Source organism: Agrobacterium vacciniicorymbosi, from assembly GCF_040427045.1.
Lineage (GTDB): Bacteria > Pseudomonadota > Alphaproteobacteria > Rhizobiales > Rhizobiaceae > Agrobacterium.
In genome coordinates this window covers 114,909-170,455 of the sequence record NZ_JBETMF010000008.1, presented here as the reverse complement: position 1 = coordinate 170,455, position 55,547 = coordinate 114,909, and the positions used below count along the sequence as shown (strand labels likewise).

58 protein-coding genes (2 of these 58 cut by a window edge) are annotated in these 55,547 nt (G+C 58.1%); 32 read left to right on the top strand and 26 right to left on the bottom strand.

All coding sequences use genetic code 11. The annotated features are described in order from the left end of the window. Nucleotides 1–510 carry the 5' portion of an ABC transporter substrate-binding protein gene (locus ABUK73_RS14425; RefSeq protein ID WP_113089814.1) on the bottom strand. It extends 501 nt beyond the left edge of the window, so the window shows 510 of its 1,011 coding nt (coding positions 1–510); the start codon lies at nt 508–510; its stop codon lies off the left edge, out of view. Between the two features lie 886 nt (nt 511–1,396). Next, nucleotides 1,397–3,496 carry a S9 family peptidase gene (locus tag ABUK73_RS14420; RefSeq protein WP_353577880.1) on the bottom strand — a complete coding sequence of 700 codons (2,100 nt, stop codon included), beginning with the start codon at nt 3,494–3,496 and terminating at the stop codon, nt 1,397–1,399. A gap of 258 nt (nt 3,497–3,754) precedes the next feature. Here ABUK73_RS14420 and ABUK73_RS14415 point away from each other — a divergent pair, with 258 nt between their 5' ends. The 3 genes from ABUK73_RS14415 to ABUK73_RS14405 all read left to right on the top strand — a co-directional run bounded on the left by ABUK73_RS14415 (nt 3,755) and on the right by ABUK73_RS14405 (nt 6,248). Continuing rightward, nucleotides 3,755–4,156 carry a DUF930 domain-containing protein gene (locus ABUK73_RS14415; protein WP_113089817.1) on the top strand — a complete coding sequence of 134 codons (402 nt, stop codon included), beginning with the start codon at nt 3,755–3,757 and terminating at the stop codon, nt 4,154–4,156. A gap of 344 nt (nt 4,157–4,500) precedes the next feature. Continuing rightward, nucleotides 4,501–5,424 carry a dihydrodipicolinate synthase family protein gene (locus ABUK73_RS14410; RefSeq protein ID WP_353577879.1) on the top strand — a complete coding sequence of 308 codons (924 nt, stop codon included), beginning with the start codon at nt 4,501–4,503 and terminating at the stop codon, nt 5,422–5,424. 95 nt (nt 5,425–5,519) lie between these two features. Beyond that, complete coding sequence (locus tag ABUK73_RS14405; protein WP_353577878.1) at nt 5,520–6,248, top strand: polysaccharide deacetylase family protein; 729 nt, start codon at nt 5,520–5,522, stop codon at nt 6,246–6,248. A 3-nt stretch (nt 6,249–6,251) separates the two neighbouring features. Here ABUK73_RS14405 and ABUK73_RS14400 read toward each other — a convergent pair whose 3' ends face one another. The 4 genes from ABUK73_RS14400 to ABUK73_RS14385 form a co-directional block, all read right to left on the bottom strand. Continuing rightward, complete coding sequence (locus ABUK73_RS14400; RefSeq protein WP_353577877.1) at nt 6,252–6,581, bottom strand: type II toxin-antitoxin system HicB family antitoxin; 330 nt, start codon at nt 6,579–6,581, stop codon at nt 6,252–6,254. Continuing rightward, nucleotides 6,578–6,838 (bottom strand): type II toxin-antitoxin system HicA family toxin, encoded by a 261-nt coding sequence (locus ABUK73_RS14395; RefSeq protein ID WP_353577876.1) that lies wholly within the window; start codon nt 6,836–6,838, stop codon nt 6,578–6,580. The genes ABUK73_RS14400 and ABUK73_RS14395 overlap by 4 nt, the downstream gene beginning before the upstream one ends. Before the next feature lie 109 nt (nt 6,839–6,947). Then, nucleotides 6,948–8,114 (bottom strand): AI-2E family transporter, encoded by a 1,167-nt coding sequence (locus ABUK73_RS14390; RefSeq protein ID WP_162727909.1) that lies wholly within the window; start codon nt 8,112–8,114, stop codon nt 6,948–6,950. Nucleotides 8,115–8,383: 269 nt separating this feature from the next. Then, nucleotides 8,384–9,244 carry a VOC family protein gene (locus tag ABUK73_RS14385; RefSeq protein ID WP_353577875.1) on the bottom strand — a complete coding sequence of 287 codons (861 nt, stop codon included), beginning with the start codon at nt 9,242–9,244 and terminating at the stop codon, nt 8,384–8,386. Nucleotides 9,245–9,471: 227 nt separating this feature from the next. On the opposite strand from ABUK73_RS14385, the gene ABUK73_RS14380 reads away from it, so the two are divergent. Continuing rightward, nucleotides 9,472–9,882, top strand: coding sequence for a universal stress protein (locus ABUK73_RS14380; protein WP_353577874.1), 411 nt, complete (start codon nt 9,472–9,474; stop codon nt 9,880–9,882). A gap of 43 nt (nt 9,883–9,925) precedes the next feature. Here ABUK73_RS14380 and ABUK73_RS14375 read toward each other — a convergent pair whose 3' ends face one another. Next, nucleotides 9,926–11,371, bottom strand: coding sequence for a methyl-accepting chemotaxis protein (locus ABUK73_RS14375; RefSeq protein WP_353577873.1), 1,446 nt, complete (start codon nt 11,369–11,371; stop codon nt 9,926–9,928). Nucleotides 11,372–11,596: 225 nt separating this feature from the next. Between ABUK73_RS14375 and trhA the strand changes: the two genes are divergently transcribed. Together trhA and ABUK73_RS14365 are read left to right on the top strand one after the other, a co-directional pair. Continuing rightward, the gene (gene trhA, locus ABUK73_RS14370) at nt 11,597–12,265 is read left to right on the top strand and encodes a PAQR family membrane homeostasis protein TrhA (RefSeq protein ID WP_353577872.1); all 669 of its coding nucleotides are present in this window, start codon (nt 11,597–11,599) and stop codon (nt 12,263–12,265) included. 84 nt (nt 12,266–12,349) lie between these two features. After that, nucleotides 12,350–12,853: a GNAT family N-acetyltransferase gene (locus ABUK73_RS14365; RefSeq protein WP_353577871.1), complete on the top strand. Its 504-nt coding sequence runs from the start codon at nt 12,350–12,352 to the stop codon at nt 12,851–12,853. Here ABUK73_RS14365 and ftrA read toward each other — a convergent pair. After that, complete coding sequence (ftrA, locus tag ABUK73_RS14360) at nt 12,834–13,835, bottom strand: transcriptional regulator FtrA (protein ID WP_353577964.1); 1,002 nt, start codon at nt 13,833–13,835, stop codon at nt 12,834–12,836. The genes ABUK73_RS14365 and ftrA overlap by 20 nt on opposite strands. Before the next feature lie 88 nt (nt 13,836–13,923). On the opposite strand from ftrA, the gene ABUK73_RS14355 reads away from it, so the two are divergent. After that, entirely contained in the window at nt 13,924–14,334 is a 411-nt protein-coding gene (locus ABUK73_RS14355; RefSeq protein ID WP_353577870.1) for a rhodanese-like domain-containing protein, read from the top strand. Nucleotides 14,335–14,406: 72 nt separating this feature from the next. On the opposite strand, the gene msrB is transcribed toward ABUK73_RS14355, so the two are convergent. After that, nucleotides 14,407–14,817 carry a peptide-methionine (R)-S-oxide reductase MsrB gene (msrB, locus tag ABUK73_RS14350; protein ID WP_113089825.1) on the bottom strand — a complete coding sequence of 137 codons (411 nt, stop codon included), beginning with the start codon at nt 14,815–14,817 and terminating at the stop codon, nt 14,407–14,409. A gap of 188 nt (nt 14,818–15,005) precedes the next feature. Between msrB and ABUK73_RS14345 the strand changes: the two genes are divergently transcribed. The 8 genes from ABUK73_RS14345 (at nt 15,006) to ABUK73_RS14310 (ending at nt 21,780) form a co-directional block, all read left to right on the top strand. Next, nucleotides 15,006–17,357: a putative monovalent cation/H+ antiporter subunit A gene (locus ABUK73_RS14345; RefSeq protein ID WP_353577869.1), complete on the top strand. Its 2,352-nt coding sequence runs from the start codon at nt 15,006–15,008 to the stop codon at nt 17,355–17,357. Then, nucleotides 17,354–17,773, top strand: coding sequence for a Na(+)/H(+) antiporter subunit B (locus ABUK73_RS14340; protein WP_353577868.1), 420 nt, complete (start codon nt 17,354–17,356; stop codon nt 17,771–17,773). The genes ABUK73_RS14345 and ABUK73_RS14340 overlap by 4 nt, the downstream gene beginning before the upstream one ends. Beyond that, nucleotides 17,773–18,150, top strand: coding sequence for a Na+/H+ antiporter subunit C (locus tag ABUK73_RS14335; RefSeq protein ID WP_353577867.1), 378 nt, complete (start codon nt 17,773–17,775; stop codon nt 18,148–18,150). The genes ABUK73_RS14340 and ABUK73_RS14335 overlap by 1 nt, the downstream gene beginning before the upstream one ends. Nucleotides 18,151–18,168: 18 nt before the next feature. Continuing rightward, nucleotides 18,169–19,731 (top strand): Na+/H+ antiporter subunit D, encoded by a 1,563-nt coding sequence (locus tag ABUK73_RS14330; protein ID WP_353577866.1) that lies wholly within the window; start codon nt 18,169–18,171, stop codon nt 19,729–19,731. Then, entirely contained in the window at nt 19,728–20,207 is a 480-nt protein-coding gene (locus ABUK73_RS14325) for a Na+/H+ antiporter subunit E (RefSeq protein ID WP_353577865.1), read from the top strand. The genes ABUK73_RS14330 and ABUK73_RS14325 overlap by 4 nt, the downstream gene beginning before the upstream one ends. Further along, nucleotides 20,204–20,593: a cation:proton antiporter gene (locus ABUK73_RS14320; protein WP_353577864.1), complete on the top strand. Its 390-nt coding sequence runs from the start codon at nt 20,204–20,206 to the stop codon at nt 20,591–20,593. Before ABUK73_RS14325 ends, ABUK73_RS14320 begins: the two co-directional genes overlap by 4 nt. After that, nucleotides 20,590–20,931, top strand: coding sequence for a monovalent cation/H(+) antiporter subunit G (mnhG, locus tag ABUK73_RS14315; RefSeq protein WP_113089832.1), 342 nt, complete (start codon nt 20,590–20,592; stop codon nt 20,929–20,931). Before ABUK73_RS14320 ends, mnhG begins: the two co-directional genes overlap by 4 nt. A 420-nt stretch (nt 20,932–21,351) precedes the next feature. After that, the gene (locus ABUK73_RS14310; RefSeq protein WP_113089833.1) at nt 21,352–21,780 is read left to right on the top strand and encodes a MucR family transcriptional regulator; all 429 of its coding nucleotides are present in this window, start codon (nt 21,352–21,354) and stop codon (nt 21,778–21,780) included. A gap of 132 nt (nt 21,781–21,912) precedes the next feature. Here ABUK73_RS14310 and ABUK73_RS14305 read toward each other — a convergent pair whose 3' ends face one another. Next, nucleotides 21,913–22,734, bottom strand: coding sequence for a MurR/RpiR family transcriptional regulator (locus tag ABUK73_RS14305; RefSeq protein WP_353577863.1), 822 nt, complete (start codon nt 22,732–22,734; stop codon nt 21,913–21,915). Nucleotides 22,735–23,051: 317 nt separating this feature from the next. Between ABUK73_RS14305 and ABUK73_RS14300 the strand changes: the two genes are divergently transcribed. Beyond that, nucleotides 23,052–23,777: a sulfate transporter family protein gene (locus ABUK73_RS14300; RefSeq protein WP_353577862.1), complete on the top strand. Its 726-nt coding sequence runs from the start codon at nt 23,052–23,054 to the stop codon at nt 23,775–23,777. Here the strand turns inward: ABUK73_RS14300 and nth are convergent. Then, the gene (nth, locus tag ABUK73_RS14295) at nt 23,751–24,521 is read right to left on the bottom strand and encodes an endonuclease III (protein WP_353577861.1); all 771 of its coding nucleotides are present in this window, start codon (nt 24,519–24,521) and stop codon (nt 23,751–23,753) included. The two genes, ABUK73_RS14300 and nth, sit on opposite strands and share 27 nt — an antisense overlap. 36 nt (nt 24,522–24,557) lie before the next feature. Between nth and ABUK73_RS14290 the strand changes: the two genes are divergently transcribed. Both ABUK73_RS14290 and ABUK73_RS14285 read left to right on the top strand, forming a co-directional pair. Then, nucleotides 24,558–25,040 (top strand): DUF2244 domain-containing protein, encoded by a 483-nt coding sequence (locus tag ABUK73_RS14290; RefSeq protein WP_454892373.1) that lies wholly within the window; start codon nt 24,558–24,560, stop codon nt 25,038–25,040. A gap of 71 nt (nt 25,041–25,111) precedes the next feature. Further along, entirely contained in the window at nt 25,112–25,984 is an 873-nt protein-coding gene (locus ABUK73_RS14285) for a bifunctional helix-turn-helix domain-containing protein/methylated-DNA--[protein]-cysteine S-methyltransferase (RefSeq protein ID WP_353577860.1), read from the top strand. A gap of 488 nt (nt 25,985–26,472) precedes the next feature. Here ABUK73_RS14285 and ABUK73_RS14280 read toward each other — a convergent pair whose 3' ends face one another. Next, nucleotides 26,473–27,450, bottom strand: a complete 978-nt coding sequence (locus ABUK73_RS14280) for a sugar-binding transcriptional regulator (protein WP_353577859.1) — start codon at nt 27,448–27,450, stop codon at nt 26,473–26,475. Between the two features lie 200 nt (nt 27,451–27,650). On the opposite strand from ABUK73_RS14280, the gene tal reads away from it, so the two are divergent. Further along, nucleotides 27,651–28,607 (top strand): transaldolase, encoded by a 957-nt coding sequence (gene tal, locus ABUK73_RS14275; protein WP_353577858.1) that lies wholly within the window; start codon nt 27,651–27,653, stop codon nt 28,605–28,607. Nucleotides 28,608–28,699: 92 nt separating this feature from the next. Here the strand turns inward: tal and ABUK73_RS14270 are convergent, their stop codons facing one another. Beyond that, nucleotides 28,700–29,464 (bottom strand): IclR family transcriptional regulator, encoded by a 765-nt coding sequence (locus ABUK73_RS14270; RefSeq protein ID WP_353577962.1) that lies wholly within the window; start codon nt 29,462–29,464, stop codon nt 28,700–28,702. A 146-nt stretch (nt 29,465–29,610) separates the two neighbouring features. Between ABUK73_RS14270 and ABUK73_RS14265 the strand changes: the two genes are divergently transcribed. Beyond that, nucleotides 29,611–30,342 carry an SDR family oxidoreductase gene (locus ABUK73_RS14265; RefSeq protein WP_353577857.1) on the top strand — a complete coding sequence of 244 codons (732 nt, stop codon included), beginning with the start codon at nt 29,611–29,613 and terminating at the stop codon, nt 30,340–30,342. Nucleotides 30,343–30,541: 199 nt separating this feature from the next. On the opposite strand, the gene ABUK73_RS14260 is transcribed toward ABUK73_RS14265, so the two are convergent. The 5 genes from ABUK73_RS14260 to ABUK73_RS14240 form a co-directional block, all read right to left on the bottom strand. Beyond that, nucleotides 30,542–30,715 (bottom strand): DUF1328 domain-containing protein, encoded by a 174-nt coding sequence (locus ABUK73_RS14260; protein ID WP_353577856.1) that lies wholly within the window; start codon nt 30,713–30,715, stop codon nt 30,542–30,544. A gap of 128 nt (nt 30,716–30,843) precedes the next feature. Beyond that, entirely contained in the window at nt 30,844–31,695 is an 852-nt protein-coding gene (locus tag ABUK73_RS14255; RefSeq protein WP_353577855.1) for a metal ABC transporter permease, read from the bottom strand. Next, nucleotides 31,692–32,552, bottom strand: coding sequence for a metal ABC transporter permease (locus ABUK73_RS14250; RefSeq protein WP_353577854.1), 861 nt, complete (start codon nt 32,550–32,552; stop codon nt 31,692–31,694). The genes ABUK73_RS14255 and ABUK73_RS14250 overlap by 4 nt, the downstream gene beginning before the upstream one ends. Continuing rightward, nucleotides 32,545–33,432, bottom strand: coding sequence for a manganese/iron ABC transporter ATP-binding protein (locus ABUK73_RS14245; RefSeq protein ID WP_454892377.1), 888 nt, complete (start codon nt 33,430–33,432; stop codon nt 32,545–32,547). Before ABUK73_RS14245 ends, ABUK73_RS14250 begins: the two co-directional genes overlap by 8 nt. Then, nucleotides 33,432–34,322, bottom strand: a complete 891-nt coding sequence (locus ABUK73_RS14240) for a metal ABC transporter substrate-binding protein (RefSeq protein ID WP_353577853.1) — start codon at nt 34,320–34,322, stop codon at nt 33,432–33,434. The genes ABUK73_RS14245 and ABUK73_RS14240 overlap by 1 nt, the downstream gene beginning before the upstream one ends. 344 nt (nt 34,323–34,666) lie before the next feature. Here ABUK73_RS14240 and ABUK73_RS14235 point away from each other — a divergent pair, with 344 nt between their 5' ends. From ABUK73_RS14235 to ABUK73_RS14210, 6 genes are all read left to right on the top strand, one after another. Beyond that, entirely contained in the window at nt 34,667–35,626 is a 960-nt protein-coding gene (locus ABUK73_RS14235; RefSeq protein WP_353577960.1) for a hypothetical protein, read from the top strand. A 527-nt stretch (nt 35,627–36,153) separates the two neighbouring features. Continuing rightward, on the top strand, nt 36,154–36,786 hold the full coding sequence (locus ABUK73_RS14230; protein ID WP_353577852.1) for an NAD(P)H-dependent oxidoreductase: 633 nt from the start codon (nt 36,154–36,156) through the stop codon (nt 36,784–36,786). Nucleotides 36,787–37,095: 309 nt separating this feature from the next. Beyond that, nucleotides 37,096–38,136, top strand: a complete 1,041-nt coding sequence (locus tag ABUK73_RS14225; protein ID WP_454892376.1) for a methionine ABC transporter ATP-binding protein — start codon at nt 37,096–37,098, stop codon at nt 38,134–38,136. Continuing rightward, nucleotides 38,126–38,794 carry a methionine ABC transporter permease gene (locus ABUK73_RS14220; protein WP_113089850.1) on the top strand — a complete coding sequence of 223 codons (669 nt, stop codon included), beginning with the start codon at nt 38,126–38,128 and terminating at the stop codon, nt 38,792–38,794. Before ABUK73_RS14225 ends, ABUK73_RS14220 begins: the two co-directional genes overlap by 11 nt. Before the next feature lie 36 nt (nt 38,795–38,830). Beyond that, a complete protein-coding gene (locus tag ABUK73_RS14215) occupies nt 38,831–39,607 on the top strand; it encodes a MetQ/NlpA family ABC transporter substrate-binding protein (protein ID WP_353577850.1) in 777 nt (258 codons plus the stop codon). Nucleotides 39,608–39,814: 207 nt separating this feature from the next. Continuing rightward, nucleotides 39,815–42,004: a bifunctional diguanylate cyclase/phosphodiesterase gene (locus ABUK73_RS14210; protein WP_353577849.1), complete on the top strand. Its 2,190-nt coding sequence runs from the start codon at nt 39,815–39,817 to the stop codon at nt 42,002–42,004. A gap of 215 nt (nt 42,005–42,219) precedes the next feature. Here the strand turns inward: ABUK73_RS14210 and trhO are convergent, their stop codons facing one another. From trhO to ABUK73_RS14195, 3 genes are all read right to left on the bottom strand, one after another. Beyond that, on the bottom strand, nt 42,220–43,164 hold the full coding sequence (gene trhO, locus ABUK73_RS14205) for an oxygen-dependent tRNA uridine(34) hydroxylase TrhO (RefSeq protein ID WP_353577959.1): 945 nt from the start codon (nt 43,162–43,164) through the stop codon (nt 42,220–42,222). Between the two features lie 101 nt (nt 43,165–43,265). Next, a complete protein-coding gene (locus tag ABUK73_RS14200) occupies nt 43,266–44,174 on the bottom strand; it encodes a CHAD domain-containing protein (RefSeq protein WP_353577848.1) in 909 nt (302 codons plus the stop codon). Further along, nucleotides 44,158–44,646, bottom strand: a complete 489-nt coding sequence (locus ABUK73_RS14195; RefSeq protein WP_353577847.1) for a CYTH domain-containing protein — start codon at nt 44,644–44,646, stop codon at nt 44,158–44,160. The genes ABUK73_RS14200 and ABUK73_RS14195 overlap by 17 nt, the downstream gene beginning before the upstream one ends. A gap of 150 nt (nt 44,647–44,796) precedes the next feature. Here ABUK73_RS14195 and ABUK73_RS14190 point away from each other — a divergent pair, with 150 nt between their 5' ends. Beyond that, nucleotides 44,797–45,435: a 2-dehydro-3-deoxy-phosphogluconate aldolase gene (locus ABUK73_RS14190; RefSeq protein ID WP_353577846.1), complete on the top strand. Its 639-nt coding sequence runs from the start codon at nt 44,797–44,799 to the stop codon at nt 45,433–45,435. Nucleotides 45,436–45,533: 98 nt separating this feature from the next. Then, nucleotides 45,534–46,235: a tellurite resistance TerB family protein gene (locus ABUK73_RS14185; protein ID WP_353577845.1), complete on the top strand. Its 702-nt coding sequence runs from the start codon at nt 45,534–45,536 to the stop codon at nt 46,233–46,235. Nucleotides 46,236–46,375: 140 nt separating this feature from the next. Here ABUK73_RS14185 and xylA read toward each other — a convergent pair whose 3' ends face one another. The 3 genes from xylA to ABUK73_RS14170 form a co-directional block, all read right to left on the bottom strand. Then, on the bottom strand, nt 46,376–47,686 hold the full coding sequence (gene xylA / locus ABUK73_RS14180; protein WP_353577844.1) for a xylose isomerase: 1,311 nt from the start codon (nt 47,684–47,686) through the stop codon (nt 46,376–46,378). Between the two features lie 186 nt (nt 47,687–47,872). Continuing rightward, nucleotides 47,873–49,321 (bottom strand): xylulokinase, encoded by a 1,449-nt coding sequence (gene xylB / locus ABUK73_RS14175; RefSeq protein WP_353577843.1) that lies wholly within the window; start codon nt 49,319–49,321, stop codon nt 47,873–47,875. A gap of 24 nt (nt 49,322–49,345) precedes the next feature. Continuing rightward, complete coding sequence (locus ABUK73_RS14170) at nt 49,346–50,371, bottom strand: LacI family DNA-binding transcriptional regulator (RefSeq protein ID WP_062452189.1); 1,026 nt, start codon at nt 50,369–50,371, stop codon at nt 49,346–49,348. A 90-nt stretch (nt 50,372–50,461) separates the two neighbouring features. Between ABUK73_RS14170 and ABUK73_RS14165 the strand changes: the two genes are divergently transcribed. Beyond that, nucleotides 50,462–50,908, top strand: coding sequence for a nucleotidyltransferase domain-containing protein (locus ABUK73_RS14165; protein ID WP_353577842.1), 447 nt, complete (start codon nt 50,462–50,464; stop codon nt 50,906–50,908). Further along, nucleotides 50,898–51,347, top strand: a complete 450-nt coding sequence (locus tag ABUK73_RS14160) for a HEPN domain-containing protein (protein ID WP_353577841.1) — start codon at nt 50,898–50,900, stop codon at nt 51,345–51,347. The genes ABUK73_RS14165 and ABUK73_RS14160 overlap by 11 nt, the downstream gene beginning before the upstream one ends. Before the next feature lie 74 nt (nt 51,348–51,421). Here the strand turns inward: ABUK73_RS14160 and ABUK73_RS14155 are convergent, their stop codons facing one another. Continuing rightward, nucleotides 51,422–53,005, bottom strand: coding sequence for a DHA2 family efflux MFS transporter permease subunit (locus ABUK73_RS14155; protein WP_353577840.1), 1,584 nt, complete (start codon nt 53,003–53,005; stop codon nt 51,422–51,424). 72 nt (nt 53,006–53,077) lie between these two features. Then, on the bottom strand, nt 53,078–54,277 hold the full coding sequence (locus ABUK73_RS14150) for an HlyD family secretion protein (protein ID WP_353577839.1): 1,200 nt from the start codon (nt 54,275–54,277) through the stop codon (nt 53,078–53,080). 170 nt (nt 54,278–54,447) lie between these two features. Between ABUK73_RS14150 and ABUK73_RS14145 the strand changes: the two genes are divergently transcribed. Together ABUK73_RS14145 and ABUK73_RS14140 are read left to right on the top strand one after the other, a co-directional pair. After that, nucleotides 54,448–55,101 (top strand): TetR/AcrR family transcriptional regulator, encoded by a 654-nt coding sequence (locus ABUK73_RS14145; protein WP_353577958.1) that lies wholly within the window; start codon nt 54,448–54,450, stop codon nt 55,099–55,101. A gap of 154 nt (nt 55,102–55,255) precedes the next feature. Next, a protein-coding gene (locus ABUK73_RS14140; protein WP_113089931.1) for a TerC family protein crosses the window boundary here: on the top strand, nt 55,256–55,547 show its start. 458 nt of this gene lie beyond the right edge of the window; the window shows 292 of its 750 coding nt (coding positions 1–292); it begins with the start codon at nt 55,256–55,258; its stop codon lies beyond the right edge, outside the window.

Below are 55,547 nucleotides of genomic sequence, written 5' to 3'. Positions count from 1 at the left end.
CGTTGGCTGGCAACCCCAGCCGGGAGGGCAACCGAAGACCGCGCCCTTGCTGGCATCTTCCGGTGCCGGGAAGAGTTCAGGATGCTTGAGCGCATCTTCCACGGTCTTGATGTCGGGATGGGCGTCGGCCAGATATTTCGGAATCCACCATCCCTCCACGCCGCCATCGTTCAGGATTTTGACTTCCTGAATGAGATTGCCGGATTTGACGGCTTCTTCATAAGGTGAGCCCAGCGTGTTCACCCACATTTCAGGCGCCATATCCGGCTGGCCTTTTTCATTCATGGAGGTAAAGGTGGGTGTGGTGTCGCCGGTCACGATATCGATCGTGCAGTCATAACCGTTTTCCATGATGAACTTGTCGACATAAGCCGCAACACCCGCAGATGCCCAGTTCATTTCTGCGATGGAGATGTTGCCGCAGGTCTCAGCGGCGTTGGCGGTGCTTGCGCCAGCGGCGGCAAGGGTGAAGCCCGTGACAAGAATGGTCGAGGCGAGGAGTTTCTTCATTGTAAGACCCCCAAGTCTAATGCAGTGTTTATGTGAGGCATACCGGGGCACTGCAAAGCCCGGCCTGCCAGAAGCGTCGGCGCGACATCGAAACGATACCGCTGCCAGAACGCAGAGCTAAAGCCATGGAGCGTGGATTTCACGAGCATGCGCTTGCGAAAGCTCCAGGGCAAAATGACATGCGCGGAAAGATGAGTGAAAACCCATCAAAGAACAGCCGCTAAGACGCGACGAAGAAAGCCGCAATCACCGCGGCGGAAAAGCGCATAAATATGTCAACGGGTTTTATAATACGGCGAGAAGATGATATTGCAACGCAAAATGCCGCATTGCAGCCATGCGCGGTGCTGCGGAACCATTTTGGATGATTTTCAATACTTCGCAAATTGTCATTTTTTACTGGCGGTATGCGCCACTTGACTGCATAAAAAATTAAAATGCAATTAATGTGAAATATATATTCAAATAACTCTGAATTCGGATTTTTGTGGAAAAAAATCTCAAATAACTCATTTCGAGAAGTATTTTTCTCCCAAATGCGGAGCGTTCGTCATCCTCGGGCTTGTCCCGAGGATCTAATCACGTTTCTGCGGATGCAACGTGGCAGATGCTCGGGACAAGCCCGAGCATGACGATCCGCGTAGGTTTGAGCGTCAATGGAACTTCGCATTTGACCATTACGATCACCGTCTCCCAGCTGCACAACCGGCAATGCAGCTTTGCCCAAAAGCAAATATCCACACTCCCTCATTCCTGTGCTTGTCACAGGAATCCAGTCAGCCGAAGTCCTTGGCTGAAAGAACTCTTCTCGACGCGCAGACGCGCGTCGGCTGGACCCCGCAGCAAATGCGGGGTGACGGAGGGGATGTGTTTGCGTCAAACAGCCTCAAACCGCAGCCTCACCCGCCACTTTCAGCGCAAACGCATACTCAAACGCTATCTCCTCCAGCCGCTGGAAGCGCCCCGACTTGCCGCCATGGCCTGCCGCCATATTGGTCTTGAGCAGGATCGGTGCTTCACCCGTCGTGTGCCCCCGCAGCTTCGCCACCCATTTGGTCGGCTCCCAATAGGTCACGCGCGGGTCGGTCAGGCCGGAAATGGCCAGAAGCGGCGGGTAGGGCTTTGCGCCAACATTGTCGTAGGGCGAATAGGCGGCGATCCACTGATATTCCTCTTGCGACTCCAGCGGGTTGCCCCACTCAGGCCATTCCGGCGGCGTCAGAGGAAGCGTGTCGTCCAGCATGGTCGTCAGCACATCCACGAAGGGAACGGCGGCGATAATGCCGGCGAATTTCTCCGGTGCCATATTGGCGACCGCGCCCATCAGCATGCCACCGGCAGATCCGCCCTCGGCAATGATGCCCTGATACGAGGTAAAGCCTTGCTTCACCAGATGGTCGGCAGCAGCGATGAAGTCCTTGAAGGTGTTCTGCTTGTGCTCCATCTTGCCGGTTTCATACCACTCAAAACCCTTGTCCTTGCCGCCGCGAATATGGGCCACGGCATAGACAAAGCCGCGATCGGCCAGCGACAGGTTGTTGGTGCTGAAGGAGGCCGGAATGGAAATTCCGTAAGCACCGTAACCATAGAGCAGGCACGGGGCAGAACCATCCAGCGGCGTATCCTTGCGGTAGAGCAGGGACACCGGCACCAGCGCGCCATCATGCGATGTCGCCATCACCCGGCGGGTGACGTAGTCGTCCGGGTTATGGCCGGAGGGCACTTCCTGTGTTTTCAGAAGCGTGCGCTCACGGGTCACCATATCGTAATCGAACAGCTGGCTCGGCGTCGTCATGGAGGAATAGCTGAAGCGGATGACATTGGTGTCGTATTCGGCAGCGCCATGCAGGCCCAGCGAATAGGCTTCCTCGTCAAAGGCAATGGCGTGTTCCTCGCCGCTCACCCGGTCGCGGATGACGATGCGCGGCAGGCCATCGCGGCGCTCCAGCCAGATCAGGTGGCGGGCATAGGCGTCGATATCCAGAATCAGACGGCCCGGCTCATGCGGTACGACTTCCGTCCAGTTTTCCTTGCCCGGTGCCGTCACCGGCGTTTCCATGATGCGGAAATCCTTGGCGTCGCCGTCATTCGTCAGAATGTAGAAAACGTCGCCACCTTCACACAGCGAATATTCGATGCCTTCCTCACGCTTGGCCACGATCTGTGGCTCGGCGGTCAAATCCTTGGTGGAGAGAATGCGATATTCGCTGGTCTCGTGGTCGTGAATATCGATGAAGATGAAATCATCCAGAACCGAAGCACCGACGCCCATGAAGAAACCGGGGTCTTTTTCTTCGTACACCAGACGGTCGGACGATTGCGGCTGGCCGATGATGTGGTGGAAGACCTTGGACGGGCGGTGGTTTTCATCCTGCAGGGAATAGAAGAAGCTCTTGCCATCCGGCGCCCATGCTCCGCCGCCGGCAGTGTTCTCGATCACGTCTTCCAGGTCTTGCCCGCTCTCCAGCTCGCGAATGCGCAAGGTGTAATATTCCGACCCCTTGTCGTCATAACCCCAGATGCCGCGACTGTGATCGCTTGTCTGATCGAGACCCGCGAGGCGGAAATAGTCCTTGCCCTCGGCTTCCTTGTCGCCGTTCAACAAAACGTGTTTCTCGCCGCCACCGCGCGGGGTGCGGAAATAATGCGGCTGCTCGCCACCCGTCACGAACAGTGTGCCGTAAGCATAAGGACTGTCATTGACCGGCACCGAGGAATCATCCTGCTTGATGCGGCCCTTCATCTCCTCGAACAGCTTGTCCTGAAGCGGCTTGGTGTCGGCCATCGCCGCTTCCATATAGGTGTTTTCGGCCTCTAGATGACTACGAATGGCCGGGTCCAGCAGCGTCGGATCCTTGAACATGGCCTGCCAGTTATCGGCGCGAAACCACGCATAATCATCCGTGCGGGTGATGCCGTGGTGGGTGTCGCTCACGGGCTTCTTTTCGGCAACGGGGGCGGCTGGCAGGTTCTTGAAAATGGACAAGGATATACTCGCTTTCATGAAGACATCGGTCTACGTGTGCCAAGATGTAGAGTGCTGCTCTGGGTCGATCAAGGAGGAAAACTCCTTGTGGCTTAGAAGCCATGGGCACAATTTGGTCTGCTTTCGATCACAATTTAACACTAGATCGCAAATCCGACACATCCGTGCCGATGCTGGCAAGTCGGTGGTTTTGCCTCAAGACCCCAGATTTGCCTCGAAATTCAAGACAAGAAGAAACGAAAAGCCCGACAGGACACCATGCACAAGCTTCTCTCCGTTGCCCTTCTCGCAGCCTCTTCCAGCGTGGCGATGGCCATGCCTGCCCATGCCATAGATGCCAATGTCCTTCGTCAGCTCAATGCGCTCGCCCCGGAGGAGCGTCTGGAGCAACGCTGCGATATCGAAGCCATGGAGCGCATCGCCAAGGACCAGAAGGGCATGAAGCCGGACAAGGTCATTGCCTATGCCTTCGGCGATCCGGATGTCACCCCTGATTCCATCAAGGCTGCCGGTGCCGTGTTCAGAAGCGGCGGCGAATGGTACCGCCTGCGCTACAAATGTCAGATCGCCACCACCACGCTCGGCATCCGTAATTTCGATTACAAGGTCGGAGACAAGGTGCCGGAAGAGCAGTGGGCGAAGCATTATTTGTATGATTGAGGCGGTGCGACTGGCTTACCTCTCCCCCTGTGGGAGAGGAAGAAAGATCATGATCTTAGCTTTGCTAAATCATAGATTTTTCAGGTGAGGGGTCCGCCGTTGGCGCCGAGGTAAGACCCCTCACTTGCGATTTCTAACACTTAGCCTTTGGCTAAGATGTTGAAATCGCTTTCTCTCCCACAGGGGAGAGATAACCCAGCCGCGACGTCCGTGGTTTCACCACCAGCGCGGAGAGGGTGAAGTTGCCAATCCGCAACGATATCTAACTGATTTCCTATTGATATTGCCGCATGCTGATTTGCTGATTAATCCTTGTGTCAGAGGGTTTTTCAGGGGCAGGTTGCATGAATGTGAGTTTTCACGGGCTTTCGGCCTTTCCGCTGACGCCAGCGGATGAAGAGGGGCTCGTCGATGTCGAGGCCCTGTCGCTGCTGGTGCAGAGGCTGGATGCGGCAGAGGTCGATAGCATCGGCCTTTTGGGCAGTACCGGAAGCTACGCCTATCTGTCTCGCGATGATCGTCTGCGCGCCGTCAATGCCGCAGTGGAATGCCTGAAAGGCAAGTGCAGGCAGCTGATCGTCGGCGTCGGCACGTTTCGCACCAGTGAAGCTGTTGCGCTGGCCAAGGATGCGGAAGCCGCCGGTGCAGATGCGCTGTTGCTCGCCCCCGTTTCCTACACGCCGCTGACACAGGAAGAGGTCTATCACCATTTCGCAGCGGTGGCCGGGGCGACCAGCCTGCCGCTTTGCATCTACAACAATCCCTCCACCACGCATTTCTCTTTCGGTGACGAGCTGCTGGTGCGGCTGGCCTATATTCCGCATATCCGCGCCGTCAAAATGCCTCTGGCCGCCGAGATGGGTTTCAAAGCCGAACTGGAGCGCCTGCGCCCACGGCTAGGCGAGGATTTCGCCATCGGCTATAGCGGCGATTGGGGTTGCTCAGAGGCCGTCCTTCAAGGTGCAGATTGCTGGTACAGCGTCATTGGCGGATTGTTGCCGGTGCCAAGCCTTCGTCTGCTCCGCGCCGCGCAGGCGGGAGATGCAGCCGAAGTGAAGCGTATCGAAGATTATTTCCAGCCGCTCTGGTCCCTGTTCAAGGAGTTCGGCAGCTATCGCGTGGTTTATGCCGCAGCCAATCTCCTGTCGCTCACCCACCGCCAGCCGCCCTTGCCGGTCATGCCGCTCAGCGTCAGCGATTGCGCGCGGGTGGAAGAGGCGCTGGCCAAGCTTGCGGAACTCGATGGCCTGCCCGCCGCAACGCCATAATTCCGGCGTTTTGCGAGCAGAATTGCCGAGATATAGCGCAAAAACTGCGACGCGGTTTTGCGGCTGAACTTTATCGATCATCGAAGGCTCGTGACATGCTGAAGACAATCATTCTCGTCTCTTTGCTGGCCGCCATGGCGTCTCCCGCCTTCGCGTCGACCGGCGGGCTTGTCGAGCCGACGCTGAAGATGCAGCCGGGCAAGGCGCATGCGCCGCGCGTCGCCATCACGCTCGATGCTTGCATGGGCAAAACGGATTTCCGCATTCTCGACACGTTGGTGAGCGAGAAAATCCCGGCGACCATCTTCGTCACTGCCCGCTGGCTCAAGCACAATCCGCAGGCGTTGGCCGTGCTGATGTCACACCCCGACCTGTTCGAATTGGAAAATCACGGCGAAAACCACGTTCCAGCCGTCGATAAGCCGGTCTCGATCTACGGCATCGCCGCCGCAGGCTCACCGGCAGCTGTGGAGCAGGAAGTGGAAGGCGGCAGGCTCGCCATCGTCGCCGCCACCGGTCGCCAGCCGCAATGGTTTCGTGGCGCGACCGCCAAATACACCAATTCCTCCATGTCGATCATCAATCAACTCGGAGAACGCGTCGCCGGTTATTCCATCAATGGAGACGGCGGCTCGCTGCTGGGCGCTGGCATGACAGCCAAGCACATCGCATCCGCCAAGGACGGCGATGTCGTCATCGCCCATATCAACCAGCCCACCCACGAAGCCGGCGAAGGCGTCGTCCGCGGTCTCCTCGCGCTAAAAGCCCGCGGCGTCATTTTTACCCGCCTGGATGACCCGGCGTTTAACGCGCCGTCTAATTGACCGTCAAGAGACGGCGCGCTCCAATGCTGCCGTCACCCATTTGTTGAGGCTGACGCCATCTCTTCGGGCCGCGTTTGAAACGGCCTTGTGAAGTTTCGGTTCGGTACGCACTACGAACTGGCCCGAAAATGGTTTTTCCGGTTCTTCGCCACGCTCGGCGCAAAAGGCCAGATAATCCTCGATAGACTCTGCCAGTGCCTGTTTGAGTTCCGTCGCAGAAGAGCCTTGAAAGGTGATGACGTCCCTCAGATCGATGACTTCGCCATGAAAAAGATCAGCCTCTTCATCGAATTCGATGACAGCCTCATATCCTTTATAGTGCATCACACTCATGGTCTTATCCCTGCTTCGCTCAGAAACCGCCGCACGGATTTCACCGCACCCTTGTCAGTTTCCTTCTGTGGGTGAGGGCGATGAAACACCGCCCGAACTCCGTTAAGAGCAACACGTACGCGTGACCCTTGGCCTTCCGTTACCTCAGCGCCGCTAGCGAGGAACAGCGCTTCAATATCCCGCCAAACGATGCCCGCCCGAACAGGATCAGAAAAGATCGCTTTTAGTACGGCCTGATGCTTCTTGCTCAGCTCCATATAGTATCACTATTCGATATCATTTCAAGATGTGCGGCCTGTAGAGGCTTCAAATGAGATGACATGAAAAGCAACTATTGAGGGAATTGGCAAGTAGAGCACGTGACTGTCACGACGGCAGGTTCGGCACTACGCGACGGGAGGGGAAAAGCTCTCGAGCAACGGTCATGCCGATCAGGGAAAGCGGCAGGGCCAGCATGGCGCCTGCGGCACCCCACATCCATGTCCAGAAAATGATGGCGACGAAGACGAGGAAAGGATTGATTTCCATGTTCTTGCCCACCACCGCCGGGAATGCCAGATTTTCCATTAGCAGGTGAATGGTGAAAAACACCATGGCGGGCAGCAGGCCTAGCAGCAGGCTGTCATGGGTCAGGATGCCGCCAATCGTCAGCGCCAGCGTCATGGCGGTAATGCCGAGGAAAGGCACGAAGCTAGAGAGGAAGGCAAACAGTCCCCACAGGAACGGCATGGCAAGACCGCCCGCATAGGCGATGATGATCATGGTCACACCAAGCCCCGCATACATCAGCGATGCGGTGGCGAAGTAAGAGCTCAGAACATGTTCGATAGAGGCGATGGTGCGAATGGTGCGCAGGCGCTGGTGGCGCTGCGGAAACGCCATGATGACGGCTTTGCGCAGACGAATGCGGCTGTAGAGGAAGAGAAGCAGGGCTGCAAAGAAGACCAGTCCCTGCACGATGGCAGGCGTCAGGTTCGAGCCAACCACGGAAATGATATCGCCGCTTCGCGAGAGGATGGATTCAAGCGAGATAGAATTCAGGCTGAAGGTGGCGGCGGAAAAATTCAGCCATCGCAGGCTTTGCAGATAGGGCACGAAACGATTGATGGCTTTCTCGACAATGTCAGGACCTTCCGATGCCAGCGTGGACAGCGGATCGATCAGCGAATTGATGACGAGGAAGAAGACGAGGGCAACGGCGGATGAGAGAATAAGCGCCACCGCAAAACCGGGAATGCCGTAAGAGTTCAGCTTGCCCGCCGCCACGCCGAGGATCATGCCGACCACGATGGCCATGACGATCGGAATGAGAATGATCGACAGTGAGTGAATGACGCCCATCAGCACGATCGCAAAAAGCCCGACGATGGACCATGCCACAGCAACATCCAGCGCCTCGCGGCCCAGTGGTTGCTGACTCCGCTCATCATCATGCGCCGTCGCCAGCGCGCCTCGCATGAAGGGGTCTTTGTGATCCGTGCTGGCAGCAGCGGCTGCACCGTGTTTTCGGTTGGCTATCGTCTGGTCATTCATAAACAGTCCCCCATCAGGGCGTATAACGCTCGATGAGGTATGCAGTTCCTAGTTCGGGAAGATTTACCTGTGCGGCGAAGACCCCCTCTACCTGCCGGCATCTCCCCCACAAGGGGGGAGACAGATGTGGCAAGGTCTTACCCATCTCCGACGCTGCTAATAGTGCGATGTTGGGACCACAGGGTTTCTCCCCACCTGTGGGGGAGATGCCGGCAGGCAGAGGGGGCTGCCACACGGTAAAACGCTTGCTTGTTATCTGCCTCCAGCAATCAAGCCGAAAGCTTCAACCCAATACCCCAAGGATCCTTCACCGCAACGCCATCACTCTGGCGTTCCGTGGCGATTTCCAACCGGTCGAGGGCGGCGAGGGCACTGTCCAATGCTGCCTTCTCGTTGAACTTCAGCGAATAGCCGGAAAGGCCGGTCATGTTGGCAGAGCGGGCCTGCGCGCCGCGGCTGTTCCAGATGTTGGCGGCGACGTGGTGGTGGTAAGCGCCGGAGCCGAAGAAGCTGGCGCCGGGGTAGCGTGCCATGATTTTCAAGCCCAGCACGTCCTGATAAAACTCATCCGCCTGCGGAAGATTGCCGACCTGCAGGTGAATGTGGCCGATGGCCGTGCCGTCTGCGGCCTTGGCAAAGGTTGCCTTTGGCGCGCTGTCGTAGAGTTCCTGAAGGTTCAGCCGCAGCGTGGACATGGCAACCGTGCCATCCGTCTGGTAGGTCCATTCGTCCGGCGTGCGGTCGCGGTAGACCTCGATGCCGTTGCCTTCCGGGTCGGCGAGATAGATGGCCTCGCTGACCAGATGGTCAGATGCGCCCTGAAGCTGCACATTGTTGTGCGCCACATGCGTCAGCCACAAGGCCAGATCGCTGCGGCTCGGCATCAGGAAGGCCGTGTGGAAAAGGCCCGCCGCGCTGCTCGGCGCGCGCACGGCATCATTCGACGTTGTCAGGGTCAGAAGCGGCTGGCCGCCAACGCCCAGCACCTCGCCGCTGGCCGATTTTTCGATGACGGAAAGGCCAATGATCTTCTGATAGAAATCCGACACCAGCGGCAGATCCCGCACCACGAGGTGGGCCTGGCCGACATAGGCGGGCCGCGTCAGCGCAAATTGCTTGTTTTCACTCATTGCTTGGCACTCCAAATCCAGCCGACTAATTGCGGCGATGTTGGGCGGACTATGCGCGCGATTGATCGTTCAGAAAAGATAGCCGTTTGGTGATACTGCGTGTGCTATTTGTTGACAATCATCGCATCTGGCCTTGATGCCGATCAATTCCCTCTTCGCCTTTGCCGTGTAAATATAAGGAACTTCAAAAGCACGATGCGTGTTTTTAGAGTCGAAGGGAGAACATCATGTACAGCAAAATCCTCGTTCCGGTCGATCTGAGCGCCCCCGAAAAGGCCGAGAAAATCTTGAAGAAAGCCGAAGCGTTGCTCGATCCGGCGGGCCATATCGTGCTTTTGAATGTGGTGGAAGATTTGCCGAATTATCTCGCCATCGATCTGCCGATGGATCTGATCGAAAACGCCATCAAGGATGCCAAGGAGAGGCTCGCGGCGCTGAAAGGCAAATCATCACGCATCGGCGCGGTGGAAATTCGCAGCGGTGCCGCCGCCCGGGAAATTCTGGCCGCAGCGGAAGATCTGACGGTCGATCTCATCATCGTTGCGTCGCACACGCCTGACCTGACCAATTATTTCATCGGCGCAACGGCAGACCGTGTCGTCCGTCACGCCAAATGCTCGGTGCTGGTGGATCGATAACCGATAGAGATGCGGAATGGCGCGCCGTTCGCGCGCCAAACCCTTACGCTGCGTAGCGTGTATAGGGCGCTGATGTCCGCCCCTGGCCTGATAGCGAGAAGCGGTTAATCAGCGTGGCCAGTTCCTGCGAACGGGCATTCATATCATTCACCGCTGCGGTGGATTGCTCGACCATGGCTGCGTTCTGCTGGGTGACTCGGTCCATCTCGTTCACCGCCGTGTTAATCTCCTGCAAGCCCGCCGCCTGCTCGCGGGCAGAGGCGGCTATGTCGGCCACCAGTCGGTCCATTTCCGTTACCCTGCCGAAGATCGCCTTGAGCGTCTGTCCCGTGGATTCCACCAGCGTCACGCCGCGTTCCACCTGCTGGGTGCTGGTGGCAATCTGGTTGCGAATTTCCTTGGCGGCATCGGCGGAGCGCTGCGCAAGCGCGCGCACTTCCGAAGCGACAACGGCAAAGCCCTTGCCGGCATCACCCGCGCGGGCCGCTTCGACACCTGCATTCAGCGCCAGAAGATTGGTCTGGAAGGCAATTTCATCGATAACAGAGACGATCTGGCCAATCTGGGTAGAGCTGGCCGCAATCTCGCTCATCGCGGTCTCGGCTTCCTTCATGATGTCGCTCGATTTTTCGGCCTCCTGCTTGGCGCTGGTGGCGGCAACGGTTGCCTGAGACGCACCTTCGGACGTGCGCCGCACCGTTGCGGTAATCTGGTCCAGCGCCGCTGCCGTTTCCTCCAGAGAACTGGCCTGCTGTTCCGTGCGCCGCGAAAGATCGTTCGTGGACGCGTAAATTTCCTGCATGCCACGGCATATGTCGTCAGACGTGTGGGAAATTCCCGCCATCGCCTGGCGCAAAGCCTCGGCGGCGTTGTTGAAGTCGCGGCGAGCCGCCTCGTGCTTTTCGGGCAGGGGCTGCGTCAGCTGTACGGAAAGATCGCCCGAGGCGAGGCTGCTCAGCGCCTTTCCAAGCGCCATCATCGCGCGGCTGTCGGCCTGCGCATCTTCGGCCCGCTGGCGGTCGAACTCCGCTCTCTGCCGGGCCGTTTCATCATTCATGTCGCTGATAAGATGATGGATGGCAACGGCGACATCCGTGTAAAGCCCTTTCATCAGCGTGCGGATGAAGGCCTCGCGCTTGCTGGCACTCCAGCGCGTTTCCTGCAAGACCACCAGCGTCCATTCGGCGGCATAGATCGAGCAGGCATCGATGATGAAACGGGTAAAACCGATCTTGTCGTTGATGCCGCGAATGACCTTGCCCTGAGCATCGAAATAATCGGTCTTGAAAGCGCCTTCGCATAGCCGCCGGAACTTGACGGCTTCAAGCTGCAGAAGTTCTTCCGGCACTTTCACCATGGTCGGATCGAAGGACTGAAAGCATTTTACAGCGACTTCGCGGACATGTTTTTCCAGATGTGCGTAAAGCTCCTCGCCACGCTTGCGTTCCTCACCCGCCCAAGGCTTGATCTCATCTTCGATGCGCCGCATTTTCAAAAGACCTTTTCAAAAATTGTTTGATTACGTCTCATATTGCGCAATCGTTTCGACTTCCTAAAGTTAAGGTTGTATTATCTCGCAGGGTGTTATTTTGATGAAGATCGAGTTCGACTTTTGCGACAGGCGTGAATGCAAAGTGATCGCGTTTTGCGAGGCATGTCTTGTTCCCGTCTCATATTGTCTGCATGATCCGGATATTGATGTGCGAGAACGAATATGAGTGAACTTTGGCGCTTTGGACGCCGCTATGATCTTCCTGAAATCGTGGCCGATGGTATTGTGCATGGCGTGGGCATCGTCTTTGCGCTGATTGGTGCCACCGCGCTGATTTTCTACGTCACGCTCTGGGGCAGTCTCAGCGCCATTGCAGCCGTCTGGGTCTATGCATTCGGCCTCGTCCTGTGCCTATCCATATCGTTCACCTACAACATCTGGCCGCATTCCAATGTGAAATGGTATCTGCGGCGGCTGGATCATTCCGGCATATTCATTCTCATTGCCGCCACCTACACGCCCATCCTGCAACGCGGCATCGAAGATCCGTTCATCGCCGTCACCCTGTTTGGCATATGGGTCGCCGCCATCTCGGGCATTCTTCTGAAATGCTTCTTCCCCGGCCGGTTCGATCGCCTGACCATTCTGCTTTATCTCGCCATGGGCTGGAGCGGTGTGATGGTGGCAGATCGCCTGTCCTACCACCTGCCGCCCGTCAGCCTGTGGCTCATCGTCATCGGCGGCATCGTTTATTCCATGGGTGTCATCTTCCATGTGTGGGAACGCCTGCGGTTCCAGAATGCCATCTGGCACGGCTTTGTCGTGGTGGCCGCCGCCGTGCATTACACCGCCGTCATGACCAGCTTCAGCATGACCCCGATCACGGCTTGAAATCTGGCACTGCTTAAAACCGCTACACAGTTTCGCGACTTGGTTTATGTTGGTCGTGAAATTGATTTGCAGCGGATATCAGGCATGACCATCGAACTACGCGACGCCACCGTCGACGATCTTCCCGGCATCATGGAGATTTATAACGACGCGGTGTTGAACACGACCGCCATCTGGAACGAGATTCTCGTCGATCTGGATAATCGCAAGGAGTGGTTCAAGGCCCGTAAGGATCGCGGCTTTCCGGTCATTGTCGCTATCAAGGATGGAGCCGTTGCCGGATACGCCTCCTACGGAGACTGGCGCGCTTTCGATGGTTACCGCCACACCCGCGAACATTCCATTTATGTCCACAAGAATGCCCGGGGTTTAGGCCTCGGCAGGCAGTTGATGCAGGCGCTGATCGATCACGCCAAAACCAACGACGTCCACGTCCTCATCGGCGCCATCGAATCCGAAAACACCGCCTCCATCCGCCTCCACGAAGCCATGGGTTTCCGTGTTGCAGGCCAGTTTTCCGAGGTTGGAAAGAAGTTCGGTCGTTGGCTGGACCTGACCTGCATGGAGCTCAAGCTTCCAGCGGCGTGAGGTTTCTCGCTCCAAACCGTTCGCGGTAGGCTGCAGGTGTGGTGGAAAACTGCTGGCGGAAGTGGTGACGCAGATTGGCGGCACTGCCTAGCCCGCTGGTTTCCGCAATGGCCTCTATGCCAAGCCGGGATGTTTCCAGCAGGTCTTTGGCCTTGGAAAGCCGTTGCAGGAGGAGCCATTTGGCGGGCGTCGTCCCAGTCGCGGCTTCGAACCGGCGCAGGAATGTGCGGCTGCTCATGCCAGCGATGCCCGCCAGCCGCGCAACGGTATAATCCTCCGTCAGTCGCGCCTGCACGGCATCCAGCAGCGGGCCAAGCCGCGCCTTCTCATGCGGTTCGGGAACGGCCTTGTCGATGAATTGTGCCTGTCCGCCATCGCGGTGCGGCACCACGACAAGCCGTCGCGCCACCATATTGGCAGCCTTGGTGCCGAAATCGCGGCGGATCAGATGCAGGCAGAGGTCTATGCCCGCCGCACTTCCAGCCGCCGTCAGCACGGTGCCGCCATCCACGTAGAGCACGTCAGGCAACACCTCGATCTCGCTGAATTGCGTTTTGAGGCTGTCGGTATAGCGCCAATGAGTGGTGGCCTGCCTGCCATTCAAGAGACCTGCCGCCGCCAGCACGAAGACGCCGGAACAGAGCGACAGAACCCGCGCGCCATTCTCATGTGCTTTGCGCAAGGCCATGCACAGAGCCTCCGGTACCGGTTCATGAATGCCACGCCAGCCCGGCACGATGATGGTGCCCGCCTGCTCAAGCAAATCCAGCCCCCCATCCGTTACGAAACGCAGGCCACCCACGGCCCGCATCTCACCCTCATCCACGGCGGCCACGGCAAAGCGATACCAGTCCTCTCCCATTTCCGGGCGCGTCAGACCGAAGATTTCGACGGCAACGCCGAACTCGAACGTGCAAAGCCCGTCATAGGCGAGAGCAACGACAAGGCGGTTGGGCGCGGGGGCTTTCTGCGGTTTTGGCATGATGTTTACGATATATGGCAATCATGCCATCTGCCAGTCTTTTTATGTGCGGCGTAAAGTTCGGCTATAACCCTGAAAGGAAAAGCCCATGAGCTACGTATCGGACATTCCCGCCGCACCGTCACAGGTCGTCATCGACCATTTCACACGTCGGCTCTCGGTCGAGACGGATTGCGCGGATGTGTCAGCGTCCATCAAAAAGGGAGAGCAGGATTTCGTTCTCCTGCATGTCGTCGGGTCTGCGGAAACCTTCGCCCGCAAGCATATCCCCGGCGCCATTCATCTGCGTCACGCGGATATCACCGCAGACCGCATGGCGCAGTGGCCGGACGATACGCTGTTCGTGGTCTATTGCGCCGGACCTCACTGCAATGGTGCCGATCAGGCCGCGTTGAAGCTCGCACGTTTGGGGCGACCAGTGAAAATCATGATCGGCGGGATCACGGGATGGGAGGATGAGGGATTTGCGTTTGCCTCCGGTGAGGCTGAGGCGGCGTGATCGCATCGCCAACATCAAAAGCCACGCCATCCGTGAGGGTGACGTGGCTCTGTTCATCTGTCTACGAGACGCTCAATCCTGAGCTTCGAACACCATCGAGTGGCCATTGATGCAGTAACGCAGGCCTGTCGGTGGAGGGCCGTCGGGGAAGACGTGGCCAAGGTGGCCGCCGCAATTGGCGCAGCGGATTTCCGTGCGCACCATGCCGAAGGCGTTGTCGCGATGTTCGGTCACCGCATCGGCTTTCACCGGTTCGAAATAGCTCGGCCAGCCGCACCCGGCATCGAATTTCGTGTCCGAGATGAACAAAGGCTCATCGCAGGCGGCGCAGCGGTAGAGGCCTTTTTCGGTGCTGTTCCAATAGGGACCAGTAAAAGGGCGCTCCGTGCCGTGTTCGCGCAGAATGTGAAACTGCTCGGGCGTCAGCTCCTCGCGCCATTGTGCATCGGACTTGGTGATTTTGGGTGATTTGAGATCGCTCATCAGGAGATCCTTTCGTTTGTCCCCAAGATAGTGTCTCGGCTTCCCTGTTAAAAGAGCATGCGGCTTTAACAGGGGATAAAGACCTTGTTATCGTCTGCGCAATCGAAAAGAGTTGAGGCATATGTCGCCTTGCCCTAATTGAGAAACAACAAAACAAGGCCGCAAAAGCGGCGGGGCTGGGAGACGAGATGATTGCCAATGTCACGCTGTTGACATTTATCGTGCTGTTTTTGCCGTTCATCACGGCACTATGCGCGCCCCTGGCCGTCGCGAAACTGGGCTCCAATGCTGCCTGGCTGCTGGCGCTCGCACCCGCTTTGGCCTTCGCCCATTTCCTCGGTTTCATTCCGGCAATCGTGGCAGGTGAGGTCGTCACCGGCGGTTATATCTGGGTGCCCAGCTTCAATCTCAGCTTTTCCTGGTTCATCGACGGTCTGTCTCTCACCTTTGCGCTGCTCATCACCGGCATCGGCACGCTGATCGTGCTATATGCGGGCGGTTACATGAAGGGCCATCCGCAGCAAGGGCGGTTCATGGCCTTTCTGCTGCTGTTTATGGGCGCGATGCTGGGCGTGGTTGTGTCGGACAGTCTTCTGATGCTGTTCGTCTATTGGGAATTGACATCGATCACCTCTTTCCTGCTGATCGGCTTCGATCACCGGCGCGAAGCCTCGCGCCGTGCCGCCTTGCAGGCCTTGGTGGTGACGGGTGGCGGCGGGCTGGCGCTTTTGGCAGGCCTCATCTTCATCTGGAACATCAGCGGCACGACACAGCTTTCTCTTTTGGTGCATGGTAATGACGTGCTGCGCCAGAGCCCCTTCTACTTCGCCACGCTGCTTTTGGTGCTGGGCGGAGCCTTCACCAAATCGGCGCAGTTTCCGTTCCACTTCTGGCTACCCAACGCCATGGAAGCGCCGACCCCGGTCTCGGCCTATCTGCATTCCGCCACCATGGTCAAAGCTGGCGTCTACCTGCTGATGCGGCTCAACCCGGTCATGGGCGAAACGGCGGCATGGGAAATCCTGCTGCCTTTCTTCGGCGGGCTGACAATGCTGACCGGCGCATTCCTTGCCATCCGCCAGACCGATCTCAAGCTGATGCTGGCCTATACGACCGTCTCGTCGCTCGGCCTGCTGGTCATGCTCACGGGCTTCGGCACTGAACATGCCATCGAGGCGGCGGTGCTGTATCTTGTGGCGCATTCGCTGTTCAAGGGCGCGCTGTTCATGGTCGCAGGCATCATCGATCACGAGGCGGGAACGCGGGATGTGACGAAGCTGGGCGGTCTGCGAAAGGCCATGCCCATTACCTTTATCGCGGCCATGGCTGCGGCCATTTCCATGGCGGGTCTGCCGCCATTCCTCGGTTTTCTGGCCAAGGAAGAAATCTATTATGCGCTGGCGCATGCCAATCCGCGCGCCATTCTCTTCACCGGCATCGCCATCATCGGCAATGCACTGATGCTGGCTATTGCCTTTGCCGTGGCGCTGAAACCCTTTGTCGGCAAACTGAAGAACACTCCGAAACACGCCCATGAAGGCCCGGTTCTGCTGTGGCTCGGCCCCGCCGTGCTGTCACTGTGCGGTCTTCTTGCCGCGCTGTTCTCAGGCACGTTTCACGCAGGCATCTCCACACCCATGGCTTCCGCCATCGCGGGCGAAAGCCGTGGCGTGGAGATGTCGCTGATCCCGCATATCGGCATTCCCCTGGCGCTCTCGCTCTTCACCGTGGCGCTCGGCGTGATGGTTTATACGAGGCTCGCTACCGCGCGCCACCTCATGGACCGCTCGCTGGCTGCCGCCGGGCCGGGACCGGACAAGGCCTTCGATGCTGCCATTTCCGGCCTCGTCAAACTGTCCTTCCATGTCACGCGCATCATCCAGCCGGGCAGGCTGGAATTTTACGTCACCGCCACCTTCGCCATCATCGCGCTGGTTCTGCTGGTGCCGCTGTTTGCCTATGGTGAATTGCCGTCCTTGCCCGCCTGGCGAGCTGATATCCAGCTGCACGAACTCACCTTCATCGTCATTGCCATCATCGGCCTCATTGCGGTGCTGACGGCGGCCAGCCGGCTTACGGCCATCGTCGCGCTCGGCATTCAGGGCTTTGCCGTCGCCGTGCTGTTCCTGCTGTTTGGCGCGCCGGATTTGTCGTTCACCCAGTTCATGGTGGAAACGCTCTCCGTCGTTATTTTCACGCTGGTCATGACCCGCCTACGCCTCTCGCCTTCCGATCACCGCAGCCTGCGCCAGAAACTGCTGGATGGCACCATTGCCCTTGCCTGTGGCACGGGCTTCGCCCTACTGCTGCTGAAGTCCACCCAGCAAACCTTCAATACCAGCCTCAGCGATTTCTTCGGCGCCTATTCCAAGCTTATTGCCCACGGAAACAATGTGGTAAATGTCATCATCGTGGATTTCCGCGGCACCGATACGCTGGGCGAAATAGCGGTGGTGATGATCACCGGTCTTGCGATTCTGGCTCTCATCCGCATTCGCTCGAAGCCCGCGACGCGGACTGACAAGGAGGGCAGGGCATGAACACGCTCATCTTCCGCACCGTCGCGCCTGTCATCACCAGCCTCATGCTGCTGTTTTCCATCTTCGTGCTGCTGCGTGGCCATAACGAACCCGGCGGTGGTTTCATTGGTGGGTTGATCGCGGTCTCGGCGCTCGCCGTTTATGGCATTGCCTTCGGGGTGGAAACCGTGCGCCGCGCCATCGTCTTTCATCCGCTGTCGATTGCCGGTTTCGGCCTGCTGCTCGCGACGCTGTCGGGCGTGATATCCGTCTTTTTCGGCGTGCCGTTCATGACCGGGCTTTGGGTCTATCCCAGCCTTGCTGGCGTGGAAGTGCCACTGGCCACCGTCATTTCCTTCGATATCGGCGTCTATCTTGTCGTGGTCGGCGGCTTCACATCCATTGCCCTGGCATTGGAAGAAAGGGAGCGCGACTGATGGAAGCGGTTTTCTCTGTCCTCGTCGGCATATTCTTCACCGTGGCGATCTATCTCATGCTGTCGCGCCACAGCGTGCGCCTGCTGCTGGGCATTGCCATCCTCGGCAATGCCGTCAATCTGCTGCTCTTTACTGCAGGCAGGCTGACGCGCGAAGTGCCGCCCATCATCGGCGCAGGGGAAGATGTGCTGGCGGCCAATACGGCCAATCCGCTGCCGCAGGCGCTCATCCTCACGGCCATCGTTATTTCCTTCTGCTTTTTCTGCTTCCTCGCCGTTCTGGTCTGGCGGGCGTTTCAGGAATTGAAAACCGACGACACGAACGAGATGCGCGCCGCAGAACCGCCGCGCGAACCGCTTCCGCCTGTCGGTTATTGAGAAACGGATCAGACACATATGGCCGCCTCCGCGTCTCCCTCCATCGATCTGACCGTCGCACTCGTCATGCAGCCCACGGCGCTCGCCGATTGGCTGATCGTGGCCCCCGTCGCGCTCTGCATCAGCGTCGGCGCGATCCTGATGATGGTGCGTCACTCCACCCGCCTTCACGCTGGCATCGCCATCTTCGGCCTGTTTCTGCTGGTCGTCATCGATGCTGCGCTGCTGTGGAAGGTGGCAACGCACGGCCCCTTCACCATGGTCATGGGCCGCTGGCTTCCGCCCTTCGGCATTGCCTTCACGGCGGATTTAACCGGAGCCGCCCTCGCATTGGCCGGTGCCATCGCCGCCCTTGCCTGCGCCCTGCATGCCAGCGCGGATGTGGACGACAGTGGTAGGCGCTACGGCTTTTATCCGTTTCTGATGCTGCTCATGGCCGGTGTCAGCGGCGCGTTTCTGACTGGTGATATCTTCAACCTTTATGTCTGGTTTGAAGTCCTGCTGATCTCCTCCTTCGGCCTCATCGTGCTGGGCTCAACGAAGGAACAGATTGATGGTGCGCTGAAATATGCGGTGCTCAACCTCATCGGCACCACGCTGTTTCTGATCGCGGTCGGCTATCTCTATTCCGTCACGGGCACGCTCAACATGGCCGATATCGCCGGACGTGTGACGGCGGCTGACAGCGAAGCGCCGTTGATGACGCTCGCCGCACTCTTCACGCTCGCCTTCGCCATGAAGGCAGCGGCCTTCCCCGTCAATTTCTGGCTGCCCGCATCTTACCACACGCCTAAAATCGTCGTGTCTGCACTGTTTGGCGGCCTGCTGACCAAGGTCGGCATCTACGCACTGCTGCGCGTCATGATCATGCTGTTCCCGGTGCAGCGGGACGAATTGAGCTTTGTCATCGCCATTGTCGCGGCGCTGACCATGATCCTCGGTGCCATGGGCGCACTGTCGCAAAACGATCTCAGGCGCATGCTGGGTTATGTCGTCATTTCCGGCATCGGCACCATGCTCGCAGGCGTCGCCATCGGCTCGCCCTCTGCCGTGGGCGGTGTCGTCTTCTATGCACTGAATTCCGTGGTGCTGATGACGGCACTTTATCTCATCATCGGCCACGCCGCCCGCATCGGCGGTGCCTGGACTTTGTCGGATTTGAGTGGCCTCTACACCAGGGCGCCCTGGGTTTCCGCCATGGCGCTGGCGCTGTTTTTCGCGGGCTCCGGCCTGCCGCCATTCTCCGGCTTCTGGCCCAAGGCGATGCTGACCAAATCCGCCATCGATATCGGCGCATGGTGGCTGGCCGCATCCATCCTCGTCTCCGGCTTTCTCTGCACCATCGCCTTTGCCCGTGTCTTCCTGCTCTGCTTCTGGCGTCCGTCGCCCGCGGGCATGAGGGCAGTCGCAGCGGTCGCCAACCCGCCGAGCCTTGCACCCGTCGTGGCGTTGACGATCCTCGTCATCGGCGTTGGCCTGTTTCCCGAACAGGTCATGAAGCTCAGTCAGCAGGCGGCTGATGGTCTGGCCGACCCGACCGCCTATATCCGCTCCGTCTTTCCGGGAGGAGCCACCAGATGAGCCACTATATCCTCGGCGCACTGTTCACTCTCATCTGGCTCGCCATCTCAGGCAGCTATACAATTCCTAACCTGCTCTTTGGCATGGTGGTCGCAGCCCTGTCGCTTGGCGTGATTCGTCATCAGGGGGCGCAAACCACCACGTCCTTCCGGCGCATTCCGGCCATTCTCTCTCTCGCACTTCTCTTCCTCAAGGAACTGGCGCTTTCCGCCTGGACCGTCGCCATGCTCGTCATCACGCCGAAGTTGGAGTTGAAGCCGGGAATATTCGCCTATCCGCTGACGGTAAAAACCGATTTCGAGATCACCCTTCTCGCCAATCTCATCACGCTCACCCCCGGCACGCTGTCAGTGGATGTCTCGCCAGACCGGACAACGCTCTTCGTTCACGCGCTGGATTGCGCTGATGTGGAGGCGACCAAGCGGTCGATTGCCGATGGTTTCGAGCGCAAGATCATGGAGGCATTTGGCAGATGACGCCTGAAACGCTGATTTCCGCCGCCACGATTGTCGCCACCGCCATTCTCTCCGTCGCGTTCCTGCTCACGGTCTATCGCGTGGTGGTTGGGCCGACGCTGCCGGACAGGGTGGTGGCGCTGGACATGCTGGTTGGCATCGCCATCGGCTTTCTCGCCGTCATCGCCATCCGCACTGGCTTTGATCTTTATGTGGATATTGCCATCGCCCTTTGCCTCGTCGGCTTTCTCGCGACGGTTGCGTTCGCCCGCTTCATTCTGTCCAGAACGGCTGAGCCGGGACAACGAAAAAAACAGGTGCTGGACGGCACGGATGTCCTGCCCAAAGTTGCTAAGCCGCAGGGCGTGAAGCCGAAGAAAAAGACAGGGAGGAAATCTCGCAAATGAGCTGGGTTGTCGCCATTCCGGTTGCATTGCTGGTCGTCGCAGGTGCGTTGTTTTCCCTCACCGCCGCCATCGGTATCAACCGTTTCCCCGATCTCTATACTCGCATGCATGCCGCTTCCAAAGCGGGAACAGTGGGGTCGGGACTTCTTCTTCTTGGTGTGGGCCTCAATTCACTTGAGATTTCTATTTTTGCGCGTTCTTTGGCTGGATTTTGTTTTGTTGTTTTGACTGCCCCAGTATCTGCACATTTGCTTGCCAAAGCTGCACATCAGGTCGGTTATCGCTTGTCACCGATAAGCGTAATAGATGAGCTGGAAGCAGACCCTAAGTTGAACTGACGTTACTGTACCTTTGTTAACTTATGTAAATTTCCGACATACATTCTTATTTTGTTACCTGTGATTTTTTATAGGTAGAATAAGCTGTCTCTGCTCTGAATTATTCCAAAATAATAATTGGACTTTTTTTGGTTTGGTGCTATCCACGACAGGTAAAGTAGATGATGTTGATTTGCGTCCTGCGTTATTGAAAGTCCGGTTAGGCATTTTACTGATGGCTAATCTAGTTCTGATGTAGAATATCCGGACATCTGTTTCGTTTTACGCAGTTGCTGCAAGAAGTTTCTTCCCCATCTGTATAGGTCAGCAAGGGGAGTTGATCTTGCCGCAAACGCAGATCAGTGGGCTTGGGGTTAACTTCGTTTCACTGGCAAACGGGCTGGACCGATGCTGGTGGAGACATGAACAGGAGACATGTAAATGACGGAAACTACATACGGCGGCGCTCAGGATCTGCTTGTCGAGCTGACTGCGGATATCGTTGCTGCCTATGTTAGCCACCACGTCGTTCCGGTTACGGAGCTTCCCGGCCTTATTTCCGATGTGCATACGGCACTCAGTGGTACTTCTGCCCCAGTGGTAGCCGCAGTGAATGTCGAAAAGCAGAAACCTGCGGTTTCTGTTCGCAAGTCGGTTCAGGATGATCAGATCATCTGCCTGGAATGTGGCGGTTCGTTCAAGTCGCTCAAGCGTCATTTGACAACACATCACAGCATCACTCCGGAAGAATACCGCGAAAAGTGGGATCTGCCGGTGGATTACCCAATGGTTGCCCCTGCCTATGCAGAAGCGCGCTCGCGCCTCGCCAAGGAAATGGGCCTCGGCCAGCGCCGCAAGTCCGGCCGCTGATTGTACCGAACAGAAATGCAAAAAAGCCGGTCCCTGGGGCCGGCTTTTTTATGTCTGTCATCTGGTGGAAACAATCGCTTGCTAGGACTGTAACAGTCCGCAAGATGTGGGGTCAGTGACCCCGTCCAGCCATCAAGCGTTCAGCGCGCGCTGCATGTCGCCAATGCGGCGGTAGCGGTCTCGGCGGCTGTTTTCGCCCTTTTGGGACAGCGAATGCAGCATGAATTCGGTGATTGCCACCAGCTGCAACATGCTGTGCCCACCATTCTGGCCAAGCGGAATCGTCAGGCAAATGTCAGCGCTATCAGGACCCCACTCGTAAAAGCGGGTGGTGATAAGAACGGTCTTGTAACCGGCCTTCATCGCCATTTTTGCCAGACGCTGCAAAGCGGCAAGATTGCCACCGCAATCCATCAGAATGAGCAATGTGCCTTCCACCGGCTCATCCATCAGCGCGATATAGCTTGAGCCATCGCGTTGCAGGTAATGCACGCGTTCGCGACATTCCAGAAGCTTGGTGTAGAAGTAACGGCAGATGCCGAAACCTTCTGCCGACGATGCGACGAAGACTTCCTTGCTTTCGGCAATATTGCCGAGCGCGGTCTTCCAGACGGATTGACCGGCCAGGTCATAGACTGCCTGAACCGCCTGAATCTGCTGCAGCATCAGCGAAGACAAGGGTGTCTGCGGTGCTTCCGGCGCTGCGGCGGGTGCCGCTTCCGGCACCTGTGCTTCGTCGCGCAGATGTTCGCGAATATCGCTAAGTTGGCGATAACCCAGCGAACGGAGAAAACGGCCGACCGTCATCGGGCTAAGGCTCAGTTTCTCGGCCAGCGTGGCTGCGGTCTCAAACGGCAATTCTGCCAGATGTTCGATCAGATATTTCGCGATTCGCCGTTCCGACGGTGTGCCGGTCTTGAGCGAGCGGGTGAGATCAATCAGCAATTTTTCCAACGACGCCTCTTATTTTTGTCTTTAGCGGACGATGGTACTCGAGCGAGGTTTCTCGCTGCCATTCGTGACGACTAGGTTGTACAAAAGGCCAAGTGACATTTCGTTGATCCCCACGACGACGAAAATATACGACTTTTTGCCTGTTTGTTTTTATAGTTTAGTGGTTGCTTTTCTTCAAGCACAAAATAGCCGGTTGTGTTTTTTTCTTGTATTTAACACGGGTCATTTCTTGTTACGGGTCGCAGAACGCCCTATTTGCCAGCTCTGACGGATGCTTTCTCGATCCACGCTAAATTGGCCTAAATGGAGGCGACTCAATGATTTTTGACGCTGCGCGGCATGCTTTCAGCAATCTTTTTGCGCCCGAAACACGCTCGGTGTTCTGGAAGTCTCTTGGGCTGACGATTTTGGTGCTGATTGGGCTCTGGTTTGCCATTCGCAGCGTTTTTATCTGGCTGGCATTGCCGTGGCTTGATTCGCTCGTTCCCGGCATGCCGGAATGGGCGGGCTGGATGAGCTTCGTTTTTGCCATCCTCGCTGGCATCGGGCTGGCGCTGGCGCTCGCCTTGTTGATCTCGCCGGTCACGGCCATCATCGCTGGTCTGTTTCTGGACGATGTCGCAGAGGTCGTTGAAAAAAAGGACTACCCCAACGACCCTAGGGGCACCGCCATGCCGCTGACGGAAGCCATCCCGTCATCGCTGAAATTCTTCGGGGTCATCATCGTCGGCAACGTCATTGCGCTATTGCTGCTACTCGTACCCGGCGTCAATCTCATCGCGTTTTTTCTGGTCAACGGCTATTTGCTGGGGCGGGAATTCTTTGAATTTGCCGCCATGCGGTTCCGGCCTGTGGCGGAAGCGCGGGCGTTTCGCGCAAAGCATGGCACGAAGGTTTTCATGGCCGGTCTGGTGATTGCGGCATTCCTCGCCATCCCCTTTCTCAACCTGCTGACGCCGCTCTTTGCCGCATCGCTGATGGTGCATCTGCACAAATCCATCAGCCGTCGCGATCCGTCATTCACCCACCAGCTGGGCCGGTAGTTCCACCAGCGGGGCGGGAATATCCCAGGTCTTTTCCGGGGATTTGCAGATATCGGCAATCACGCAGCGCTCGCATTCCGGCTTGCGCGCCTTGCAGCAGTATCGCCCGTGCAGGATCAGCCAGTGATGCGCGTGGAACAGATATTCGTCGGGAATGATCTTCACCAGCCGCTCTTCCACTTCGTCCGGGGTTTTCCCCGGTGCCAGACAGAGCCGGTTGGCAATGCGAAACACATGTGTATCGACCGCCAGCGTCGGAATACCGAAGGCCATGGACATCACCACATTGGCGGTCTTGCGCCCCACGCCCGGCAGCTTGATCAGCTCTTCGCGCGTGCGCGGCACCTCGCCACCGAAATCGTCGATCAGCATCTGCGATAGCGCAATGACGTTTTTTGCCTTGTTGCGGTAAAGGCCGATGGTCTTGATGTAGCCGATCAGCCGCTCCTCGCCCAAATCCAGCATCTTTCGCGGCGTATCGGCCACCGCAAACAGGCCGCGCGTCGCCCGGTTGACGCCGACATCGGTGGCCTGAGCCGATAGAGCGACCGCAACCACCAGCGTAAACGGGTTGGAATGCTCTAGTTCACCCTTCGGCTCTGGCCGCTGAATGGAGAAGCGGCGGAAAATTTCCTTCAGCTCATCCTGCGAATAGAGCGTTTTGACGCGTACCTGCTTGCGACGCGCTGTCGGATTTGACTTTTTCAACGTTTGGGCGCTGGATCGTTTCTTGATGATTGTCATGGTCAAACTGTGTTTCGCGCTATTGAGGACAGCAAGGTGGACAGCGTTAACGAGCAGCCAGTTTTTGCAGCGGAACTTGTTCCCCATCGCTCCCTCGGACGCAAGGGATTTCGTGTTCTCCTAGCGCTTACGGGTGCCGTCTGCCTTCTCTACGGCGTCTTTTTCATGGTCACTGGCGCATGGCCCATCGGCCTGTTTCTGGGGCTCGATTTCCTCCTCCTCTATGTCGCCTTCCGGGTGAACTACCGGGCTGCGAAGGCGCGGGAGGAAGTCACGGTGTCGCGCACCAATCTCTCCATTCGCAAATTTTCTCCAGCTGGCCGTATGGTCGAGCATCGCTTCAACCCGTTCTGGGCGCGCTTCCGGGTCAATCGGCACGAGGAAATCGGTATTCTCTCCATGTATGTCTCAGGCGAGGGGCGCACGACGGATATCGGCTCCTTCCTCAACCCGGATGATCGCGAAAGCTTCGCCAAGGCGTTTCGCGGGGCACTGGCTACGGTGCGGCAAAGAATCTAGCTGCAACAGGCAAGAAACGGGTGGAGATGGACGGCGCGGCGTGGTTTCTTGCGTCTTCAAGGAGATACGCCATGAACGCCAATATCATGCTGAAGGAAGACATCACCCCCATCGGTTCGGATTACGAGACCGTGCGACGGGTCATAGAAATCCTGACGGTGGAATACCGCGATCAGCCGTCACTCGAAACCATTGCCGCCAAGCTTTCGCAATCGCCCACGCAACTGCAAAAGACCTTCACTCGCTGGGCCGGCCTGTCGCCCAAGGCCTTTCTTCAGGCCGTTACGCTGGATCACGCCAAGCGCCTGCTGCGTGATGAGAGCCTGCCGCTTCTGGAAGCCTCCATCGAGGTCGGCATGTCCGGCCCCGGTCGCCTGCACGACCTCTTCGTCACCCACGAAGCCATGTCGCCGGGTGAGTGGAAGGCCAAGGGTTCCGGCCTCTTCATCCGCTACGGATTTCACCCGTCGCCCTTCGGTCTGGCCCTCATCATGATCACGGATCGCGGGCTGGCAGGTTGTGCCTTTGCCGATCCGGGCGAAGAAAAAGCCTGTTTCGAAGACATGGCACGCCGCTGGCCGAATGCGGATTATTCGCAGGACAGCGCCGCCACCGCGCCCTATGCGTCGCGCATTTTCGATGCGGACAAATGGAAAAGCGAACAGCCCCTGCGCGTCGTTCTGCTCGGTACGGATTTTCAGGTGCGCGTCTGGCAGAGCCTCCTGAAAATCCCGCTCGGCAAAGCCGTCACCTATTCCCACGTCGCCCACGACATCGGCCAGCCCACCGCCTCGCGCGCTGTCGGCGCCGCCATCGGCGCCAACCCCATCTCCTTCGTCGTCCCCTGCCACCGGGCAGTGGGCAAAAGCGGTGCGTTGACGGGGTATCACTGGGGGCTGACGCGCAAGCGCGCGATGCTGGGGTGGGAGACGGGGAAGGTTTGATACCCTCCGCCATGCCGGGCTTGACCCACTGCTGTCCGGTTTGAATATGCAGATGCGGCATACAGCATTGATTGCGCCTCGTTTTTGGCACTCTGCATCGGTTAGGACGCAGAAGTGTAGCGCTGGATATGGAGTGGCACAGTACCAAACTCACCACCGTCATACCGGCCTTGAGCCGGTATCCAGTCAGACCAAATCCTTGGTCTGAAAACTTTCCTAGCCGCGCAGACGCGCGTCAGCTGGACCCCGGCTCAAGGCCGGGGTGACGGCGGTGGGCTTCTTTCCGCCGAACGACCCTCCTACTTAACCCGACAGTAGTGGGCTTGACCCGGCATCCAGTGACCTGACTGCTGTAAAGTCAAAGACTCTTTCGCACCGCAGACGCGGTGCTGCTAGACCCCGCATCGAGCGCGGGGTGACGGAGGTTGGGAAGTGCCTCATCCCAATTAAGCGTCCAGTTAGCATCGCCCGCTCGTTCAGTGGCTGCCTTATGCCGCATGAAACTCCAACAAAGCCCGCGCCGCCGCTTCATCCGTAATCAGCGTATTACACCCAATGCGTTTGATGGTCGCCCGGATGGCCGTAGCGCGGTGGGCGCCGCCGGAGGCGAGAACGATGTGTTTGGCCTTCTTCAGCGTGTCCAAGCCAATCGCCATGGCGCGCTGGTTGATGGGATGGTCGACGGAGCGTCCATCGGCGTCGATGAAGTTGAACATGGTGTCGCAGACGCAGCCTGCCGCCACCAGTTCGTCATGGGTCTGTTTGGAAATGAAACCTTCCGAGAGCGAGGTGGAATGCGGCCCGATATCGCCGCAGCTGACGATGGCGAGGTCGAGATTTTCGGCCAGTTCGAACAGAGTGTTCAGCCCGCATTTTTCGATCAGCGCGCGCCGTGTCTCCTCGGAATCCACCAGCAGCGGCGCAAGGAACATGTAGCATTCCGCCCCCAGCGCGCTGGCCAGTCGCCATGTGTAATCCAGCGGGTTGGTCTGATGCACGGCGACGATGCCGCCCAGAAGCGAGACGACCTTGCAGTTTTCTCGGCGTGGCGGGCGGAAGCTGGAGAGGGATGCGGTCATGGTACGGCCCCAGCCGACGCCGATGGTGGCATTGTCAGGCACGGCTTCCGAAAGAAACTGCCCGAGTGCGAGACCCACGGCTTTGGCGATGTCCTGCGCCTTCGATGATGCGGAGGGGATGATGATTGCCTCATCCAGCCCGTAGGCACCCTCCAGCTTGATGGCCAGTTCAACGAGGTCTTCGATGCCCTCATTGATCCAGATCTGCACCTCGGAGCGCTTCATGGCTTCGTCCAACAGGCGGATGACGGTGGAGCGGCTGATGCCGAGTTTCTCCGCCACATCCTTCTGCGTCATGCCCTGATTGTAGTACAGCCACGCCGCCCGCAGCCGCAGGGATGCCGCTTCCGAATAGGCTGTGTGAGTGTCTCTTCGCAGTTTTGCCACTGTTTTTGCCATAATTTCACTGAAAGGCGAGTATGGCCGCTGTGAAACTTATGTCAATTGCATTGCGCAAATGTCTTGACTTTGCGCTTTGCACCGCGCGATACTCCCACCATCGAAAACATCCGGTTTCATTGTCGCGCCCGCGTGTGGAACGGAACCCGGCTGAAGCAGTTTTCAAGAGATCACGAGGATCAAACGGCATGACGTCCAAACTTGACCAACTCCGCAAAATCACAACGGTTGTTGCCGATACCGGCGACATCGAGGCGGTCGCGCGCCTGAAGCCGGTGGATTGCACCACCAACCCGTCGATCATCTTGAAGGCGCTCGGCACGCCGATGTTTGCCGATACGGTCAAGGAAGCCGTTTCCTGGGGTAAAAAGCAGGGTGGTGATTCCGATGCCGTGGTTGGCGCGATTGCCGACCGTCTGGCGATTTCTGTCGGTGCAAAGCTCGTCGAACTCGTTCCGGGTCGCGTCTCGACCGAAGTTGATGCCGACCTTTCCTTCGATACCAAGGCGTCCATTGCCAAGGCGCATCAGATCATCGCGGCCTATAAGGAACGCGGTATCGAGCGTGACCGCATTCTCATCAAGCTTGCCTCCACATGGGAAGGCATCAAGGCTGCCGAAGTGCTGCAGGGCGAAGGCATCGATTGCAATCTGACGCTGCTGTTCTCGCAGGCTCAGGCCATTGCCTGTGCGGAAGCCAAAGCCTTCCTCATTTCGCCTTTCGTCGGTCGTATTCTCGACTGGTACAAGAAGTCCACGGGCGAAGATTACACAGCGGAAACCGATCCGGGCGTCGTTTCGGTTCGCAAAATTTACAATTATTACAAGGCCAACGGCATCTCAACCGTGGTCATGGGCGCGTCCTTCCGCAATGTTGGCGAGATCGAAGCGCTGGCCGGTTGCGACCGCCTGACCATCAGCCCGGCGCTGCTGGAAGAGCTGGACAAGGACACAGGCACGCTGGAGCGCAAGCTCTCTGCCGACGATGCCAAGGCTGAGCCTTTGCAGTCTCTCGATGAGAAGGCCTTCCGCTGGCACCTCAACGAAGATGCCATGGCAACGGAAAAGCTGTCGGAAGGTATTCGCCAGTTCGCCAAGGATCTCGAATCCCTGCGCGGTATCATTCGCAAGCAACTGGCCGCTTAAAGAATTCTGGAACCTTCGCGATAGTTGCTCGTTATTAAAGTATAATACCTCCAGTCAAGAAAACGCGATCGGTCCCCTGCCGGTCGCGTTTTTTATTGTCCGGCGGCAATCTCGGAGATTTGTCGCGCGGCCTCACGAATGAGGTCGACGCAGTCCTCAGCGCTCGGCGCATCGCTGTTGAGCGGGGTGATGTAGGGGCAGGTTATGGCAGCCAGCGCAGTGCCATCAAGCGTCAGAACCGGCGCAGAGATGTTTCTGATACCGGCAGTCTGCAAACTGTTCATGCTCTCGAAGCCATTGGTCTTGATCTGCTCCAGACGCTCCAGCAACCCGTCGGGCAGGGACGTCTCGTCGCCACGGAGCTGCTCGGCAATCATGATCTCCCGTTGCGCCTCGGTCTGGAACGACAGCAGAATATGGCCGGAGCCGGTGTTGAACAGGCTCATCTGCGCCCCGACACGGATCGACAAGGCCCAATAGGTCGAGGAATCCTGCTGGGCAATCACTGCCACCACGCCGCGATCATAGACGGCCAGATGGCAGGCTTGCCGCGCCTTGTTGGAGAAATCCCGCATGACGGGCGCGGCAAAGGACACCAGCCTGCGCAGCGGTGCGTGAAAATGCGCGAGGCCGAAGAGTTTCAGCGTCAGAAAAAACCGGTCGCCATCCTGCCGCTGCACGTAGCCACGCCGCACCAGCCGGTCCAGCATGCGGTAGAACTCGTTCGGGCTTTTGCCGATGGCCTTGGCAATTTCCACCTGCGTCAAGCCGCCATCGGTGCTGGCCAGAAGCTCGAGAATGTCGAGACCCTTGTCGAGCGCGGGCGCGCGGTATTTCTCACTGTCGTCTTCGATCATCCGGCCTCTGCGTCGGTAGCGGGCGGGCAGGTGGTCTGCCATCCCGTTCAAGTTCACTTGACGTCATATAAATACACTGTTTACATATGAATTGTCGATCCATATTCGATTTTAGGGCGCGTTTCACGCGCGGGAGGAGCTTAGATATGGCGCAGGATTTCAGTGGCCAGACAGTTGTCATCACCGCCGCAGGGCAGGGCATTGGCCGTGCAACGGCGGAGCGCTTCATCGGCCTCGGCGCACGCGTCATCGCAACCGACATCAACGAGGCGGCCCTCGCCACGCTGAACAATGCCGAAACCCGCGTGTTGAACGTGCTAGACGGCGATGCGGTAAAAGCCTTGGCGGCAGATATCGGCCGCGCCGATGTGCTGTTCAATTGCGCGGGCTTCGTCCATGCTGGCACCATTCTGGACTGCGAAGAAAAAGACTGGGATTTCTCCTTCGATCTCAACGCCAAGGCCATGTACCGCACCTGCCGCGCGTTTCTTCCCGCCATGCTGGAACACGGCAAGGGCGCAATCGTCAATATGTCCTCGGTCGCTTCCAGCGTGAAGGGCGTGCCGAACCGCTTCGCCTACACCGCCTCGAAAGCCGCCGTCATCGGCCTCACGAAATCAGTAGCCTCGGACTTCGTCACCAAGGGCATTCGCTGCAACGCCATCTGCCCCGGCACGGTCGATAGCCCCTCCCTGCACGACCGCCTGCGCGCCACCGGCAATTACGAGCAGGCACTGGCCGACTTCATCGCCCGCCAACCCATGGGCCGCATTGCGACCCCGGAAGAGATTGCGGCGTTGGTTACCTATCTTGCTTCTGATGAGGCGGGTTTCACGACCGGGCAGATCCATGTGATCGATGGAGGCTGGACGGCTTAGGCGCATTTCAATTTCTCCGTCATTCCGGCCTTGAGCCGGAATCCAGTCAGCCCAAGTCCTTGGGCTGAAAAGACTCTTTTGACCTGACAGACGTCAGGTCGCTAGACCCCGCATCAAGTGCGGGGTGACGGAAGAGCAGAACACAAACGAAAAAACGGCGGGCCTTTCGACCCGCCGTTTTCCAATTCTAGCAGTCCTATCAGAGGATCGCCTGACCAGCCATAAGTGCAAGCACGACGAAGATCAGGAACACGACCACGGCGATAAAGAACAGAATACGGGCGATGCCCGCGCTCGCCGCCGAGATTCCCGTAAAGCCGAAAACACCGGCAATCAGTGAGATAACGAAGAATATAAGAGCCCACTTCAACATGGCCGTACCTCTTTGCGTCAATTGATGCGGTCGAGCGCCCACGCTTCAACCTGCATATATGACGCTAAACCAGCACATGTAGTTCCGCAGATTCTGAAATAATCTTTTCAATTGCGGACAATTGGCTTTTACGCGGCCTTTTCCACCCGGTTGGCGGCGCGCGCCTTCACCGTGGTGCGTAAAAAGGCCAGAATGAAGAAGCCGCTCATGATGAGAACGATGGTCGGCGCAGGCGCGCTGTCGATCAGAAAACTGGCCCAGATACCGATGATGGAGGATGTCACCGAAACCGCGATGGCGGCGATCATCATGCTGGAAAAGCGGCGTGTCAGCAGGAAGGCAATCGCGCCGGGTGCCACCAGCATGGCGACGGATAAAATGATGCCGATGGCCTGCAAGGCACCCACCACCGTTAGCGACAGTACCGCCAGCAAGCCGTAATGGAGCAGGCGCACCGGCAGGCCGATGGCCTTGGCGTGCTGCGCATCGAAGGCGTGGACAAGAAGATCCTTGCGAAGCAGCACCAGAAACAGCGTCGCCGCCAGCGCAATCAGTCCTGTCTCGATGATATCACTGACAGCAACGCCCAGCATGTCGCCGAACAGAATATGGTCCAGATGCACATCGCTCTGCACCTTCACATAGAGAACCAGCCCCAGTCCGAACATGCCGGAAAAGACGATGCCAAGAACCGTGTCTTCCTTGATACGGCTGTTTTCTTTCAGAAATCCGGTGCCGAGAGCGCAGATCATGCCCGCAATGAATGCCCCGATGGAGAAGGGAATACCGACGATATAGGCGATGACAACGCCCGGCAGCACGGCGTGAGACACCGCATCGCCCATCAGCGACCAGCCCTTCAGCACGAGAATGCAAGAGAGCATCGCCATCGGCACCGCGATCATCAGCGTGATGACAAAGGCATATTGCATGAAGGGCAGTTGGAACGGCAGGATGGCCAGTTGCAGGTTCTCGCTCATGGCGTGGTTTCCAATGCAGCCTTGGCCTTGGCGCGGGAGGCGAGATAGCCGTGCTTGGGCGCAAAGACGAAAGCGGTCAGGAAGATCAGTGTCTGCAACACCACGATAATGCCGCCGGTCGCGCCATCCAGGAAGTAGCTGAGGTAAGCGCCAACGAAGCTGGTGCCTGCGCCAATGCCGAAGCTCATGCCGATCAGTCGCTCGAAGCGGTCGGTCAGAAGATAGGCCGTGGCACCCGGCGTTACCACCATGGCAACAACCAGAAACGCACCAACGGTCTGCAAGGCGGCAACGGTGGAGGCGGCCAGCAGGGTGAAGAAGATGATTTTCAGCAGATCGGGGTTCAGGCCCACGGTACGGGCATGGTTTTCATCGAAAAACACCACCATGAAATCCCGCCATTTCACCGCCAGCACCAGCAGACTGATGCCGCCGATCAGCGCCAGCTGGATCGTATCTTCGGTGGTAATCGCCAGAATATTGCCGAGCACAATGGTCTGGATGTTGATCGATGTCGGCGACAGCGACACCATGAACAGGCCAAGACCGAAAAACGAGGTGAAGATCAGGCCGATGATCGCGTCTTCCTTCAAACGGGTTTTCTGGTTCAGAAACAGCATCGACCCAGCCGCCAGCCCGCCGGAAATGAAAGCGCCGAGCGAGAAGGGCAGGCCCAGCATATAGGCACCGGCCACGCCCGGCACGATGGCGTGGGACAGCGCATCGCCAATCAGCGACCAGCCCTTCAGCATCAGATAGGATGACAGAAAGCCGCAGACGCCGCCCACCAGCGCACTGACCCAGATGGCGTTCAGCATATAGGAATAGGTGAAAGGTTCGAGCAGAGTCTCAATCATGGCTCTTCGCTTTCGGGGTCGCGGTGGCCGTGCCATCCTTGCTGTAGATCACGAAGGGACGCTCATCATCGGTGATTACCTTCAGATGGCGCGGATCGGCGTCATCATGCAGATCGGTTCCACCCAGAATGAAGTGGCGCAGGCTGCCGCCAAAGGCTTTTTGCAGGTTCTCTTCGGTAAAGGTGTCTTCGGTCTTGCCCGAAGCGATGACCGTTCCCTTGACGAAGACAGCCCGGTCGCAGAACTCCGGCACGCTGCCGAGATTGTGGGTGGAAACCAGCATGATGCGGCCTTCGTCGCGCAGCGCCTTCAACAGCGTAACGATCTGTTCTTCGGTATTGACATCGACACCGGTAAACGGCTCGTCCAGCAAAATGACCTGGCCTTCCTGCGCCAAGGCGCGTGCCAGAAACACCCGCTTCTTCTGCCCGCCGGAGAGTTCGCCGATCTGGCGCTTGCGGTAATCCACCATGTTGACGCGGGCCAAGGCTTCATCGACCATCTGGTGGTCACGCTTGGTGGGAATCCGCAGGAAATTCATGTGACCGTAGCGGCCCATCATCACCACGTCTTCCACCAGAACGGGGAAGCTCCAGTCCACTTCTTCAGCCTGCGGCACATAGGCGACGAGGTTCTTTTTCAGCGCATCGCGGGCGGGTTGGTCGAAGATCGAAACGGCACCCGCCGCCAGCGGCACGAAGCCCATGATGGCCTTGAAGATGGTGGATTTGCCCGCGCCGTTAACGCCGACAAGCGCCGTAATCGTGCCGCGCGGAATGGAAAAGCTGGCGCTGCGCAGCGCCGTATGGCCATTGCGATAGGTCACGGTCACATCATCGACAGTCAGTCCTGTCTCGGCGCCCTTTCGCTTTCCCATCATCATTTGGACAGACCTTTCACGATTGTTTCCGTGGTCACGCGCAGAAGGTCGAGATAGGTCGGCACGGGACCATCCGCTTCGCTCAGCGAATCCACATAAAGAATGCCGCCATAGGCAGCCCCGGTTTCCTTGGCCACCTGCTTGGCAGGGTCGGGAGAAACAGTGCTTTCGCTGAAAATGACCTGAATATTGTGTTCGCGCATGGCGTCGATCACGCCGCGCACCTGCTGCGGGGTGCCCTGGCTGTCGGCATTGACGGGCCAGAGGAACAGTTCCTTCATGCCGAAATCACGCGCCAGATAGGAAAACGCGCCTTCGCTCGTCACCAGCCAGCGCTTATCTTCCGACAGGGCAGCGATGGCATCGCGCATCGGCTGTATTTCCTGTTTGATCTTGTCGGAATAGGCCTTGGCATTGGCCGCATAGAGATCGGCATGGGCGGGGTCGATCTGCGCCAGCGCCTTGCGAATGTTCTCGACATAGATGAGGGCATTGTCGGGAGACATCCAGGCATGCGGGTTCGGCTTGCCCTGATAGGCCCCGCCGCTGATCGACATCGGCTGTACGCCTTCGCTCACCGTCACATTCGGCACATCGGCAAGGTTGGCCAGAAATTTCTGGAACCACAATTCAAGGTTGAGACCATTCCACAAGACCAGATTGGCATTGCGGGCTTTGAGAATATCGCGCGGGGTGGGCTGGTAATTGTGAATTTCCGCACCGGGCTTGGTGATGCTGTCCACCTCTGCCGCGTCGCCCGCCACGTTGCGTGCCATATCCGCGATGATGGTGAAGGTGGTGACGACCTTCGGCTTCTCAGCAGCCGCTGCCGCGAAAGGCAGAAAAAGCGTTGCAACACAGAGGATGGAACGAAGCGCCAGTGATTTCATAAGACTATAAAACTCCTAATGCGATTAATTCGCAATATCAATTTGGGTCGAGATTTATTTTTTGTCAACGCTATTGCAAATCATTTGCAACAAAGATCGTTCCACCGCGCCCAAGCGATTTTTTCGCGGAGTCCAAAAATGGTTCAGTTGAGCATGTGGATTTTAGCGCGAGTTAAATCTTCTTCAACGAGAACACGTCAGAATTGATCTCTGCACGGACGCAGCTTTGCCTGCCCCGCGCTAAGTCATTTCGCAGTTCTGCTGCTTTGGCGATCTGCAGATGACGGGCATTGAACGGGGTAATGGATGTCGGGACGTTCGACTTGAAAGCAGTGTTCAAGAGAATACGGTTTTCTCGCAAGTTCGTATTGATTGGTAGCGGAATCCTCCTTCTCGGGGGAGCATCCGGCGTTGCCGCTATTGTCGTGGGCAAAGAACGCCTGTTCGGCCCCACCTACGCATCCGTCAACGGCCTTGAATGCAAGATGGTGCAGACCGTCAACATCAGGAAAAACGGCGCCGTCTGGATTCGCAAATTCATCCGCACTGATGGCGGTGATGGCACGGAGCGGGTGAAAACCGCGCTGCGCGTGGCCAAAGCCGTTTATGACAAGCAAAAGCCAGATCTGGTGCAGGTTTCCGTTCTTGATGAACACGGCCCCACCATGCGCTCGGATATGCGCGGTCGTGCCATTGCCGCACAGGTCGTTTTCATTCCCGACGTGAAGAAGCTGCCGGAAGACGCCGACGCCAAGACCTACTCCGCCTTTTATTATGATGGTGTGCCCAACGGCGATGGCCTCTTTTACGGTTTGAGAATCGATCTCCCGCTGGAAGATACCGAACAGCTCTCCGCCAGCCTCAAAGACTTTACAGATTGCAGCGACCCAGCCGCTGAAGCCCCTGCTGACGCGCATGGTTCTGCTGCAAAGGGTCACGAAAAATCCGGTGGGCATGGAGAAAGCGGCGGCCATGGCGACAGCGGTGGTCACGGCGAAGCCGCACCGGCAGAAGCCGAACATGGCAGCCCGGCACCGGAAGCTGCCCATGATGGCGGACATAATGGCGAGCCTTCCGCAGAAGGCGGCCACTCCGCGCCCGATGATCCGCAGCTTCTCACCTCAACACCTGAGCATGATAGCGGTAGCATATTCAGCTTCGCTTATATTAAGTCGCTGATCTTCGGAAAGGGCTCGACCGTCGCTGTCGCGGCAGAACCGGCGCACGAAGCACCAGCCGATGCTCCGCCTGCCCATACGCCAGCCGTGACAGAGCCGGCAGAGGCTGCCAAGCCCGAACATTGATCATCGAGGCTACCAGCACCGCCTCCATCTTTTCGATTTAGTTGCCTTTTCTCTCATCTTGAACGGCATGAAAAAATTTTAAAATTTTTTTGTCCACACGCTTTTGGCCTGCCGCATAATGCGGGTGCTTTCGAAGCAAAGGGGTGCAACGCGCGGCACTCTTGCGGTTCGAAGGCCGGTATCGACAAGCGGTCACTTAACAAAAGGGCCGTTTCCGTGGACCCACCTCTTGCCACTGGCCAGGCAAGAGACCGGGCGTTCCGATAGGTATCGTGAAAGTGCCATTACATCAGGTCCGGCAAATGCAAGACCTTACCCATACCAGCCAATGCAACACGCATTTGCCGGGCATTCGTCATCCCTCCGGTTCGCTTTTCGAAAAAGCGGGCCGGAGAGGATTTTGCGTGGTTACTTCCCTGTGCCTTCTTGTGTGCACCGCAACATGACCTATCTGTGTGGGGTTTTGTGCTGGACCCGGCGCGGCGCATGCGTGCCATGTCCTAGGGTCTGCCCCCAAGGAGATTGCTATGCTGATCGAGAAATTGAACTGGCGTTATGCCACCAAGAAAATGGACCCGTCCAAGTCCGTGTCGCAGGACAAGGTAGACCGCATCGTCGAAGCGGCCCGTCTGGCGCCGACATCGAGCGGCCTGCAGCCCTTCGAAATCATCGTCGTCACCAACCCGGAAACCCGCGCCAAGATTCAGGAAATTTCCTGGAATCAGGCGCAGGTCACGGAAGGTTCGCACCTTCTGGTGTTTGCCGCCTGGGACAACTACACCGCAGACCGCATCAACCACATGTTCGATCTGACGAATGACGAACGCGGCTTCAAGAACGAAGGCTGGGAAAAATATCGCCAGTCGCTGCTGTCGTCCTATCCGCAGCGTGACGCGCAGGTCAATTTCGAACACGCCGCCCGTCAGGCCTATATCGGCTTCGGCATGGCCGTTGCGCAGGCTGCTTTCGAAGGTGTGGACTCCACGCCGATGGAAGGTTTCGACCCTGCCAAGCTGGATGAAATCCTCGGCCTGCGTGAAAAGGGCCTGCGTTCCGTGACCATCCTGCCGCTGGGTTATCGCCAGCCAAAGGGTGACTGGCTCGTCAACCTCAAGAAGGTTCGCCGCCCGCTGGACCAGTTCGTCACCACGGTCGAGTGATTTTCCGATAAAATGAGGTCGATTTTTCCATCGCTCGCCGATAATTGAAAAATCATACCTATAAAATAGTATCGCAGACAGGCATGTTTGCGATACACAAAGGCCGATCCCGGCTTTCACCAAGGAAAGTTCAACGTAATGCTCCGGAACGTCTTCCGTTGTCGAATGTGCCAGTTGGTTGCATGAGCAAACGCGGCTAACCTTGCCGCCGGGTTTTCGACCAAACAGACACAGTCCGAAGAGCATTTTATGACACGTCAAAATTCAGCGGCCAACTCCGTGCCCGCCGGCCAAGCGAGCAGCGACCCGATGGTCGTGTTCGAGGCCGTGACCAAGACTTTTGGCGACCCCAAAAGCCAGACCTCCTTCACCGCCCTTGCCGGTGTCGATTATATCGTGCCACGCGGCTCGATTTCCGGCATCATCGGTCGCTCCGGCGCAGGCAAATCCACCCTCATCCGCCTCGTCAATGGTCTGGAGCGTCCCAGTGCCGGTAAGGTTGTCGTGGATGGTGTGGATGTCGGCGCGCTGGATCAGGCCGGGCTCCGCACCCTGCGCCGCTCCGTTGGCATGATCTTCCAGCACTTCAATCTTTTGTCCTCGCGCACTGCCTATGACAATGTTGCCCTGCCGCTGGAGATCGCCGGTGTCTCGCGCGCCGAGATCAGCCGCAAGGTCGGGCCGCTGCTCGATCTGGTCGGGCTGGGCGACAAGGCCAACCGCTACCCCGCCGAACTTTCCGGCGGCCAGAAACAGCGCGTCGGCATCGCCCGTGCGCTGGCAACTGAACCCAAGCTGCTGCTCTCCGATGAAGCCACGTCCGCGCTCGACCCTGAGACCACGCAGTCCATTCTGGAACTGCTGAAGAAGATCAATGCCGAGCTTGGTCTGACTGTCCTTCTCATTACCCATGAGATGGAGGTGGTGAAGACCATCGCCAGCCAGGTGGCGGTCATCGACAAGGGACTGATTGTCGAGCAGGGCAGCACCTTCGATATCTTCACCAATCCGCGCCACGAGACGACCCGCAGCCTGCTCTCATCTGCCGTTGGCGTGAAGCTGCCGCATTGGGTCACCTCCGGTTTGAAGCCGGATGCGACGCCCGGTGATCGCGTGCTGGTGCGTCTCGTCTTCTTCGGCGATACGGCGTTTCAGCCGCTGACCGCACGACTGGTCGCGGAAATCGGTCCTGATGTGAACATTCTCGCCGGCACCATTGAGGAAATCTCCGGCCAGCCCTTTGGATCGCTGGTGGTGTCCTACCCGGCAACCTCAGAGGTTACGGCCCGTGCCAACCGTTTCTATGCCGATACCGGCCTGACCACGGAGGTTCTCGGTTATGTCGCCTGATATGCTTTTTGCTGTTCTTTGGAAGGGTTTGATCCAGACGCTCCATATGGTCGCGGTCTCCGGTCTCGTCGGGTCGTTGCTCGGCCTGCCCATCGGCATTTTCCTGGCCACCAGTGGCAAGGGTGAGCTGTTCGAAGCGCCCATGGTCAACCGCGTCATCGGCCTCATCGTCAACGCCGCCCGTTCCACGCCCTTCATCATTTTGGTGGTCGCCATCATTCCGTTTACGCGGCTCGTTGCTGGCACCTCCATCGGCACCTCTGCTGCCATCGTGCCGCTGACGGTGGCGACCGTTCCCTTCGTTGCCCGTCTGGTGGAAGCTGCCATTCGCGAGGTCGACAAGGGCCTGATCGAAGCGGCGCGTGCCATGGGTGCGACACCGCTCCAGATCGTGACCAAGGTGCTGCTGGCGGAAGCCAAGCCCGGCATTACGCTGGCCCTGACGCTGACGCTGGTCAGCCTCATCGGCTACTCGGCCATGGTCGGCGCTGTCGGTGGTGGAGGTCTCGGGGATCTGGGCATTCGCTATGGCTATCAGCGCTTCATGCCCGACGTAATGCTGGTCGTCGTCGTCGTTCTCATCGTGCTTGTCCAGATCGTGCAAAGCGCCGGTGATGCGCTTGCCCGCAGCTTCGACAAGCGCAACCGCAAAAACTAAAAACTAAAAAACTCGTCTAGGTAAAGGAGACATCTCATGAAAAAACTCATCATCGCGGCTTCGCTCGCGGCCCTCTTTGCAGGCAGCGCACTGGCTGAAACCATCAAGATCGGCGTCACGCCTGCCGAACATGCGCAGATCATGGAACAGGTCAAGAAGGTTGCGGCCACCAAGGGCCTCGATATCGAAATCCTAGAATTCTCTGATTATGTCGTGCCGAACCAGGCGCTGGCGGATGGCGAGCTTCAGGCCAATTCCTTCCAGCACCAGCCTTACCTCGACAATCAGGTCGCAGACCGCAAGTTCGATCTCGTCAGCGTCGGCACCACCATCACCACGCCGATGGGTATCTATTCCAAGAAGGTGAAGAACCTTGAGGAACTGAAGGACGGCGCAACGATCGGCATTCCGAACGATCCGACCAATGGCGGTCGTGCGCTGCTGGTTCTGGCCTCCAAGGGCGTGCTCAAGGTTAATCCTTCAGTCGGCCTCAAGGTCACGCCTGCCGACATCACCGAAAACCCGAAGAACATCCAGATCGTGGAACTGGACGCTGCCCAACTGCCACGTTCGCTTGACGATACCGACGCTTCGGTCATCAACACCAACTATGCAACGGCGGCTGGCCTCAACCCAAAGAAGGACGCTATCGCCATCGAAAGCGAAAAGTCTCCTTATGCCAACGTCATTGCCGTGCGCGCGCAGGACAAGGACAAGCCTTGGGTGAAGACGCTGGTCGAATCCTACCACAGCCCGGAAATCAAGACCTTCATCCTTGAGAAGTACAACGGCACGGTTATTCCGTCCTGGTAATCTGACCTTTCGATTGATCGGTTCATTCAAGCCTCTCCCATGATAATGGGAGAGGTTTTTTTACGTCTGGTTAGCCGTAATTGAAAAGCCCGCGGCTTTTGCCATCTGCTCGCCGCGATTGAGAAAAACCGGCCCTGTATCTTAATATCTTTTGAAGATTTCACGCAGAATATGCCATCTTCAGGGGAAAAAAGATGCAGTTCAGCGATGCCGCGTAAAGTTGCCAGAGGACGGTCGATCGGTCAAAGCACCGTCGTTGCCGGCGTTCTCTTTGCGCTTGCGGCCGTGGTTGTCATCGTTACGGTTCTCATCCTCTCCGCGCTTGGCAATGTGGCTGAAAACACCAATGCGCTCGATGAAAAGCGCTCTCTGGAGACGACATCCGGCGCGCTGGCGACATTTCTTAACCAGCTCGATTCGACGCTGAACGATTACGCGGCCTGGGACGATGCGGCCCAATATGCCTATGCCGCCGATGGCATGCCCTGGCTCGTCAGCAATTACGGCGATATGACCGTCAACAGCGATCTTTTCGACACCGCTGTTCTCATCGATGCCGACGACCGTGTGCTGTTGGCCTATCGCAACGGTGCGGCCGAGGACTGGCCGCTTCCAAGCTATTTCGGAAACGGCCTTGCCAATCTCATCCTCAAGGCCCGCTCGGCGCCATCAGGCCAGCCGCCGGAAGCATCGGGTTTTCTCAAAACGCGGGATGGCATCGCCGCTGTCGGTGTCGCTCTTGTCCGCCAGAAATCCGGCCTGCTGGATGTTCCAGAAGACGCGAGACGCTACCTGATCTTTGCCCGTCATCTGACGGCTGAGAAGATCGACATGTTGGCCCACACTTACGTCGTCAACGGGCTTTCCCTCCAGTCTCCCGATACGCATCCGGCCTATTTCGTCAGCATCATCGATCCGCTGGGCGAAGTTCTCGGCCATCTGACCTGGCGTTCGCAGATGCCGGGTGATGTCAGCCTTGAAGAAGTGCGCCCGCTGGTGCTTGGGGCAAATGCCATCACGCTTCTGTTTTTTCTGGCGCTTGTGGCCATCGGCAGCACCGCGCTTAAAAAGCTGAAACGGGATGAGGCGTCTGCCCGCCGTGAATTGCTGCGCGACCGCCTGAGCGGACTTCGCAATCGGCCCGGCCTGTTCCTTGGATTGAAGCGCCTGTTGGCGGATTCGCGGCAGGATAATTCCTACGTCAAACTCATTTATCTCGATCTTGATGGCTTCAAGGAAGTCAATGATTCCTTCGGCCACGGGGCGGGCGACCTTCTGATCAAGGGCGTTGCCGCTGCCTTGCAGGTGCTGGCCGCAGACAGGCTGCTGGCGCGTCTGGGCGGGGATGAATTCGCAATTGCGCTGCAAGGTCCGAACGCCCGCATCGAAGGCCGCAAGCTGTGCGAGGATTTGCTGACCCTGTTTTCCGAACCCTTCATGATCGGCGACCGCGTCGCCTCGATCGGTTGCAGCATCGGCACGGCGGTGGCCAAGGGTGGCGATATCGACGGCGAGGAGCTTCTGCGCCGCGCCGATATGGCCATGTATGAGGCCAAGGAAAGCGGTCGCGGTCGCTTCATGGCCTATGAAGCCTATATGGACACGCGCCGCGAAGAGAAGAACCAGCTCGAAGCCGATCTCAAATATGCCATCGAAAACGACGAAATCACGGTCGTCTTTCAGCCGGTGGTCAACACGCTCAGCCGCCGGATCACCGGGGTAGAGGCGCTTGCCCGCTGGAACCGCGCCGGTTATGGCCCGGTCTCACCGGATATCTTCATTGCGGCGGCGGAAAGCAGCGGCATGATCGACCGGCTTGGCCTGTCGGTTCTGCGCAAGGCCTGCCACGCCGCAGCGGAATGGCCAGACATCAAGCTCGCCGTCAATATATCGCCGGTGCAGTTCAGAAACCCGCTCTTTGCCGCGCAAGTCCTGTCCATCCTCGAAGAACACGGCATCGCGCCTGCACGCGTCATGCTGGAAATGACCGAGGGCTATTTCATTCACCACCCGGAACGGGCTGGTACGGCCATCGAAAAACTCAAGCAGATCGGCGTCAGCATCGCACTCGACGATTTCGGCTCCGGCTTTGCCAGCATCGGCTATCTGCGCCGCTTCGGCTTCAACCGCATGAAGATCGACAAATCGCTGGTCGTCGCACTGGACGAGGGCGGTCGCTCACTGGAAATGCTGACCGCAACCGTCGCTCTTGCCCGCTCGCTCGGCATCCCCGTCACGGCAGAGGGCATCGAAACGGAAGACCAGGCTGCCATTCTGCAACTATGCGGCTGCGACGAGTTGCAGGGCTATCTGTTTGCCAAGCCGATGCATGCGGAACAGGTGTGCGGGATGTTGGCAGAGCAGGATGCGCCGGTAAGGCAGTTGAAGGTTTCTTGAGGTGGGGGTTGGCGCGGCTGGGTTACCTCTCCCCCTGTGGGAGAGGAAGAAAAATCATGATCTTAGCTGAAAGCTAAGTCATAGATTTTTCAGGTGAGGGGTTTGCCGCTTGCGCCGAGGGGAAACCCCTCACTTGCGATTTCTAACACTTAGCCTTTGGCTAAGGTGTTGAAATCGCTTTCTCTCCCACAGGGGGAGAGATAATCCCTGCGCGCTCACCGACCGATATGCTTCTCGCCACGCTGCTTTGCCAGATCGATCTGCTTCTGGCGATTGCGGAAACGCTGGCGGTCTTCTTCGGTGCGGTCGTCGTAGCAGCTGGGGCAGGAGACGCCTTCCTCGAACTTGGGGGACAGACGAACTTCCGGCGTAATCGGGTTGCGGCAGGCGTGGCAGAGTTTGTGGTCGCCTTCAGCTAGGCCATGAACGACCGACACGCGCTCATCGAATACGAAGCAGGCGCCTTCCCACAGGCTTTCTTCCTGCGGCACTTCTTCCAGATATTTCAGAATGCCGCCCTTGAGGTGGTAGACCTCATCGAAGCCCTGTTCCTTCATGAAGGCGGTGGCCTTTTCGCAGCGGATGCCGCCGGTGCAGTACATGGCGATCTTCGGCTTGTTGTGCAGGCCGGGATTGTTCTGCACCCAGCCCGGAAACTCGCGAAACGTCTTGGTCTGCGGATCGACCGCGCCCTTGAAGACGCCGATGGCGGTTTCGTAATCGTTGCGGGTGTCGATGAGAATGGTGTCCGGGTCGGAAATCAGCGCGTTCCAGTCCTTCGGATCGACATAGGTGCCGACGATCTGGTTCGGATCGATATCCGGCACGCCCATGGTGACGATTTCCTGCTTCAGCTTCACCTTCATGCGCACGAAGGGCATCTTGGAAGCGCGGCTTTCCTTGTGTTCCAGTGCGGCAAATTCCGGCTGGACGCGCAGATAGGCAAGCACGTTGGCAATGCCCGCATCGGTTCCGGCAATGGTGCCGTTGATGCCTTCAGCCGCCAGAAGCAGCGTGCCCTTCACGCCATTCTGCTGGCAGAGCGTAAACAGCGGCTCGCGCACGCTTTCGAACCGCGGAAAGCGGGCGAAATGGTAAAGCGCTGCCACGAGAAACTCACCGGTGGCTTCCGGGCGGGGTAGGGTAGAGGTGTCGGTCATGGCGGCTGAAATACAGCCAGACGGGCGTTTAGGCAATCTTATTTCGCTTGGATGCGGGCCGCGCCGTGAAGTTTTGAATTTTGTCAAAACAGCCACAGGGCCTAGCTGGCAGCGTCTTTCCACAAAAGCCCGATGATTTTGCTTTCGCTTTTGGCGGATTCGGCAAACACATGGTCGGCCAGATCGAGACATTCCTGACGCAACGCCTGTTGGCGGTGGATGAGCGCTTCCCGCAACAGGGCAAGCGTGTTGCCATCCGCGAAACGCTCCGCCTCGTGGTCGGCGGTGGTGGCAAGGACCGAGAGGTCATGTTCATGGCCCAGTAGATCGACCAGCCGTTTGGCATCGATCTTCTTGGCGCGCAGGGCGGATGGCCAGAGCCGCCGCATCAGTGCCAGATGGATCCAGTAGACCTGTCCACTTTTGCGCAGATCGTGGAAATCCTCGTCATGAGCCTGCGCGTGACATTGGCTGAGCGCCTTGAGTGCTTGTCTGCGCTGTTTGCGCCATGTCTGCTTCACCAGCTTTTCAGCGGTCTTTTTGGACGTCGGCAAGGACAGATGCGTCAGGGCGTGCTTGCCTTTTTCACATTCCAGCAAAGCGTCCCGGATACGGGCGGGCAGGTCGCCATCGTCACCGGTCATCGCGTCGCGGCGGTTTGCCAGAGCATCATGGGCAGAGGCGAGCGCTTGGCTCTCGGCATCCGAACGGCTGAAGTGCTGGAGGTAATGGATGCTTTCCACCAGAGCAGCGGCCTCGCGGGCCTGCGACAGCGAGCGGGCAATATCGCGAAAGCGCAGATTTTCAGCCTTGCGAAACGCCGGTTCTTCGCTTTCCACGAAGCGGTAAAGGGCGCGGAGCCGTTTGAACTTCTTGCGTGCCTCATGCACGGCCTTGTGCGGACCGTCGGGCTGCTGTGACAGGGCCGCCATGGCATCGTTGATCAGTTCGCTGCCGATCCGCTGCAACTCGTCGCTAAAGGGCTTTTTCGGATCAATCCTGAATGACATGGCATAGCTCGGTGCTGAGATCGTCTGTCGCAAGATATTGGTTGGAATATCGACGGTCGCCGGTGACTTCCGGGCCCAGCCATTTCGGCAAAGCTGGCTGGTCGGTTTCGGCAGCCAGTTCCACCTCGGCCACGGTCAGGCCGCGATAGATGCCGTCGAACACATCGACTTCCCACACGAAGCCTTCATGCTCCACGGTGTAGCGAATTTTTTCGATGATGAAGCCGGGGGCGGAGGTCAAAAGCTCTTCGGCATCGGAAACGGGAATGTCATATTCATATTCGTCGCGCACAAGGCCACCAACCCCGATCTTGATGGTCAGGGTCGCAGCATCGTCCCCCTTGATGCGCACGCGCACGGAACGGTCTTCCAGCGAGACGATATAGCCTTGGCGAAACCGCGTTCGCGATGCGATTTCCTCGCGCCAGCTCTCATCTGCCACCAGAAACTTGCGTTCGATTTCTTTTGCCATTCAACAACCTGCCCGATTTCGGCCACCGTAACCTATGCAACTGTCATGAAAAAGTAATGAAACTGAAATATTTCGTTTTGCCTCGACAGATCAGGCGTTGCGCGGTAATTGAATGCGCAATTCAATCGATTCAATAGAGGAGACACCATCATGGCCCAGGATTCCGAAAAGCTGCTTTCCATCCTGAAACTTCAGCCGGTGGTGCCTGTCCTTATCGTGGAGGATGTCGCCTCTGCCGTGCCGCTGGCCCGCGCGCTGGTGGAAGGTGGTCTGAAGGCCATCGAAATCACCATGCGCACGCCCGTTGCGCTCGATGCCATCCGCGCCGTTGCCGATGAAGTCGAAGGCGCGCATGTGGGTGCAGGCACCATTCTCAATGCCAAGGATTTCGAGGCGGCGGCCAAGGCTGGCTCCACCTTCATCGTCAGCCCCGGCATCAACAAAAGCGTGCTGGAAGCGGCCAAGGGTTCCAAGGTTCCGCTTCTGCCGGGTGCGGCAACGGCCAGCGAAGTCATGCATCTGCGCGACAAGGGCTACAAGGTTCTGAAATTCTTCCCAGCCGAACAGGCCGGTGGTGCGCCTTACCTCAAGGCGCTGTCTTCGCCGATTGCCGATGTCATGTTCTGCCCGACCGGTAGTGTTTCGCTGAAAAACGCCAAGGATTATCTGTCTTTGCCGAACGTCGTTTGCGTTGGCGGTTCCTGGGTTGCGCCGAAGGAATTGATTGCCGCCGGTGACTGGGCAGGCATCACCAGGCTTGCAGCCGAAGCGGCAGCGCTGCGCGGCTGAGTGCGAGCGTTCACGACGGCGTGAACGTTGCGGCCATTTGTATTCGCATCCGGACTTCCTATCTCCTGTTTCACGATTGATTGACACAGGAGATTTGAATGTTCGACGCGAAAAAGCTTCTAGACCAGTTTTTGGGTTCGCAGGTGCCGGGCCTGTCGGGAAGCGTGCGTGACCGTGCCGGACAGGCCACCGAAATCGCGAAGAACAATCCGATGAAGACCGGCGCCATTGCCGCCGCTATTTTCGGCACCAAGACCGGACGCAAGCTGGCAGGCAATGCCGCAGCCGTTGGCGGCATCGCCGCCATCGCAGGTCTTGGCTACCTCGCCTACAAGAACTACCAGTCCGGCAAGACGCCGCAGACGGCACCCCAGCCGCAGCCGACGCAGGAACTTCTGCCGCCGCCAACAGACTCGCCGTTTCATCCGCAGTCGGAAACGCTTTCCAACAATTTTGCGCTGACGCTGGTGCAGGCCATGATTGCCGCTGCCAAGGCAGACGGTCATATCGATGAAGCCGAGCGCGCCCGCATCATGGAAAAGGTGCAGGTGTCCGAACTGGATCAGGAAGCAGGGGCCTTCATTGAAAAGGAACTTGCCGATCCGCTGGATATCGACGCACTGGTGGCCGCTGCCAAGACGGAAGAGCAGAAGGTGGAACTCTACACCGCGTCGCGCCTGACCATTGAGCCCGACAGCCGCGCCGAGCGTGGATATCTCGATCTGCTGGCCGGTCGTCTCGGCCTGCCGGATGCGCTGGTGGAGCATATCGAAGCGACAGTGTCTGCCGCCAAGGTGTGATGCTGTGCGGGGAGGGGCGCTTTGCCCCTTCCCATAAAGTCGTTGCAGGACGATCAGGTGATCTCTCGTCGCTTATCGACAGCCCATCACCTGATCGCTCGCAAAGGCTACAAAAGGGGAAGCTTCTCCCCTTTTGCGTTTTAGACGTAGCGGTTGACCACGTTCTCCAGATATTCCTGACGACCGGACTTCGGCTCAGGGTTGATGTTGTCCCGCTCTACCATCGCCGCGATCTCTTCCAGCTTCAACTCGCCACGCAGCAGCTTCTGGGCGTCTGCCGAATCCCACTTGGCGTAACGGTCTGCCAGAGGCTGAGACAGGGCCTTGTCTTCCACCATCTTGGCCGCAGCCTTCAGACCACGGGCGCAGCAATCCATGCCGCCGATGTGACCGATCAGCAGGTCGGCAGGGTCGAGCGACTGGCGGCGCAGCTTCGAATCGAAGTTGGTGCCGCCATTCTTGAAGCCGCCTCCATCAAGCACATGGTAATAGGCCAGCGCCATTTCCGGCACGTTGTTCGGGAACTGGTCGGTATCCCAGCCGGACTGGTAGTCGTTGCGGTTCATATCGATGGAGCCGAAAATGCCGAAGGCGTTCGCCATGGCCAGCTCATGCTCAAAGGAGTGACCGGCAAGGATCGCGTGGCCCTGCTCGATATTGACCTTCACTTCCTTGTCCAGGCCGTGCTTTTGCAGGAAGGCATAGACGGTGGCGACGTCGTAATCATACTGGTGCTTGGTCGGTTCCTGCGGCTTCGGCTCGATCAAGATCGTGCCTTCGAAACCGATCTTGTACTTGTATTCCACCACCAGGTTGAGGAAGCGGCCAAGCTGATCCAGCTCACGCTTCACATCGGTGTTGAGCAGGGTTTCATAACCTTCACGACCGCCCCAGAGAACGTAGTTCGCGCCGCCGAGCGTCTTGGTGGCGTCCATGCAGGTTTTGACCGTCGCTGCCGAATAGGCGAACACATCCGGGTCCGGGTTGGTGGCCGCACCGGACATGAAGCGGCGGTTGGAGAAGAGGTTGGCGGTGCCCCACAGAAGCTTGACGCCGGTATCGGACTGCTTCTGGCCGAAGTAATCGACGATCTCGTTGAGGTTTTTCGTGTTCTCGGCAAAGGTCTTGCCCTCAGGGCGCACATCCGCATCGTGGAAGCAGTAGAAGGGCGAGCCCAGCAGCGAGAAGAATTCGAACGCGACATCGGCCTTCAGCTTTGCCGCCTGCATGGTGTCTTCAAACCATGGACGCTCGAATGTCTGGCCACCGAATGGGTCGCCGCCTGGCCATGTGAAGGTGTGCCAGTAGGCCACGGCAAAGCGCAAATGATCTTCCATGCGCTTGCCGCCGACGATTTCGTCGGGGTTGTAATGGCGGAAGGCCAGCGGGTTGGTGCTGTCTGGGCCTTCGTATTTGATTTTCTGGATGTCGCCGAAAAAGCCGGTGGTCATGGTTGGTTTCTCCCTTGTGAACGTTTCGTATGTGCTGTGACAAAGACCCCCTCTGCCTGCCGGCATCTCCCCCACAAGGGGGGAGACAGTTTGAGGCACGACCTCCGCCCTTGTCGTAAAGCACGAGCGGGGCAGGGAAGCCCCTCCCCCTTGTGGGGAGGGGTTGGGGAGGGGATCTTCGTCAAATCAGATGTTGCGGATCGCCGGATAAAGCGCCCGATACCGCCCATAAGCCTCCTCATAGGCATCTCCCAGCGCGGCAACTGGCTCAATCGTCTCCTCCGTTTCCGGCTGAGAACACACCACAACCGGGTCTGCACCCGTTGCCGCAATCAACCCCAGCCGCGCCGCGCCAAAGGCAGCCCCGAAGTCACCCTCCGCCGGAATATCCACGGGAACACCGAGCGATGTCGCAATCGACGCTAGCCAGTAGCGCGAGCGCGAACCGCCGCCGATGGCGGTGACGCGGGAAATCGAGGTGCCTGCGGATTTCAGCGCTTCGAGATTGTCTCTGATGGCAAAGGTCACGCCCTCCATCACGGCCTGCGTCAGCGCCTTGCGATCGCTTTCATGCGATAGGCCAATGAAGGAGCCGCGAATGGCTGCGTCATTGTGCGGGGTGCGTTCGCCGGAGAGATAGGGCGCGAAGGTGACGCCGGTCGGGGCCTTCAGTTCGTCGCCCAGTTCTGTCGAGAGGTCGGCTGCGGATTTGCCCGTAATGCCGGAATACCAGTTCAGCGCGTCGGTGGCTGAGAGAATGACGCCCATCTGGTGCCAGGTGTTGGGCAGTGCGTGGCAGAAGGCGTGGACGGCGCTCTCGGGTTTTGGCAGGTAAGATGCGTTGGCGGCAAACAAAACGCCTGATGTGCCCAACGAAACGAAGGCATGGCCTTCCGACACCGTGCCCATACCGCAGGCGGACGCGGCATTGTCACCCGCGCCACCGGCGACGACGACCTTGCCAGAGATGCCCCAGGCGGAGGCAAGCTCGGAGCGCAGCGTACCCGCCTCATCCGTGCCTTCCACAAGCGACGGCATATGCCCTTCCGTTAGCCCAGTGGCCTCCAGCAGATCCGATGACCATTTGCGGGCGCCGGTATCGAGCCATGACGTGCCAGCGGAGTCGGACATTTCCGAAATATATTCGCCCGTCAGCCAAAGCCGCAGATAATCCTTCGGCAGCAGGACTTTAGCGACCTTGGCGAAAATCTCCGGCTCGTTATTGGCGACCCAGACCAGTTTCGGCGCGGTAAAGCCGGGGAAAACGATGTTGCCGGTGATCTGGCGGAAGCGCGGGTCTGCGTCCAGCTTGGCTGCTTCGGCATAGGAGCGCGTATCGTTCCACAGAATGCAGGGGCGCAGTACATCACCAGCCGCATCAACCAGCGTCGCGCCATGCATGTGGCCGGAGAGGCCGATGCCCTTGACCGCCGAAAGCTCTTTGGGGAATTTGTCTTTCAGACCAGCAATCGCTGTTTCCGTTGCCTTTATCCAATGTGCCGGGTCCTGTTCCGACCAGCCGTGATGCAGGCGCGAAACATCCAGCGCGCCATTGGCCGAACCGATGACGTTTTGATCGCCATCGATCAGCAGGGCTTTGACGCCGGATGTTCCCAAATCGAGACCGAGATACATGTTTCCTCCAGTGCTATGTCAGTGTCAGGGGAGATTGTCCCGCAAGAATATGTCGATACGGATGCGCTCCTGCGCTTCGATGACGGCAAGACCATCGGCGCGGGCTTTCAATACGCGGATGGCGCTGCGCACTTCATGGCCCGCATCCTGGTTCAGCACCGCATCCAGCACGCCCTCGGCCAAGCCGTTGGCGGTGTTTTCGGTCAGTTCGTGGGCGATGACACAAGGCGAGGACGGCTGGCGCGATGATTTCAGCGCCTTGATGAGACCGCGATTGCCTGCACCCAGACTGTAGAGACCGAGAAGCTGCGGATTGGCGTTGAGGCATTCCGAAACCAGCTGCTCCACAGTTTCAGGATCATCACGCCCTTCCAGAACCGGCAGCAGGCGAAGATCGGGGAATTCCTCGTCTATTACGGAGCGAAAACCGGCCAGCCGCTCGCGGTGGTCCTTAACCAGCATGGAGCCTGCGAGAACCGCGACATCACCGCCTTTTTCCGGCAGAAACCGGCCCATCAGACTGGCAGCGGTGCGCCCAGCGGCGACGTTATCGACGCCCGCAAAGTGATCGCGTCGGGAGCCGGTGATATCGGAGACGAGGGTGACGGCAGCAATGCCGCTATCGGCCAGCCGATCCGCCGCTTCCACCACGTCCTCGGCATCGATGGCTACGAAGGCAACGCCTGACGGCTTTTCCTGTCGTGCCACATCCAGCGCCTGGGCAAGTGCCGCCGCATCGAAAGGCGGTACTTCGATGATGCGGATGGAAGTGCGCTCCAGATAGGAGCGCGAGGCAGCGGCCCGCACCTCGGCCCGAAGACCGGCCATGAAGGAATTGTCGTTGTTGGGCAGAATGAAGACCAGCGCATAGCTGCGCCCTTTGGCCAGATTGGCGGCGGCCATATCGCGCACATAACCCAGCTCCAAAATCGCCGCCTCGACCTTGGCACGCGTGACAGCATGCACGCCAGGACGCAGGTTGATCACCCGGTCAACGGTTGCGAGGCTAACGCCAGCTTTCGAGGCAATATCGTGAACTGTCGGCTTCATGTTTCCTCCCGGGAGGATTCCATAAAGGAGTTTTTGAGGTACGTAAATCAGAAAATGACGTACGTACCTCAAAATCGATTTGACGCAATCGTGGCCTCAGCAACCGGCAATGAAACTATAGAAAAAAACGAGCAGATCGTTTATGGGAGTATTGTGACTTTAAACGGAGTAGATGCTGTGAGCATCGTGGCACAAAATTTCGGTGGACGTATTATCTCTTCCGAAAAATTTCCCGAACTGAAAACGTTGCTCGCGCGTATTCAGGACGCCTATGATCCCATCGACGTCGTTCTCTACGGTAGCCAGGCGAGGGGCGAGGCGACTGCGCAAAGCGATTGGGACCTGAAGATCATCGTGTCTGATGAAGCGTCCGAAAACCTTTTTTCACCGATGTTCGGATGGCGCGTCCAGGAAGGGTCAGGCGTTTACGCGGACCTATCCTGCGTCCGCGTGTCAGACTTCCAATCGGATTTGGCCGTTGCGAACTCTGCAGCAAGCCACATGGTTGACGACGGAATTGTGCTCCGTGTCGGCTGAACTGCATATCGCTAATGCCCTGCGTTTGGCTCATGCAGACCTGGAGGCAGCTGAAATGCTGGCTGCCAAACAGAACAGAAACGATGCCTATCATGCCCAGCAGGCAGTGGAGAAAATTCTCTTGTCGCTGTTGACGTCGGAAGGCATCAGGGCGGAAAGACGCGACTCCCATCGTCTTGATGTTCTGCGCGATCTTTTGCCGGACGAAAATCCTTTCAAAGAGAGATTTCGGTCACTGACCTTTCTGACTATCTATGCCACGACTTACCGCTATCCCAAGGATGCCGGCCGTATGCCTGCGAGAGCGGAAAAGGATGAACTCGATTTCGCCATGAAGGCTGCTGGAGACATATTGGCCGAGGTTGCCGCCCATTTTGGTGTCATGCTCGCTGACTCCGATAAAGTTCCCGCTACGACATCTGCTGCACCTCGAAAGTAAGTCTGTTGGGACGCTATCAAAACAAAGGGCCGCCATTTCTGGCGACCCTTAGCGCTGCGGTGGATGGGAGGAAATTAGTGGCCGGCGTCCGGGGGTGGGGCGGCTTTGGGTTTGTTGATCAGGAGGGTGAGCAGGATCAGGCCGCTGAACAGGATGGTCAGTGCCAGGAACACATCGGCAAAGGCCTGAAGCCATGCCTGTTGTGACACCACGCCGACGAGTTTCTTGACGGCGACGGAGGTGCCGTCCATGCCGTAGGAATCATAGTTGGCGCCAACGCTGTTCAGCCATTCCAGTGCTGCCGGGTTGCTGTAGTTCACATGTTCGGCAATGCGGAAATAGTGGTCGTCCGTGCGCTGGCTGAGCATGGTGTTGATGACCGCAAGACCAACCGCGCCGCCGAGGTTACGGGTGAGGTTGAAGAGGCCAGACGCATTCTTCATGCGGGCGGGCGGCAGGGTGCCGAGCGCGATGTTGTTGATTGGCACCATACACATCATCAGCCCGAATCCGCGCAGGATTTGCGGGATCAGCAGCTCGTAGAAATCCCAGTCGGCAGTAACATGGGTCATGATCCATGTGCCGGAGGCAAAGCTGATGAAGCCGATGACCATCATGACGCGCAGGTCGAGCTTGGTGGAAAGTTTGCCCGCAATGGGCGCGGTGAAGAACATGGCAAGACCCGAGACGAACATCGTCTCGCCGATCATGAGCGCATCGTAGCCGCGCACGCGCCCGAGATAGAGCGGATACATATAGGTCAGGCCGTAAAGGCCGATGCCCATAACGAAGGAAAACAGCGAGCCGATGGAGAAGTTTCGGTCCGCGAAGGCCTTGAGGTCCACGACTGGGAAATCCACCTTGAAGGCACGCCAGAAAAACACGACGCCACCGATGGTCATGGCAAGCGCACCGATCACGATGTGGCTATCGTTGAACCAGTCGTTGTTGTTGCCCTCTTCCAGCACATATTCCATGGAGCCCAGGAAGACGCCCATGGATATCAGGCCCCACCAGTCGAACTTCTTCATCAAGGACCGTTCGGGCTTGTCGAAGTCGATGAAGTTCCATGTGACGATGGTGACGATGATGCCGGGGATGATGTTGACGAGGAACAGCCAGTGCCAGGAAAACGCATTGGACAGATAACCGCCGACTGTCGGGCCGATGGTGGGGGCCAGCGTCGCCACGAGGCCGATGATGGGGGACACCACCGCCCGCTTGGAGGGCGGGAAGATGGTGAAGGCGGCGGCAAAGACGGATGGGATCATGCCGCCGCCTATGAAGCCCTGTATGGCGCGGTACACGATCATCTGGTCGATGTTCGTCGCGGTCGCACACAGGGCGCTGGAAAGGGTGAAGCCGGCGGCGCAGGTGGCAAACAGCACCCGCGTCGACAGGATACGCGCCAGCGTTCCCGACAGCGGAATCATGATGACTTCCGCAATCAGATAAGAGGTCTGTACCCAGGCGATTTCATCGGACCCGGCACCCAGACCGGCCTGAATTTCCGCCAGGGATGCCGACACGATCTGGATATCGAGGATCGACATGAACATGCCGAACACCATCGCAAAGAATGCGATGAGGCGTCTGCGATCCATCGGGGGATCGACCGCCGCGGCGTTGCCGCCCGCCATATTGGCTGTTGCCGCCATGATCTTGGTCCTTAGAGCAGTTCCGGCAAAAGCGTGATGCGGCTTTGGCTGCGGAACTGCGTGAAAACAACGTTACTTCGACTGGGCCTGCGCCGTTTGGCTATTGTCCGGTGCTGTGCGGGTATCGACATCGACAACCACGCTCAGACCAGCGCGCAGCTTGTGCTTGGCCAGATCTTCCTTGGAAAAGACGATGCGAACCGGCACGCGCTGAATGACCTTGGTGAAGTTGCCCGTGGCATTTTCGGGTGGCAGCAGCGAGAAGACCGAGCCGGAGGCTGGCGAAATCGACTGAACGGTGGCCTGAATGTCGTGGTCGCCGAAGGCGTCGACATGGACGCGCACCTTGGAGCCGGGCTCGATCTTGGCGAGCTGCGTTTCCTTGAAGTTGGCGTCGATATAGAGATCGTCCATCGGAACCAGCGATGCAAGGCGCTTGCCGACGGAGACGAGATCACCCGTCTGGACGGCGAGATTGCCGATGACGCCATCATAGGGGGCGCGCAGAACGGTGAAGGACAGGTCGCGGGCAGCCTTGTCGCGGGAAATTTCCAGCGACTTGACCGATCCTTCGGCTTCCTTGCGCTGGGCTCTGAGCAGATCAATATTTGCTTGCGCGGATACGACGCTGGCTTCACCGGCAACCAGATTGGCCTTGGCCTGTTCCATGGCGATCTGGGCATTGTCCGTCGAAGCGACGGTGCCGACAGCCTTGGACTGAAGTTCGCTGGCGCGCTTCAGATTTATGTCTGCACCGCGCAGGGCGGCATCCAGAGAACCCTTCTGGGCAACGGCTTGCGCAAGAGATGCTTCGGCCCCGGCGATTTGCGCATCGATACGGTTGAGCGAAAGCTGTTGTGTCTGAAGCTGGGCTTCGGCCTGCTCCAGAGCATTGCGATAATCGCCATCATCCAGCGTGACCAGCGTGTCGCCTGCCTTCACTTCCTGGTTGGCGACAACATCGACCTTGGCGACGTAGCCGGAAACCTTGGGCGCAATGACGGCAATGTCACCCTGCACATAGGCATCGTCAGTGGAAATGAGGAAACGTCCGTCCGTCCAGTATTGATAGCCATACCAGCCACCGGCGGCCAGAAGTGCAACGGCCACCACGGGCAAGACGAAGGATCTGCCCTTCTTCTTTTCAGGTGCGGCGGGCTGAGCGGGTGCAGCAGGCTGCTGAGCCTCTGCTGGCTTTGCCTCGTCAGCCCGGGCTTCGGTTTCATCTGGCGAATTCACTGCGCGGACTGCACCGCTTTTCTGGGCCGACATGGTAACACCACTTACTGTGAAAAAAGAGATAACTTCGAACTGAACCGTTCGGTTCGATTGACTTAATCTTTTTTCTATCACATATCAAGTGACATCGAACCGATTGGTTCGATATATTGAATCGAATCTAAAACCGATTGGCGGATCGACGCGTGACCGAAGACAAGACCATGGAGGATATCTACACCGCTTCTCCTGCGGGACGCTTTGCTGCGGGCGAAGACCCGGCCAAGCGCGAGCAGATTCTGGACGGTGCATGGCGGGTGTTCAAGCAAAAGGGCTTCGATGCCGCCAGCATGAACGATATTACCCGCGAAGCCTCTGTTTCCAAAGGTACAATCTACGTTTACTTCCAGAACAAGGACGAACTTTTCGCGGCCCTGATCGACCGGCACCGGGCGGAATTTGCCCACTCCATGCGCGATATTCTGGCTGGCACCGAAGAGGTGCGCGATGGGCTTTGGCAGTTTGGCGACGCGTTTATTCACAAGGTGACATGCACTGACATGATACCTGCCATGCGCTCAGTGCTTGGCGTGATCGACCGCATGCCGAAGCTGTCGCAACGCTTCTTCGTGGCGGCACCAAATAATGTGCGTGTCGTTCTGCGCGATTTTCTGCAGCATCATGTCGAGCAGGGCACATTGGTTATCAGTGATGTGGACCTTGCCGCGCGCCAGTTCATCGAGCTTGCCACCGGCACGTTCTTCAAGATGCGGCTTTTTGGCGAACTCAACGGCGAAACGCCGCCGGAAGAAGCCGACCGTGTCCTTTCCAGCGCCATCGACGTTTTTATGGCGGCCTACGGAACCAAGGCCGCCTGAACCCATTCAGCATCCGGGTTTCTCGCAATGCGCGAAATATCGGGAAATTAAAGCGAAACACATCTGTCACACGCTTGTTTCTCGCGCATTCGAATATAAACCTACATCGTTTCGAATTGTCGAAGCTGGATAGCTGAAAAGGAAAACAGGCCCGATGGACTCCATTGTCCCTCTATTGACAGACCCCGCCGCGTGGGTGGCGCTCGTCACACTTATCGTCATGGAGGTCGTGCTTGGCATCGACAACCTGATTTTCATCTCCATCCTGACCAACAAATTGCCTGAGCATCAACGCGAAAAAGCCCGCAAGATCGGTATCGGTCTGGCGCTGATCATGCGTCTCGGCCTGCTCGGCACCGTTGCCTGGATCGTGCAGCTCACAGAGCCGGTCTTTGAAGTTTTCGGTCAGGGCTTCTCCTGGAAGGACCTCATCCTCATCGGTGGTG

Coding starts and splice junctions, on each gene's coding strand:
- ABUK73_RS14415 (WP_113089817.1), top strand. CDS start 3,755: ATGCACAAGCTTCTCTCCGTTGCCCTTCTCGCAGCCTCTTCCAGCGTG.
- ABUK73_RS14410 (WP_353577879.1), top strand. CDS start 4,501: ATGAATGTGAGTTTTCACGGGCTTTCGGCCTTTCCGCTGACGCCAGCG.
- ABUK73_RS14405 (WP_353577878.1), top strand. CDS start 5,520: ATGCTGAAGACAATCATTCTCGTCTCTTTGCTGGCCGCCATGGCGTCT.
- ABUK73_RS14400 (WP_353577877.1), bottom strand. CDS start 6,581: ATGAGTGTGATGCACTATAAAGGATATGAGGCTGTCATCGAATTCGAT.
- ABUK73_RS14395 (WP_353577876.1), bottom strand. CDS start 6,838: ATGGAGCTGAGCAAGAAGCATCAGGCCGTACTAAAAGCGATCTTTTCT.
- ABUK73_RS14390 (WP_162727909.1), bottom strand. CDS start 8,114: ATGAATGACCAGACGATAGCCAACCGAAAACACGGTGCAGCCGCTGCT.
- ABUK73_RS14385 (WP_353577875.1), bottom strand. CDS start 9,244: ATGAGTGAAAACAAGCAATTTGCGCTGACGCGGCCCGCCTATGTCGGC.
- ABUK73_RS14380 (WP_353577874.1), top strand. CDS start 9,472: ATGTACAGCAAAATCCTCGTTCCGGTCGATCTGAGCGCCCCCGAAAAG.
- ABUK73_RS14375 (WP_353577873.1), bottom strand. CDS start 11,371: ATGCGGCGCATCGAAGATGAGATCAAGCCTTGGGCGGGTGAGGAACGC.
- trhA (WP_353577872.1), top strand. CDS start 11,597: ATGAGTGAACTTTGGCGCTTTGGACGCCGCTATGATCTTCCTGAAATC.
- ABUK73_RS14365 (WP_353577871.1), top strand. CDS start 12,350: ATGACCATCGAACTACGCGACGCCACCGTCGACGATCTTCCCGGCATC.
- ftrA (WP_353577964.1), bottom strand. CDS start 13,835: ATGCCAAAACCGCAGAAAGCCCCCGCGCCCAACCGCCTTGTCGTTGCT.
- ABUK73_RS14355 (WP_353577870.1), top strand. CDS start 13,924: ATGAGCTACGTATCGGACATTCCCGCCGCACCGTCACAGGTCGTCATC.
- msrB (WP_113089825.1), bottom strand. CDS start 14,817: ATGAGCGATCTCAAATCACCCAAAATCACCAAGTCCGATGCACAATGG.
- ABUK73_RS14345 (WP_353577869.1), top strand. CDS start 15,006: ATGATTGCCAATGTCACGCTGTTGACATTTATCGTGCTGTTTTTGCCG.
- ABUK73_RS14340 (WP_353577868.1), top strand. CDS start 17,354: ATGAACACGCTCATCTTCCGCACCGTCGCGCCTGTCATCACCAGCCTC.
- ABUK73_RS14335 (WP_353577867.1), top strand. CDS start 17,773: ATGGAAGCGGTTTTCTCTGTCCTCGTCGGCATATTCTTCACCGTGGCG.
- ABUK73_RS14330 (WP_353577866.1), top strand. CDS start 18,169: ATGGCCGCCTCCGCGTCTCCCTCCATCGATCTGACCGTCGCACTCGTC.
- ABUK73_RS14325 (WP_353577865.1), top strand. CDS start 19,728: ATGAGCCACTATATCCTCGGCGCACTGTTCACTCTCATCTGGCTCGCC.
- ABUK73_RS14320 (WP_353577864.1), top strand. CDS start 20,204: ATGACGCCTGAAACGCTGATTTCCGCCGCCACGATTGTCGCCACCGCC.
- mnhG (WP_113089832.1), top strand. CDS start 20,590: ATGAGCTGGGTTGTCGCCATTCCGGTTGCATTGCTGGTCGTCGCAGGT.
- ABUK73_RS14310 (WP_113089833.1), top strand. CDS start 21,352: ATGACGGAAACTACATACGGCGGCGCTCAGGATCTGCTTGTCGAGCTG.
- ABUK73_RS14300 (WP_353577862.1), top strand. CDS start 23,052: ATGATTTTTGACGCTGCGCGGCATGCTTTCAGCAATCTTTTTGCGCCC.
- nth (WP_353577861.1), bottom strand. CDS start 24,521: ATGACAATCATCAAGAAACGATCCAGCGCCCAAACGTTGAAAAAGTCA.
- ABUK73_RS14285 (WP_353577860.1), top strand. CDS start 25,112: ATGAACGCCAATATCATGCTGAAGGAAGACATCACCCCCATCGGTTCG.
- tal (WP_353577858.1), top strand. CDS start 27,651: ATGACGTCCAAACTTGACCAACTCCGCAAAATCACAACGGTTGTTGCC.
- ABUK73_RS14270 (WP_353577962.1), bottom strand. CDS start 29,464: ATGATCGAAGACGACAGTGAGAAATACCGCGCGCCCGCGCTCGACAAG.
- ABUK73_RS14265 (WP_353577857.1), top strand. CDS start 29,611: ATGGCGCAGGATTTCAGTGGCCAGACAGTTGTCATCACCGCCGCAGGG.
- ABUK73_RS14260 (WP_353577856.1), bottom strand. CDS start 30,715: ATGTTGAAGTGGGCTCTTATATTCTTCGTTATCTCACTGATTGCCGGT.
- ABUK73_RS14255 (WP_353577855.1), bottom strand. CDS start 31,695: ATGAGCGAGAACCTGCAACTGGCCATCCTGCCGTTCCAACTGCCCTTC.
- ABUK73_RS14250 (WP_353577854.1), bottom strand. CDS start 32,552: ATGATTGAGACTCTGCTCGAACCTTTCACCTATTCCTATATGCTGAAC.
- ABUK73_RS14245 (WP_454892377.1), bottom strand. CDS start 33,432: ATGATGGGAAAGCGAAAGGGCGCCGAGACAGGACTGACTGTCGATGAT.
- ABUK73_RS14240 (WP_353577853.1), bottom strand. CDS start 34,322: ATGAAATCACTGGCGCTTCGTTCCATCCTCTGTGTTGCAACGCTTTTT.
- ABUK73_RS14230 (WP_353577852.1), top strand. CDS start 36,154: ATGCTGATCGAGAAATTGAACTGGCGTTATGCCACCAAGAAAATGGAC.
- ABUK73_RS14225 (WP_454892376.1), top strand. CDS start 37,096: ATGGTCGTGTTCGAGGCCGTGACCAAGACTTTTGGCGACCCCAAAAGC.
- ABUK73_RS14220 (WP_113089850.1), top strand. CDS start 38,126: ATGTCGCCTGATATGCTTTTTGCTGTTCTTTGGAAGGGTTTGATCCAG.
- ABUK73_RS14215 (WP_353577850.1), top strand. CDS start 38,831: ATGAAAAAACTCATCATCGCGGCTTCGCTCGCGGCCCTCTTTGCAGGC.
- ABUK73_RS14210 (WP_353577849.1), top strand. CDS start 39,815: ATGCCGCGTAAAGTTGCCAGAGGACGGTCGATCGGTCAAAGCACCGTC.
- trhO (WP_353577959.1), bottom strand. CDS start 43,164: ATGACCGACACCTCTACCCTACCCCGCCCGGAAGCCACCGGTGAGTTT.
- ABUK73_RS14200 (WP_353577848.1), bottom strand. CDS start 44,174: ATGTCATTCAGGATTGATCCGAAAAAGCCCTTTAGCGACGAGTTGCAG.
- ABUK73_RS14195 (WP_353577847.1), bottom strand. CDS start 44,646: ATGGCAAAAGAAATCGAACGCAAGTTTCTGGTGGCAGATGAGAGCTGG.
- ABUK73_RS14190 (WP_353577846.1), top strand. CDS start 44,797: ATGGCCCAGGATTCCGAAAAGCTGCTTTCCATCCTGAAACTTCAGCCG.
- ABUK73_RS14185 (WP_353577845.1), top strand. CDS start 45,534: ATGTTCGACGCGAAAAAGCTTCTAGACCAGTTTTTGGGTTCGCAGGTG.
- xylA (WP_353577844.1), bottom strand. CDS start 47,686: ATGACCACCGGCTTTTTCGGCGACATCCAGAAAATCAAATACGAAGGC.
- xylB (WP_353577843.1), bottom strand. CDS start 49,321: ATGTATCTCGGTCTCGATTTGGGAACATCCGGCGTCAAAGCCCTGCTG.
- ABUK73_RS14170 (WP_062452189.1), bottom strand. CDS start 50,371: ATGAAGCCGACAGTTCACGATATTGCCTCGAAAGCTGGCGTTAGCCTC.
- ABUK73_RS14155 (WP_353577840.1), bottom strand. CDS start 53,005: ATGGCGGCAACAGCCAATATGGCGGGCGGCAACGCCGCGGCGGTCGAT.
- ABUK73_RS14150 (WP_353577839.1), bottom strand. CDS start 54,277: ATGTCGGCCCAGAAAAGCGGTGCAGTCCGCGCAGTGAATTCGCCAGAT.
- ABUK73_RS14145 (WP_353577958.1), top strand. CDS start 54,448: ATGGAGGATATCTACACCGCTTCTCCTGCGGGACGCTTTGCTGCGGGC.